Below are 55,525 nucleotides of genomic sequence, written 5' to 3'. Positions count from 1 at the left end.
GGAGTGGTTATTGTCGCTGGACTGGCGCCGGATCGAACCAGCCGCCTTTGCCGCCGCGCACATCGCGCGGCTCACCGGCGACCGCAGTCGTGATCTGCCCGATGACCTGCGAGAGAAGGTCGCTGCCAAACTTGCTGCCATCGGCGCGGCGCCGAACTGGACAGCGATGCTGCGCGAAGTGATCGAACTCGATGAAGCGGATCAGCAGCGCGCACTCGGCGACTCGCTGCCGCCGGGATTGCGGCTGTTGCGCTGAAGTCGCGAGACGCGCCGCGATGAGCGCAATGAACGCGCGGGCGCGCTCACTGACTGCGCGGCGTCACCCGGGCGCGCTTCACACCATGTCGTCCGGCAGCTTCACCGGTCGCGACGGCACGATGGTGGAAATCGCATGCTTGTACACCGCTTGCACGCCGTTGGCCCGCAGCATGACCACGTAGGGATCGAACGCTTCAACCTGTCCCTGCAGCTTGATGCCGTTGACCAGGTACATGGCGACCGGAATGGATTCCTTGCGCAAGATTTCGAGAAACGGGTCCTGCAATTGCCTGGGCTTGTTTGCCATGATGCGTGCTGCCTATTTTTGAAAAGGGTGGATTGTAGCCGCTGCGTCCCTGCATAGCCAAGGCACGCGGCTTACTGATTCGGGAACCCTTGGCCGCGATCATGAATCGGATTCTTCGACCTTCGTCTCGAACAAGGAGAATCGCATGGACCCGCAGCAACTCCTTTCCTGCATCAGCGCCTGCGACGCCTGCGCCCAGGCTTGCGATGTGTGCGCCGCATCCTGCCTGCGCGAAGCCGATGCCGCTGCGATGGCGCGCTGCATTGCGCTCGACATCGATTGCGCGCAGACCTGCCGGCTGGCATCGGCCGCGATGGCGCGCGACAGCGTCATGGCCGCGCTCATCTGCGAGCTGTGCGCCAGCATCTGCGAAGCCTGCGCCGAGGAATGCGACCGCCACCCGATGGACCATTGCAAGCGCTGCGCGCAAGCCTGTGCCAGCTGCGCGCGGGAATGCCGCGCCATGGTCTCGGCGGGGCATCGCCCGTTCCAGGACAAGCCCACCGGCGGGCCGTACGCAGCGTAAAGCGGCGCGGCGCGGAACAAGCCTGTCCCGTCGTGGTCTTTCCATGGACTGCCATTCCGGAAGGGAGATGCCATGCGCCTCACCGTATCCAACACCCGACGCGACAATCCGATGGTCACCCTGTTCGCGCAACTCGACGACGGTACCTTCGCCGCGAAGCTCATGGCCGAGACCGATGTGCCCTATACCCGGCAATGGCCGAATGCGCTCGACCAGGTCGCGGTCTACATCAATCCCGAAGCCGAGCAATTGCAGGCGCTGCTCGATGCGCTGAAGGACGGCCGTCTCGATTACGCGCGGCTGCAGGACTATGGCGCCGCTGATGGCGGCGTCTCGGTCTTTGACGTCTGAGCGTAGCGCACGCCTGGCTTGCATGCGTTCCAGTCGGGACCTGCACGCCGCGCAACCGTCGCGAGCAAGCCGGCTTCCTGACAAGCGCCTGAGCCAGGATGGGGCCTGGGCTGAGGTAAGGACCGCGGTTCCGCGTCAAGACTGTTGACCGCGACTAACAAGACTTTCTGTGGCGCAGTTCGCTGGCATCATGCGTCGCCGCTTGCATTAGCAGGCGGAATCTCATCAAACGCACATGATGCGCATACCGTCCGCGCCACCAGCACGAGGCGCGTGGGGTGCGCGAACATACCAGTCACGTCGTCTTGCGAAGCCCCATGGCACAACAAACCTCGAACACTTCACCACGCAGCCCTTCTTTCATCCCGCAGACCACCTCAAACACGCCGCTACAGGAAGACCGTCATCAAACGGATGTCCTGGCGCCGTCCTTGTCGTCACACAGCACGGACGATACCGGGCCCGTTCTGATCGAAGCCAGACCCGCCGAGCAGACGCCCGCACAGACTGTCATCAATCCGCCTCAACTACGCTCTCAGTTGCGCGTGCAGCAGCAACAGCCCGATACCGTTGACGCCGCCAAGCTCGCCGAAATCCGCTCCCTGGTGAAGGATGGGATATTTAGGGGCGGGGTTTTGCTCGCCAAGCCCGGATACTGGGCGGCGATGTGTGCGTACCTGGAACAGAGCGACTGCAACATCCACACGCTCTACTCCCTTCCTCTTATGCCAAACGATGCGGACATGATGGCGCTTGCCCAAGCGCTGGCGAACAACCGCAGTGTCAAGAAACTGGAAGTTTGCCCCTACAAGTGCGTCGACAAGGGTATGGTCGCCATCGCCGAGTTATTGAAGAAGAATGAGAATATCGAAAACCTGTACCTGAGCGAATTGAACTGTGCTGCAGAAGGCTGCCTCGGCATTGCGTCGGCCATCAGCGCAAGCCGAACGATCACCACTCTTGCCCTGTCATTCCGAAACGGGGATGGACCGAATCGTCATGCGCTGTATAAGGCATGCGGCCAAAGCCAATCGGTGCGTTCGCTCGACCTGAACGATCGGCAAATGACGACCGAGTCATCCAATGCGCTCGCGACTAGCCTTGAAGAGAATCCGCGCATTCTCGATCTCTGCCTCCGGTTTTCCGCCCTCATGCGCGGCGACCACTCTCGTCTTATGGCGGCAATAGGGAGGCACCAAGGCTTGCAGACGCTGTACTTGTCGGACAGCTTTTTCTACGACGCTGCCGTGACGCTGATGAACCATCTGCAAAGCAATAAGACGCTGAAGTACTTGTACATCAGCGAATCCTGTCCTCAGGATGCGAACCGTCCATTTGCCAATGCTCTCGCCAGGCTGCTACACAGCAATTCGTCCCTGCAGCATATGGGGCTTGAGAGAATCCACTTCACCAATGCGTGCTTCGCGCTGATCGTTGATGCACTGAAATCCAATCGCGGATTGCGCGAAATGGCCATCCGGAATTGGATACATGCTTCAGGCGGCGAGCCATGCTTGCCGTATCGGGTGAACCTCATCAACAACGCACTCGACGTGAACCCCGTACTGGCCTTATTCCCCATCAAGAAAGCTCTCGATATCAGCAATGATGACGAGCTCGGCAATAGCGACGGATCGAACTACGACAGCGCGGATGGAGCGTCCGAGGAACAGATCTCTGACGACATGCAGCAATATTCCGACGAAGCTGCCGCCGACGACATACAGGGAGGTTTCGAAGAAGAAGCCTCTGACGACATACAAAACTATGCCGACGAGCCAGGCTCGGGCGATGCCCAGGACCATGGCCTTGCTTTGCAGGATGCCGTTGCGAAAGCACGTGCCAAGTTGGAGCGCAACAAGAGGATGGAAGAACTCACGAAGGGTGCCGCCGCGTATCTTGATCTGCTGTTCGACGGCAAGTATCCCGGGGAAATTGCCACGCTGATCGCGGAAATGCTGTTGCAGTTGCCTTCAGAGCATGCGGCCGGCGGTATCAACACCACTGTTGCGGCAAGCGCTGCGATGGGATGGCCGACGGTGCAGAACCGACGCCATTGACACGCAGGTTGCGCGTGACCGGGGCGACGCGCAGCCTGCGCCAGTGCTGCATTCACTCACCGACGCGAGGCCCGGAATCGCGCGAAGGCGCTCCCTTCCAGCTTTGCACCAGCGGACCGAGCACATCCATAGGCAGCGGAAAAACGACCGTGGTGTTCTTGTCCGCGCCGATCACGGTCAGCGTTTCCAGATAGCGCAGCAGGATCGCCTGCGGCGCCTCGGCCAGCCTGGCTGCGGCTTCGGCCAGCTGCGCTGATGCCTGCAACTCTCCTTCGGCATGAATGACTTTCGCGCGCCGCTCGCGTTCGGCCTCGGCCTGACGCGCAATTGCGCGCACCATCGATTCGGTCAGGTCCACCTGCTTCAACTCAACGCCGGAGATCTCGATGCCCCATGAACCGGTGCGCGCCGCGATCGCACGCTGAATGTCGGCGTTCATCTGCTCGCGCGCCGACAGCATGTCATCGAGCTGGTGCTTGCCCAGCACCGAGCGCAGCGTGGTCTGCGCCAACTGGCTGGTCGCGTTCAGATAATCCATCACTTCCAGCACCGCGCGCTTCGCATCCAGTACCCGGAAGTACACCACTGCGCTGACCTTCACCGACACGTTGTCACGCGAGATCACATCCTGCGTCGGCACCTCGAGCACGATGGTGCGCAAGTCGACTCGCACCACCTGCTGGATGAACGGAATCAGCAGCACCAGACCGGGACCGGCGACACGGCTGTAGCGCCCCAGCGTGAATACCACGCCGCGCTCGTACTCGCGGAAGATGCGGATGGACAGCACCCCAGCCGCGACAAGGACGATCAGTGCGACAGGCAATCGCGGATCCGGCATCACGGCCAGCCCTCCATCTCGCGCGTTGCCGCATGTTCCGGCATTTCCTCGGGAGTTTCCCAGATATCAACCACGCGCAGCCGCCGCACCACGAGCTCGTCGATTTCCAGGCGGCGTATCCGGGCAAGCCTCAATGTCAGCTGCGCGATGGCCATGCGCCCGACTGCCAGCGCGCCGATCGCAACCGCACCCGCAGACAAAGCGCCAATCGTCAGCGCCGCAGTAGCCTTTGTGCCGGTGACCACGGCGCCTCGGACAGTGATCGATCTGGATTTCAGCGCTGCATCGACACGTGTGGCTTGCGACATCACATTTCTCCCTGTTCAGCCATTTGGCAATGCAGCAGATCATTGCCGAAACGACCACGGGCGCATTGAGCCCTCGCAAGCCGGCCTACCGTTCGACGCTCCGATTCCTGTTAACCGTAAAACAGCGGCATTGGCTCGCCATTAAACAAACATTCCTTTAATGATCATTTGCATGAATCAGTTAAAAAACCATGATGCCCGGTCCCCGAGGAGCCGAGCGAGGCCGTCCGGCCTTGTGCAACAACCATGGAGCGCCCTCGGCGACACGCCATTCCCGAACATTCGCGGCCCATACCAACATATTTTTTAACCTCGCAACAATCAGTCGGAGCCATTCTCATGGATCAAGCCAGCAGCCACGCCCATACGTGGAAATTAGAAAACACATTGGTGAATCCAATCGCATCTTTATCCTTCGTTGCGGTAAAGCCCATGGCAGGCGGACTGCTTCCTGCCGAAACCCAGCGGCAGCCCGAGAAATCATCGCCGCCTATCGTTCAGACTTACACAGGTGGCGGGAAAGATGGCGTAGACATGCGGCAAGCCCAACCGCAGACGGAAGCGCCGCCCAAGGCAACGCCTCCGGTTCTGACCACTCCCGGCGCAAAAGGCGAAGTCGGCGCAAGCGAACCAATAATCTGCGACCAACGCGAAGCGGATACCGGCCAGCTGCAACCGGACAGCAAAATTGTTTGTTATGACAGGAAGTCGGTCAAAGCGCTTCTCGGCTCGCTCGATCACGTGGGCCCCGGAGAAATCGAGCTGATCATAAGCTCGTGCAGCATCAGTACTGGGGAAATGGAACCGCTGGCAAAGGCCCTGAGCGAAGGAAAGATCGAGTTTGCCGAACTGGCGCTTGACATCAGCGCCCTGGATCAACGTGGCGTCGAAGTCCTTGTCGACTTGCTCAAGAAAAGTCCCTGCGTCCGTAGGCTTCACCTCATCAATCACAACAACTGTGGCTGGTCTGACCAGAGCTGGAAGCTTATTGCTGACGCGTTACCGGAAATTCGCAATTTGGAAGCGCTCGATATCCATTTCGGCTCTTCGTACGGAATCAACATAGAAAACCGTCAACCGCTCTATGCTGCAATCGCCAGCTGTAAAAGCCTGCGAACAGTCGAATTCTGGTCAGCGGGCATGAATTCCCCAGCATCGCGAACCTTGGCAGAAAGCCTGCGCGCGCACCCGGGCATCAAGGAGGTGATGCTTCCCGATGACGCATTGATCGCTGGCCATGATCACTCAGCATTGATCCAGGCAATCGCCTCTCATCCCGGCATTGAACAGGCCGAGCTCAGCGGCGCACTCAGGCAAGACGATATGGAAGCATTGATGCAAAAGCTGGAAACCAATACCGTCCTGAAAAGTTTGAGACTGGATCGCATCTCATTGGCCAGCAACGACGACAGGTTTGCGCAGGCCACACAAGCGATGCTGCGACATAACCATACCCTTGTGGAGCTGCATGTATCGAGCCACCAGATGACCGACGCGAGTGTCCAGATACTCGCCAATGCGCTTGCGCAAAACCTGAGCCTGCGCAAATTCGGTCTGACGGCTCCCTTGAGTTACGCCAAGCCTACAGAAAAGAGCGTCTACGCGATGATCCATATGCTGGACAGCAACACTGCGATACGGGAAATCGACATCGACTTCTACAACAAGAACACGAGCGGCAACTGGCATATGGCAGTTGCGTCCCATCCCGCCAAGCGGGAACTGCACGACAAACTCGCCAATAAGCGCATCTAGCAATTGCCGCGTAGATCAGCGCCAGGCTTGCGTAGCTGTGCACCCAACGCATCCACCACTCTGCCCGGTTTCACCTTGACCAACCAATCGTGATGCCCTTCGGGGCACATGCTCGTGTAGCAGTTGCGACAGAGCGCCTCGTGATGCAGCATGCGCGACACCACGCGCCACGGCGTGTGCTGCAGATTGGTGTGCGCATACAAGTCCCCCAGCGGCGTGCCGATCGCAGCAGCCATGTGGACCGGATCGGTGCTGTTGGCCAGCGCGGCGCTTGAAGGGTGGGTCAGCGCCGACTCAGCCCAGCGGGAAAGCGTTAACCGCATCGATATGGTGTTGGCGCGTCTTCAGGCGTCCATGCTTATTTCCCGAATCCATGCGCTTGGACGTAAGCGCATCCGTCGCAAGGCTGTACAGGAGAGTGCATTGAATGCTTGTGCTCCCGCCACCCGCCTGGTCATAAGCATGGCCGCGACCGCTCCTGCTGCGGCATGAACCATTCACAGCTTCGTCATTAAGGCAAAACACTGCGAATTGACGAAGACATGCAAATGCTGGCAGCGGCATTGATCGTCACGGGAGCCAATGTCTCTGAAATGAAGATCAGTGCAAGCGAGCTTGGCAAGGCCGGGTTCGACGCGCTTTCCAGGCTGATCGACAGTAACTCAGGACCGCATGCGCTGGATATCCTTGATCTCAGCGATGAAAGCGAAAGGCCATGACAATCTCTGGCGAATGCTTTGGCACGGAACACGACCCTCGCGAGCTTGACCATTTATTTCAGCCCTGTATGTCGTGACTTGAATGCGCGCACGTCCATCTACCAGGCTCTGGCATCCAACGAAGGACTGCGGAAGGTCACATTCGCTTCAACCCATATGGACGCAGAAGCATCGGGCATCCTGGCCAAAAGCCTGCGAGCGAATCCACGTATCGAGAGCCTCAATCTACGCGGGACGGCCTTTCAAAAGAAAGAGGGGCACGCTTCGCTGATGAATGAAATCGCATCGCATGCCGGGCTTGCAGAAGTATGTGTGGAGTCGGGGCTGTCGCAGGGCGATTTGTCCTTGCTGATGAGGGGTCTGGAGAACAACAAAGTATTGAAAATGCTGACCGTGTATTTCAGCGATCTCAGTGGACGAAAGCATGACGCAGAATTTGTGAAGGCGACCCACGAAATGCTTTTGAATAACGATACGCTGCAGGAACTGTCTCTCCCCAAGCCCATGTTGTCCGCCGCTGGTGGCTATTCGCTTTCGAAAGGACTAGAGAAAAACCGGGGCCTGCTAAAGCTGCATATCGGTGCAAGCTTGCGTGATCCGAGCGAACTTGCCAACCAAAACGCCTTCAATTACATGCTGGACATGCTGGACAGTAATACGACGATCCAGGACATCGACATCGACCTCTCAGCTGAGAACAAAGCCGGCTGCTGGGAACTCGACGAGGATGAAGCAACTTTAAGGCAGCAGATGCGCGAGAAGCTGGAAAGAAACCGTTCCCATCAATAGGCCCGGGATCCGCGCGGTGGTGAAGGCGTCACTTCCTGCAGCTCAGGCAACGCAATCAGTTCGCGTACCGCATCCACCACTCTGCCCGGCGACACTTTTGCCAGGCAATTGTGATGCCCTTCGGGGCACACGCTCTTATAGCAGTTGCGACACGGCACTTCGTGATACAGCACGCGCGACTCCACTCGCCACGGCGTGTGCTGCAGATTGGTCTGCGCATACAGGTCTACCAGCGGCGTGCCGATTGCGGCAGCCATGTGCGCCGGCCCAGTGTTATTGGCGACCATGACATTAGCCAAGCGGATCAAGCCGCCGAGCTGGCCTAGCGTTGCCTGGCCAGCGAGGCTTTGCGTAGGCACGCCGCATTCTGCGCGGATGCCATCGATCAGCTCTGCTTCGCCAGCACCGCCGCTGAATACGACCGGCAAGCCCAACTCGCCAACGATGCGCCTTGCCGCCGTAGCCCAGTGCGCTGGCGGATAGCGGCGCGAGGCCGCGCTTGCGCCCGGATGCATCAGCACCCAGGCTTGACCATCCTCGATACCCAGCAGCGCCAATTGACGCCGCGCCCATTCGGACTCTTCCGGGCGCACCGTGAAGGACATGCGCTCGTCGGCGGCTGTGCAGCCTATCGCGGCGACCAGGTCGAGCTGCCTGCGCACCTCGTGCCGCACTGTCTGCTGCGGTTCGGTCTCGGGTATCCAGTCCGACAGCAGCCGATACGGGTTCTCGCGGCAATGCGCAATACGCAGCGGTATGCCCGCCAGATAACACAGCATCGCCGCCGGCAGCGCGCTCTGGCTGTAGGTAGTAAAGATCACCGCGCCGTCAAAGGCGCGTTCCTGCAACCGCTCGACCATCGCGATATCGATGCCGATGTCATGTGGCCCGCCATGCTTCATCCAGGGCGCGGCATACGGGATCACCTCATCGATTTCCGGCACATGCGGCGCCACCGCCGCGCCGCCGCCAGAACCGAGCAGCGTAATCCGCCTCCCCGGCACGCTTTGCTTCAGCGCGCGCAGCGCCGGCGTGCACATCAGCACGTCGCCGAGATAATCGAGCCGCACGCACAACAGATTGCGCGCCTCGTTCCACGCGCTCATGCGCACCTCCGGCCCTGCGTGCAAATCGCCTGCGCAGCGACCAGCAGATTCGGCGCAATCACATCCGCACGGCGCAACGGCGACATCAGCCATTCGGTTTCATTGCCATTGTCGATCAGCGCCGCGGCGCAGCCGGCACGGTGGCCGGCTTCCACGTCATTCAGAATGTCGCCAATCATCCATGAGCGCGACAGAGCGATGCCATGCTCGCTTGCCGCGCGCAGGAGCATACCCGGCTGCGGCTTGCGGCAATCGCAGTCATGCGCGTAAGACGGCACGACTCCTTCCGGATGATGCGGGCACCAGTACACGCCATCGATGACAACCCGCCAAGGCGCAAGCAGCGTCTCGATGCGGCGCCATACGCCTTCCAGCGCCGCCTCGTCGAACAGGCCGCGCGCCACGCCCGACTGATTGCTGACGATGAACAGGCGATAGCCCGCATCGCGCAGCAGAGACAGCGCTTCGCCGGCATGCGCGGCAAGCGTGATGCGGTCCGGATCGACGTTGTAAGGCACATCGTCGATCAGGGTGCCATCCTTATCCAGAAACACCGCTGCCGTCATGCCCTGACCCCGATTACGGCCATGAAGTCTCCCGCATCGGCAGCACCATGATCTCGGACACGACGGTTTCCTTCGGCAGCAGCAGCACCGACTTGATCGCCTGCGCGACGTTGGTCGGCTCCTGCAGCGTGGCCACATCGATGTCGGGGAAGCGGTCGAGCAGGAAGGGCGTGCGCATGCCGCCGGCAATCACCGCGGTCACGCGTATGCCCATGGGGCGCAGCTCGGCATGCATCGCATGAGACAGGCCAAGCAGGCCCCATTTGCTGGCATGGTAGGCCGAGGCGTTCGGCCAGGCGCGCTTGGCCGCGGTCGACGCGATATTGATGATGTGGCCGTTGCCGTTCTTCTTCATTTCCTCGGATGCGTATTTCGCCAGCAGGAACGGACCGTTGAGATTGGTGTTGATCACGCGCAGCCAGTCCTCGGGCTTCAGTTCCGCCATCGGCAGCGTGATGTCGGTGCCGGCATTGTTGATCAGCACATCGATCCTGCCAAAGCGGCGCACTATGTCGCCGATCGCGTTTTCCGCTGCCTGCGCATCGCCGACATCCAGGGCGATCGCATGCGCGGCGCCGCCCTCCTCCTTCAATGCCGCCACCGTGGTCTCGGCGCGGTCCTGGTGCAGGTCCGCCACGACGACTTGCGCGCCCGATGCGCACAGCACGCGGCTCAAGGCGGCGCCCAGGCCGCTGGCGCCGCCGGTGACAAGAATCACTTGCCCCGAAAGGCTCGCATCGCGCGTGATTTCCGGGCTTGATTTCAATTGGTCCATTGGATTTCCCTTGGTTGCAAAATCGTTGCGGCAGTCGGCCGTTGCTGTCTCGTTCGTTTCTGCGCGCCGACCTGGTCGAGCGCGTTTTCATACACCGCCGCAATACGCGTGGCCACGCCTTGCCAGGTGTAATTGCGGTTCGCGCGCAGCATGCCCTGCCGCCCCATGCGCCGCGCATGCTCGGGCGCGTTGCGCAATAGCGCCAGGCGCTGCGCCACCGCGTCCGGATCATTCGGCGGCACCAGGTAGCCGGTGACGCCATCGACCACGGTGTCCTTGATGCCGCCGACCTCCGCGCCGATGACCGGGGTGCCGCAAGCCATGGCTTCCACCGGCGTGATGCCGAAGGGCTCATACCAGGGCGTAGTGACGAAGGCATCGGCTGCGCTGTAGTAATAGCGCAGCTGTTCGCGCGGCTGGCGACCGGCGAATACCACCTGCTGCGCGATATCAAGCTCATTGCACAAGGCCGTGAGGCGACGCAGTTCCGGCGAGGCCGACACGGTATTGCCGGCCGCATCGCTGCCGACGATCAACAGCCGCGCGCGGATGCCGAAGTGCGAGCGCAAGCGCGCCACGCTGGCAATAACGTTATCCACGCCTTTTCGCGCCACCATGCGGCCAAGCTGCAGCACCACGAATTCATCGCGCTCGATGCCCAGGCGCGCCCGCGCGCTGCTGCGCACCGGCCACAGCTCGGCCGGGTCGTAACCGCAGGGCACGATGTCGATGTGGCGCGGCGGCGCGCCGTACAGGCGTTCCATGTCCTGGCGGTCCTGCGGACATTCGGCGATGATGCGCGCCGCCTCCTTCATCAGGACGGCTTCGATATTCATGCGTTCGGCCGGGAAGCCGTCGGCGCTGCCCTGGTGCATGCGCCGCACCAGGCCTAGCGCATGGAAGGTAATCACGTACGGCGTGCCCAGCGCGGACTTCATGCGACGCGCCGCCATGCCGGACATGAAGAAGTTCGCATGCGCAAGGTCATAGGGCTGCATCTGCGCGCGCGCGAAATCAACCATGTAGTCGCCGAACTCGTCCATGCAGTCGAGCATCGCTTCCTTGGGCAGGTATTGCGCCGGTCCGGCCGGCACATGCACCACCCTCACGCCGGGACGCCAATGCACTACCTCCTCCTGCGCGGCATCGTCGCGCCGCGTGAACACGTCCACATGCAGGCCGAGCCGCGCCAGACCGCAGGCAAGCTGCGCGACATAGACATTCTGTCCGCCGCTATCGATGCTGCCCGGCTCGGCCAGGGGCGAGGCATGCTCGCTGATCAGGGCTATTCTGCGCATCTTCACTTCCTCCACGACCGATTCATTGAAGGCGGCGCATCAGCGCGCATCCAGAAACAATCCCTGTTCACGAGCACGGGCCGCGCCGCGCTTGGCCAGCGCCTTCAGGCACATCGCCACCGCGCCGGCGAAGGCTTCGTCGAACCAGGGGTGCGCGCCGCTGGCGGCCACCGTAATGCCGTCCACCACCACCGAGCCCCACAGCACGGTGTCGCCCTGCTCGAGCAGCCAGGGCTTCAACTCCTGCACCTGGTGCGCATCCATGCCGTACTTCCATGCGACCTTGGCTTTGGCCACGGCAAAGGCGCGATAGTCCGCATCCCATTTGCTGCGATCGCCAACCGAGTATTCATGGAGGATCGCTTCATCGAAGCTTGAATCGGCGGGCGTCTTGCGCGGGTCCATCACCACCAGGTACAGAAAGCCGCTTTCGCCGACGCGGCCGCTGTCCATGGCGTTGGTAATCATCGGCAGGCACATCTGCACCGCTTCCGCGGCGGCTGCCTCATCGAGGAAAAAGCTCTTGTTTGCTGCTGCCAATTGCATCTCCTTCTTTCTCGTATAACGAATGCGTTGTCAGGCCTATGCGACTGCGGCTGATCTGGTCGCGGTGACTTCGGCAAAGACGCGCTGCCAGTCACGCACGAAGCGCTCGATGCCGAAGCGCTCGCGCGCGTACGCGCGGGCATGCTGTCCCATGCGCCGCGCCAGTTCCGGTTCGCGCAGCAGTTCTTGCATATGCGCGATCAGTGCGTCGACATCGGTGCCGGCATAGCCGGTGCGGCCGTTCTCGATCACGGTGGCCATCTCGGTGGTGGCCACCGCCACGACCGGCATGCCGATCAGCATGGCCTCGATCACCGCCAGCCCCAGGCTGGTGTAGCGGATCGGGTTGAACAGAAAGCGGTAGCGCGCCGAAAACGCCGACAGTTCGCCATGCAGCACTTCGCCCAGGCCGCCCATTTCCTCGGCGCCCATGCCGACCAGGTCGATGGGCAGGCGTTCGCGCGCGCGCAGGAAGACATCGCCGCCGAGCCTGCGCCCGCGCCGCGCCAGGTGATTCACCACCGTGAGACCGCGCTCGAGGCTGCCGTCGTACTGCACGCTTTCCGGCACCCGCACGCCATGCTCGACCACGCGTACCGGCGTTCTGCCGTTGTTCCACATCAGCGCGTTGAAATGGGTGCAGTGCACCAGCAGCATGTCGGGGTCGTCGACCGGATGCGGCATGTCGGTCGGATGCTCGCGCGGCGTGTCGTGCTCGAGATAGATGCGCGGCAAGCGGCGTTGCGCTTCGGTCAGAAATTCAAACTGGTCCTTCAGGTACTGGTCGTCGTCCTGGAACAGGATGCAATCGAACTCGGTCTTGGCCGCGTCTTCGACCGGCAGATCGATCACGTTGTCGCCCCATGGCATATGGCCGCAGCGGCCGCCGTAGCCGGCCGGGCGGCCGGGCTTGGACAGCACGTAAAAGCGATGCGGCACCTGCGTCAGGTAATACAGATAGCTGCCGTGGGTATGCCAGGTAAGAATATTCAGTGGTCGCATGCGGTCCCTTGTCGGCGGGTCAGAAGAAGCGGACCTTGAAGCGCAGCGCGCCGACCATGCGCCAGTACACTGCAATCGGCGGTATCACCGCTGAGGTCAGCGCCATCTCGGCCACATGCGAGGGCGACATCGTCGTGCCGCGGATGCGCTGCAGAAAAAAGCGCGCCGTCATGCCCAGCCATACCAGGCCGGCCGTCGTGGCCACGTTGCGGTGCCCGGTGGCCGCGCCCGCCGCGCCCGTAGCCAGCGAGGCGGCGATCAGGTAATAGTCCCAGCGCGGCGTAGCGCGTATGCGCTGGCGGTACAGCTTCGGATGCTTCTTGTAGAGCAAGGCATCGAACAGGATTTTCTTTTGCTGAAAGACGGAAACGCCCCAGCGCGCCGGCCGCACCGGATGCTCGACAACGGCGCCGGGCGCGCTGCGTATCGTCGCGCCGGCGTTGAGCAGGCGGAAATGCACATCACTGTCCTCGCGCCACGCATAGCGGAAGCGCTCATCGAAACCATCCAGCGCCTGCAGCACTGCCTTGCGGCAGAAGCAGTTTGCAGTGACGAACTCGGCCGTCTCGAGGTGACTCGCGTCGCGCTCGTAATCGGTGGGCACATCGGGCAGCGGCATCACCACGCGCCCGCGCAGCACATCGACATCCGGCTCGAAAGCAGCCAGGCCGCCGGCAAGCCAGTCCGGCGCCGGCACGGTGTCGTCATCGGTGAAGGCGATGATGGATGCGCGCGCCGCCTGCCAGCCGCGATTGCGCGCGGCGGCGGGCCCATGCGGCCCGTGGTTGGCGATATAGACGATGCGTTGCGGCTGGCTTGTCATCCATCCTTCAACGATTTCCCGCGTGGCATCGCTGGGACCGTCATCGACAATCAGGATTTCGTAGTCCGCGGTATCGAGGCTTTGCGCGACCAGTGCGCCGAGGCAGCGGTTCAACAGGTCGGCGCGGCCAACGGTCGGCACGACAACCGATACGCTGGGCGTCCCTGCAGCTTCGTACGCAGAGAGGGGGATCAGATCCGGATCATTGATGCTTGCGGTCAAGGTATCCATGGCACTCGGTTTCGCATAGGTCGGAATCCTTCAGCAAAACCTGTTCCAAGGGGTGACGTTCCAACGAGCGCGCACGGCAACACTTGTCCAGACAAGAGTAGAAGCGCCGCAAGGCACTTGATCCGATGCGGCATGTCAACTTTCTTAAAAATCAATTGCAACAATTACCCTTACATTCTTTACATTCACCTGTAGTTCTTACCGGCCGCGACCCTGCGGGTATCAACCCGACGGTACCGATGCAATACAGTCGCGGCGCGCCTTTGCATGCTCGGCTTCCTTCACAGGAAGCGCTGGTATGTCGCTTGCTAATTCCCTTGTTCAACCGGCGCGTCCGGTTAACTCGTGAAGGAGGCAGGTGTGTATACCTTGGGAATCAATGCTGCATTTCATGACTGTTCCGCGAGCCTGGTAAAAGACGGCGTTGTCATCGCCGCTGCGGAAGAAGAACGTTTCACCCGGGTCAAGCATGGCAAGCGACCGGTGCCGTTCACGGTCTGGCAGCTGCCCTTCAATGCAATCGACTATTGTCTGAAGGAGGCCGGCATCACGCTGGCCGATGTGCAGCATGTGGCATATTCCTATGACCCGCGCATACAGCTTGGCGAGCACGCCAAGAACGCGACCATCACGCTGCCTCTCGAGCCAAGCCTTAACCCGAGCGATGAATGGCTATCGCCTTGGGATCCGCTGTCGCTGTCCTATATCGTCAATGCGCCGCGCCAGCTGGCTTCGGGCGCGCCGCATCATCTGCAGAAGCGCTTTGCCGGCGTGCGCTTCGACGGTCCCTTCCAATGGCATTTCGTCGAACATCATCTCGCGCATGAGGCAAGCACTTTCCTGGCCGCGCCCTTCGAGACCTGCGCGGTATTGGCCATGGATGGCCGCGGCGAGCGCGCCACCACCAGCTATGGCGTATGGCGCGACGGCGCCTATGAGCGCATCAAACAGGTCAACCTGCCGCATTCGCTTGGTCTCTTGTATGAAGCCGTGACCGATCATCTCGGCTTCCTGCGCTCTTCGGACGAATACAAGGTGATGGCGCTGGCCTCCTTCGGCCAGCCGCGCTTTGCCGATGCGCTGCGCGCCATCGTGCGCTATCGCGGCGATGGCGATTACACCGTCGAGAACGCGCGCTGGGAAGATGTGTTCGGCCCGCGGCGCGAGCGCGGATCGGCCTTTGAAGAAGTGCACATGGACATCGCGCGTTCATTGCAACTGGTGCTCGAGGAAACCGTGATGCAGATGGCGCAATGGCTGCATGAGAAAACCGGCGCCGAGAACCTGGCGCTGGCCGGCGGCGTGGCGCTGAACTGCGTGATGAATGCCATCCTGCGCGACAAGGGACCCTTCAAGCGCGTGTGGGTGCAGCCGGCTTCGGGGGATTCGGGCACGTCGCTGGGCGCGGCGCTGTGGATCGATCTGCAGCAGCGCGGCGGCAAGCGGGCCTGGCAGATGGAACATGTCTTTCTTGGTCCTTCGTACTCCGATGACGAGATAGAGGAATTCCTCAAGATGGCGAAGCTGCCGTATCGCCGCATGAGCAACGTGGCTGAAGAGACCGCGGCGATCCTCGCGCAGAACAAGGTGATCGGCTGGTTTCAGGGCCGCATGGAATTCGGTCCGCGCTCGCTCGGCGCGCGCTCGATCCTGGCCTCGCCGGTGGATCCCGGCATGCAGGCCAAGCTCAATGGCATCAAGGACCGCGAAGACTTCCGCCCGGTCGCGCCCGTGGTGCTGGAGCAGGAAGTCGGCAACTGGTTCGTCAATGGCGACGTATCGCCTTTTATGGTGTTCGTGTATGACGTGATTCCCGAGAAGGCCGCGCAGATACCGGCGGTGCGCCATGTCGATGGCACGGCGCGTGTGCAGACGATACGGCGCGACCAGAACGCGCCCTATCACGATCTGCTGCAAGCTTTCCAGCGCCTGACCGGCGTGCCGGTGCTGGTCAACACCTCGTTCAATACCCGCGGCGAGCCCATCGTCTGCACGCCGCGCGATGCGGTCGAATCTTTCCTCACCACCCCGCTGGATGCGCTGGCGATCGGCTCCTTCCTGCTGGAAAAGCCATCGATCACCGTCGGCGGGAAGACGGCATGAGCGAGGCCGCGCGGCTGGACTTCGGCAGGCTTGAACGCATCGCGGTCTTTCGCGCGCTCCAGCTAGGCGATCTGCTGGTCACGGTGCCGGCATTGCGCGCGCTGCGCATGGCCGCGCCGCGAGCCGAGATCACGCTGGTCGGCCTGCCCTGGGCGCGCGGCTTTGCACAGCGCTACGCGCATCTCATCGACGGCTTCCTCGAATTCCCCGGCTTTCCGGGACTACCCGAGACCGAGCCGCGGCTCGATGCGCTGCCCGACTTCTATCGCGCCGCGCAAGGCAAACGCTTCGACCTCGCGCTGCAGATGCATGGCAGCGGCGCGCTCACCAATCCGCTGATGGTGGCCATGGGCGCGCGGCGCAATGCCGGCTATATGCCATCCGGCGGCTGGCAGCCGGACGCTGGCTCCTTTCTCGATTGGCGCAGCGACGAGCATGAAGTCTTGCGCTATCTGCGCCTGCTGGAAGCGCTGGGCGCGCCGCCGCAAGGGCAGCATCTTGAGTTTCCGATTACCGCTGAAGACCGCGCGCACCTGTCGCGCGACGTGCCCGAATTGCCAGCGCCGCTTGGCTACGTCTGCGTGCATCCCGGTGCGCGGCTGCCGTCGCGGCGCTGGCCGGTGCAGCGCTTTGCCGAGGTGGCGGATGCGCTCGCCGCCGATGGCTGGCGCATCGTGCTCACCGGGTCCGGTGATGAGAAGCCGCTGGTGGCCGAGGTCGCGGCGGCGATGCACGCGCCAGCAATCGATACCTCCGGCCGCACCAGTCTTGGCGGACTGGCCGCGATGATCGCCGGCGCGCGCCTCCTGGTGTCGAACGACACCGGCGTGTCGCATGTGGCAGCGGCGGTGGGCACGCAGAGCGTGGTGGTTTCCAGCGGTGCTGACGCCAGGCGCTGGGCGCCGCTCGATGCCGCCAAGCACCGGATGCTATGGGCCGATGTGCCCTGTCGCCCGTGCGCTCATGTGGTTTGCCCGATCGGGCATCCGTGCGCCCTTGGCGTCACGGTCAACGCGGTGCTGGAACAGGTCAATTCGCTGTGCCAGCTTCAAGGGGCGACAGCCGCCTGACGAGAAGGAGGAGAAACACATGAAGGAACTGCATTGCAAGCGCATCCTGATCACCGGCGGCGCCGGCTTCCTCGGCTCGCACCTGTGCGAGACCCTGCTCGATGCCGGACACGATGTGCTGTGCGTCGACAATTTCTATACCGGCTCCAAGCTCAACATTGCGCACCTGCTGTCGCATCCGCATTTCGAGCTGCTGCGGCATGACGTGACCTTTCCGCTGTATGTGGAAGTCGATCAGATCTACAACTTCGCCTGCCCCGCGTCGCCGGTGCATTACCAGCACGACCCGGTGCAGACCACCAAGACCAGCGTGCATGGCGCGATCAACATGCTGGGCCTGGCCAAGCGGGTCAAGGCGCGCATCCTGCAGGCTTCCACCAGCGAAGTCTATGGCGATCCGGAGATCCATCCGCAGACCGAGGATTACTGGGGCCATGTGAACCCGATCGGCCCGCGCTCCTGCTATGACGAAGGCAAGCGCTGCGCGGAAACGCTGTTCATGGATTACCGGCGTCAGCACGGCATGCCGGTGAAGATCGCGCGGATCTTCAACACGTATGGTCCGCGCATGCATCCGAACGATGGACGGGTGGTGTCGAACTTCATCATGCAGGCGCTGGCCAATGAGCCGATCACGATCTACGGCGATGGCCGGCAGACGCGCTCGTTCTGCTATGTCGACGACCTGGTGGAGGGCATCGTGCGTCTGATGGCAACGCCTGATGACTTCACCGGCCCGGTCAACCTCGGCAACCCGGTCGAATGCACGATGCTCGAGCTGGCCGAACTCGTGACCGAGCTTACCGGATCGACCGCGGGCCTGCGCTTCATGCCTATCCCGGCGGACGACCCGGTGCGGCGCCGGCCGGACATCTCGCCAGCGCGGCAGTACCTGGGCTGGGAACCGAAGGTGGCCCTGGCCGATGGCCTGCAGAGAACGATACGGTACTTCCGCGATCTGATGGCCATGATGGGCCGCGATGGCCAGTTCCCTGCCGCAAGTCCGCTGGAGGCGACGCAATCGGATGCGCTCGCGCCGGCCACACCGACGCAGGCGGCGCAAACCCTTTGAGGAGGAAAGGCGGATGCAGCAAGAGCGCGACGATGCACGCGGTGAGGCACGCAATGAAGGACGCGAAGCCTGGTTCACCCTGTCCGGCGATGTCAACGATTCGATGGTGCGGCGGGTATTCGATGCCACTGCGCAGATGATGTCCGAAGGCATCACCACCGCGCACCTGCTGCTGCATTCGCATGGCGGCTACATCAGCGACGGCATCTGCCTGTACAACTTCCTGTCGGCTTCGCCGGTACGCTTCGTGATGTACAACGCCGGCGTGGTGGCATCGATCGCGGTCACGGTGTTTCTTGCGGGACGCGAACGCTATGCGTCCGAGACCGCGCGCTTCATGTTGCACCGCTCGCATGCGTCGCCACCGTCGGGCATCGGCGCGGAGGAATTGCAGATCGTCGTCGAAGGCCTGCGCGCCGACGACGCGCGCACCGAGTCCATCATGCGCCGCTTCCTGCGGCTGTCGCCCGAACAGCTCGCGGTGCACAGGCATGACGATCTGCACCTGACCGCGCGCGATGCGGTTGGGGTCGGGTTGATACAGGAAGTGCGCGATTTCTCGCCGGCGGCGGGGGCGCGGTTGGTCAATATCTGAAGCTTTCCTTGCGCGCCGGCCGCGGCCACTCCCATGGGCCGCACGCGCGCATTTCCTCTGGTTGATCCCCTCGCATGCACGGCATCGCGCCGAGTCGGCACACGTTCGGACATGCGGTTTCCGTAAAGAATGTTCGTATATCGCCATAAATACCGTTTGTAGAACGTCGAAAGCAACCTATAGTAAATGCGGTGTGCGCTTGATACGGGGGTTTGCCGCGCGGCCGTTGCTTTGGGGCGCGGCATGACGTGGCTTCGCGCTCTCGTGTTGTCCTGACCCGATCAGTCAGCATGGAGAACGACGGCAAGGCACACACGAGCCAGCCACTTCGTTTCGCACTGCCTGCATGCGCGTGGGGCGCTGCAAGGCGAACTGCGCTGCTAAACCACGCAAGCGGCTAACAAGGGAGAACCGGTGATGCGAACGACTACAAACAGATTCCAGGGCCTACAGCGTTGGGCGGCGATGATCGCTGCTGTCATCTTGTCTGCGGCTTGCGGCGGTGAAGGCGGCACGCCAACAAGCAGCGGCACGCCGGCAACCAAGCAGTTGGCGGCAGCCACCGTGGCCTCCACTGTAGCTTCGTCCTATTCCGTGAGGAATCTGCCGACAGGATTCAACATGGATCGCCCAGAACGGTCACTGAATGACAACGGGCAGGTTTGTGGTTACCTGCTTAACCCGGTGACGGGAATCCTGCGCGCAATCATTTATGAGGACGGCAACATCCGTAACCTAAGCAAGCCGGATGATCAGAGCAGCTGGATTCCGCAGGCCATCAATGCCAATGGATGGGTAACCGGACTGGTCCGGTCTCCAACAGCGGGGACGAGCTTCTTTATCTACGATCGAGTTGGGACATACGATTTAGGAAAAACTGGCGAACGTAGCGCTCAATCAATTGCAATCAATGACGAAGGCCTCATTGCAGGCACTCGAAATCTTCTCAATGGTGATACCGACTCATTCGTGTACGACTTCAACAATGACATCTTCGCCAACTTTGGCATGCCTCCGGGTGCAAAAAGTATGTTCGCCAAAAGCATGAACAACCTTGGTCAAGTCACTGGCTACTATGTGGACCAGAACTCCTCAGTTTTTGGATTCGTGTACACAGAAGATAAAACCGTCCGGATTACTGAAACTGCACCGCAGCAGAGAGTATCTCCCATTGCCATCAATGACCGGGCACAGGTCGCCGGCCAATTTTTCAACGGCACTGCGGATCATGCATTCCGATATGAGAACGAGCAGATGGTAGATCTTGGCGCATTGGAAGACGCAACTAACAGTTCAACTGCTATCGATATCAACATCAAGGGGGAAGTAATAGGTTCCTCAGAAAATCGCAGTCATCAGACACTTGCGTTCATGCATGATGGCATAACAATGCGAGCTATCGGGACCCTGGGCGGCGACGCTACCGTTCCCAGATCGATCAATGCAGGCAGTCTGGTAGTCGGACAGTCACTTATTTCGAAGGACACGACACATGCTTTCGTCTGGTCGCCCATCGACGGCAAGAGCATCGACCTGAATAGACTGATCCCCACTAACCTGGGCATCGAACTTTCTTCCGCAGCCGCTATTTCAAATAGCGGCACCATACTCGCTAACAGCAATATTGGCTGGGTACTGCTGTATCCGAATGCAGCGTCCAACAGCCCATCAACGCTCGGCCCCATCCTCGCCAACGATCCGGCGCCCATCGGCTCGCAAATTAACGCCAGCATGAAATTTAGTGACACGGATAGTGCCGACACCCACACCGCCTCCTGGTCCTGGGGCGATGGCAGTACCAGCGTAGGCAATGTGACCGAGCCCAGCGCAAGCGTGGCGGGCAGTATCGCCGCCAGCCACGTCTACACCACCCCCGGCGTCTACAACATCACTGTCACCGTCACCGACAGCGGTGGCAAGAGCAGCAGCGTCGGCGGCCAGGTCGTGGTCTATGACCCCAACGGTGGCTTCGTCGCCGGCGGCGGATGGATCAATTCGCCCGTCGGCGCCTACCAGGCCGATCCGACCATGGGTGGCCGCGCCACCTTCGGCTTCACCTCCAAGTACCTTAAGGGCGCCACCAAGCCCAGCGGTCAGACCGAGTTCCAGTTCCAGAGCGCGAACCTGAACTTTCATAGCACCGACTACGACTGGCTGGTGGTTGGCGGCGCGCGCGCCCAGTACAAGGGCACCGGCACCATCAATGGCAGCGGCAGTTACAAGTTCCTGCTCACCGCCGTCGATGGCGACCTGATCGGTAAAGGCACGCCGGACCGCCTGCGCATGCGCATCTGGCATTACAACGAAGAGACCAAGACCGAGATGCTCGATTACGACAACCAGCTCGATAGCGGCACTGAGGGTGGCAATCTCGAAGGCACCGCCATTGGCGGCGGCAGCATCAGTATCAAGACGAAGTGATGCAGCACCGAGCCGGCATGGTTTTCCCAAAGTAAGGCCGGTCAGGCTTGACATGTCCATCCCTGCCCAATGCGGGGATGGAATTCCACATAGTTGAGCCTCAAGGAGAGTGAATGGGACATGTCGACAAGCGCGCTGTGCCCATCCTCAAACTTGAACGACGCCATCCCACCCCTTCCCCGGCATGCTCCTTGCTGAAGCACCCATGCTGTCTGCAAAGCTAATGGCTGCGCTGTCTGCTTCGACAATCGTCGATGGCGAGACGGACAGTGAAGCAAAATCCCTCTTCTCCCAACCGGATCATTTGGAGCACCCTACATGCATCGATACCGAGTACCCGTCCTGCTCATCGCAACGGCACTGTGCGCACCCGCCTTTGCACACCCCGGCCATGGCGATTCTCTCGCCCTCGGCCTGCTGCACCCGCTGAGCGGCATTGATCATTTACTTGCAATGCTTGGCGTCGGCATCTGGGCCTCGATGCAGGCGGGGCGTACGCGCTGGCTGATTCCCGCGAGCTTCCTTGCCCTGATGATCGTCGGCGCATGGATAGGCGTTGCGGGGTATGCGCCATTGGTGACCGAGCTCGGTGTCGCCGCTTCGGTCGCCGCGATCGGCATGCTGAACTTCCGCTCGGTGCGCGTGGCGCCGGTCGTGGCAATGCTGCTGGCCGGTGGCTTTGCGGTTTTCCATGGTTTTGCGCATGGGAGCGAGATGTCAGTGACGGGGGCGTTGCCGTTTGGCGCCGGCTTCCTGCTCAGCAGCGCGGCACTGCAGCTCACAGGCTTTTGGGCCGGCATGCTGACGCGACGCAATGGCCGCATCGCAGCCATGGGTGGAGCGGCTATCGCGGCATGCGGCGCGCTGTTGATGATGCAGACTCTCTGATACGGCTTCCGGACGTGCTCGCCTTTCGCGGAGCGAGCGCGTGGATATGGCCTACTGGCAGCGCATGCTGCGCCCACGCGGGATCCACATACGGAGCGCGCACACTTCACGTTTCATTCACACGAGTGTGCATTCGATGTGCCGCGTGGGCTGTGCCCACCCTACATTTCACGGCATAGGGTAGGAACATGGATTGCGCGCGAGCGCCCCCATCACCTCCCATCTCCCGCCACCCATCTCTCATTTCTACCTCTGCGCCCGCTTTCGTTTCTCGGCCCGAGCGCTGCGCGAAGGCGGTGCAAACATTCCCGACCGAGGTGCATGGTCGAAATGATCATGCCAAATCCGCACCAAATTCACACACCCACTCTCCATTTCGGCTCACGCGAGCGTGGCACGCATCCTGCTCAAGCATGAGCGCGATCAAACGCACAACCCCATTCCACTACAAGGAGCCAACGATGTTGCGCAGAACACTGATAAAAGCGTCCATAGCAAGCGCATTCGCGCTGACCGCGGGAGGCTTGTCCATGCAGGTCATGGCGGCGGACACCATCAAGGTCGGCATCCTGCACTCGCTGTCGGGCACCATGGCCATCTCGGAGACTTCGCTCAAGGACGTCGCGCTGATGACCATCGAAGAGATCAACGCCAAGGGCGGCGTGATGGGCAAGAAGCTCGAGCCTGTCGTCGTCGATCCGGCGTCGAACTGGCCGCTGTTCGCGGAGAAGGCGCGCCAGCTGGTGTCGCAGGACAAGGTGGCCGTGGTCTTCGGCTGCTGGACCTCGGTGTCGCGCAAGTCGGTGCTTCCGGTCTTCAAGGAAACCAACAGCCTGCTGTTCTACCCGGTGCAGTATGAAGGCGAAGAGCTGGAGAAGAACGTGTTCTACACCGGCGCCGCGCCGAACCAGCAGGCCATCCCGGCCGTGGAATACCTGATGTCCAAGGACGGCGGCGGCGCCAAGCGCTTCGTGCTGCTCGGCACCGACTACGTCTATCCGCGCACCACCAACAAGATCCTGCGCGCCTTCCTGCATTCCAAGGGCGTGAAGGACAGCGACATCGACGAGGTCTATACGCCCTTCGGCCATTCGGATTACCAGACCATCGTCGCCAACATCAAGAAGTTCGCCGCCGGCGGCAAGACCGCCGTCATCTCCACCATCAACGGCGACTCCAACGTGCCGTTCTACAAGGAGCTGGGCAACGCCGGCCTGAAGGCGACCGACGTGCCCGTGGTGGCGTTCTCGGTCGGTGAAGAGGAACTGCGCGGCGTCGACACCAAGCCGCTGGTGGGCCACCTCGCCGCATGGAACTACTTCGAGTCGGTGAAGAACCCGGTCAACACCTCCTTCATCAAGGCCTACAAGGACTACGCGAAGGCCAAGAACCTGCCCAACGCCGACACCGTGGTCACCAACGACCCGATGGAAGCCACCTACGTCGGCATCCACATGTGGGCGCAGGCGGTGGAGAAGGCCAAGTCCACCGATACCGACAAGGTCATCGCGGCCATGGGCGGCCAGACCTTCAAGGCGCCGTCCGGCTTCACGCTGACCATGGACAAGACCAACCACCACCTGCACAAGCCGGTGATGATTGGCGAGATCCGCCCGGACGGTCAGTTCAACGTGGTGTGGAAGACCAAGGGCCCGATCCGCGCGCAACCGTGGAGCCCATACATCCCGGGCAATGAAAGCAAGCAAAGCATGTAAAGCCTTGCATGGCCGCCGGCGCCTGCTGGCGGCCTCTTCGGGATGCCTGTGCCTATACGCATCCCGAACCGAATTCCTGAAGTAATACCTGGAGACACTGCATGAAACGCATGATGCGCATGCTGCTAGCGCTGCTGCTCGCAAGCATGGCCTACGCCAGCCATGCCGCGATCGATGGCGCGCTGATCAAGCCGCTGGCCGGCGACGACCCGGATGCGCGCATCGCCGCGGTCAATGCGATCGCCGCCAGCGCTGATGAAGAGGCACTGAAGCTGCTCAAGGCCCTGGCCGAAGGCAATCTGCTTGCCACGCCCGATGGCGATGTGCTGCTAATGGATGGCGACAAGACCATCGATGCGGCCAGCGGCAAAACGGTGGAAGCCCCCGAAGGCAGCGATGCCATCGTCGTCAACAACCGGCTGCGCGCCGCGATCGATGCCGCCCTGTCGGGCCTCGATCTGCTTTCCTCCTCTCGCGACAAGCGCCTGGCCGCCGCGCGCGCATTGCAGCGCGATGTGCAGCCCGAATCGGGCCCGCTGATCGACAAGGCGCTGGCGCGTGAAACCGATGCCGAGATCAAGGCCGTGCTGAAGGGCGCGCAGGCGCGCGCGCATCTGGTCTCGAGCGATGCACGCGAACGTGAAGCCGCGGTCATTGCGCTGGCCGACAGCGCCGATGCCTCCCTGAAGCCGGCGCTTGCCCATCTGCTGGACAAGACCGCCGATGGCGCCTATGTCGAGCCCGATGAGAAAGTGCGCATCGCCGCTGCGCGCACCCTGGCGTCCATCGAGTCGCAGCAGTCGCGCACCGAATTCGTCGGCAACCTGTTCTATGGCATTTCGCTGGGCAGCGTGCTGCTGCTTGCCGCGCTCGGCCTGGCCATCACCTTCGGCCTGATGGGCGTGATCAACATGGCGCATGGCGAACTGCTGATGCTCGGCGCCTACGCCACCTACAGTTGCCAGCTGCTGTTCCGCAAGTTCCTGCCTGCGCATGCCGACTGGTACCTGGTCGCCGCGGTGCCGGCTGGATTCATCGTGGCCGCCGTGATCGGCATGCTGCTCGAGCGCACCGTGATCCGCTGGTTGTATGGCCGGCCGCTCGAAACCCTGCTGGCTACCTGGGGCATCAGCCTGGTACTGATGCAGGCGGTGCGCTCGCTCTTTGGCGCGCAGAACGTCGAGGTTGCCAATCCGTCATGGATGTCCGGCGGTGTCACGGTGTTGGGCTCGCTGGTGCTGTCATATAACCGGCTCGTCATCATCGCCTTCGCCATCTTCGTCGTCGTGGCGGTGTGGATGATCCTGAATAAAACACGGCTGGGCCTGTTCCTGCGCGCCGTGACGCAGAACCGCCGCATGGCCGATTGCGTCGGCGTGGCCACCGGCCGCATCGACATGCTGACCTTCGGCCTGGGCTCGGGCATCGCCGGCCTGGGCGGCGTCGCGCTATCGCAGCTCGGCAATGTCGGCCCGGACCTGGGCCAAGGCTACATCGTCGATTCCTTCATGGTGGTGGTGCTGGGTGGCGTGGGCCAGCTCGCCGGCACCATCATCGCCGCGCTGGGTCTGGGCGAAGCCAACAAGTTCCTCGAACCCTTCGCCGGCGCGGTGCTGGCCAAGATCGCGATCCTGGTCTTCATCATCATGTTCATCCAGAAGCGGCCGCAGGGTCTGTTCGCATTGAAAGGCAGGAGCGTGGAATGAATGCATCACTGTTTTCCCGGCCGGCCTGGGCCGGCATCCTGGTCTGCGCGGCGGTGCTGGCATGCCTGCCGGTGCTGTATCTGGCCACACCGGAGACGAGCGCGCTGCACGTATCTGCCTACACCGTGACGCTGCTCGGCAAATTCATGTGCTATGCGCTGGCCGCGCTCGCGCTCGACCTGGTCTGGGGTTATACCGGCATCCTGTCGCTCGGCCACGGCGTGTTCTTCGCGCTCGGCGGCTATGCGCACGGCATGTACCTGATGCGCGCCATCGGCCGCGACGGCGTGTATGGCAGCACCCTTCCCGACTTCATGGTCTTCCTCGACTGGAAACACTACCCGTGGTACTGGAGCTTCACCGACCATTTCTGGTATGCGATGGCATTGGTGGTGCTGGTGCCCGGCGCGCTTGCCTTCGCCTTCGGCTTCTTCGCGTTCCGCTCGCGCATCAAGGGCGTGTACTTCTCCATCATCACGCAGGCAATGACCTTCGCCTGCATGCTGCTGTTCTTCCGCAATGACACCGGCTTTGGCGGCAACAATGGCTTTACCGACTTCAAGCGGGTGCTCGGCTACAGCATTACCGCACCGTCGACCAAGGCCGTGCTCTACCTGCTTACGCTGGCCAGTCTTCTCGGCGCGCTGCTGCTGTGCCGCTGGATCACGCAATCCAAGCTCGGCCGCGTGCTGCAGGCGGTGCGTGACTCGGAAGCGCGGCTGATGTTCATCGGCTACGACCCGCTCTGGTTCAAGCTCTTCGTCTGGACGCTGTCGGCGGTGCTGTGCGCCATCGCCGGAGCGCTGTATGTGCCGCAGGTCGGCATCATCAATCCTTCCGAGATGAGTCCGGCCAACTCGATCGAGATGGTGGTCTGGGCCGCGGTCGGCGGGCGCGGCACGCTGCTCGGCCCCATCCTTGGCGCATTCTCGGTCAACGGGCTGAAGAGCTGGTTCACCGCTGCGTTTCCGGACCTGTGGCTGTATGCGCTGGGCGCGATTTTCATCATCGTCACGCTGTTCCTGCCGCGCGGCCTGCTCGGCCTGGCGGCGCGTCTGCGCGCCACGGAGGAAAAGGCATGAACGACATGGCAAAGACCGCGCTGCATGATCTCGGCGCTGACAGCGGCGAAGCGCGCCAGCCATATGGCCGCATCAAGCCCGAGGGCGTGGACACGAGCCACGGCGCAATTCTTTATCTCGAGGACATCACGGTCAGCTTCGATGGCTTTCGCGCATTGAACAAGCTGTCGCTGGATATTTCCGATGGCGAGCTGCGCTGCATCATCGGCCCCAACGGCGCCGGCAAGACCACGATGATGGATGTCATCACCGGCAAGACGCGGCCCGATTCCGGCACTGCCTATTTCGGACAGACGCTGGATCTGACGCGCATGTCGGAGGTGCAGATCGCCCATGCCGGCATCGGCCGCAAGTTCCAGCGCCCGACAGTGTTCGAGCAACACACGGTTTTCGAGAACCTCGAGATGGCGATGAAGATGGACAAGCGCGTGCGACCCACGCTGTTCTTCCGCATCAGCGGCGAGCAGCGCGACCGCATCCGCGAAGTCCTGGCGCTGATCCGGCTCGAAGGTCATGAGCGCCGGCTGGCCGGGCTGCTGTCGCACGGACAGAAGCAGTGGCTGGAGATCGGCATGCTGCTGATGCAGGAGCCGCGGCTGTTGCTGCTCGATGAGCCCGTGGCCGGCATGTCGGACGCGGAGACCGAGCGCACCGCGGAATTGCTCGACGATTTGCGCGGCAAGCATTCGATCGTCGTCGTCGAACACGACATGGCCTTCGTCAACCATATCGCGCGCGGCGGCAAGGTCACCGTGCTGCATGAAGGCTCGGTCCTGGCCCAGGGCAGCATGCGCGAGGTGCAGGCGGATGAACGGGTGATCGAAGTGTATCTCGGCAGGTAAAGCAAAACGACTCGTAGGTTGGGCTGCCAAGCCCAACATGACGGACCGCGGATGACCGACGGCCGTGTTGGGCTTGGCAGCCCAACCTACGCAGGACCTGTCGCAATGAACGGAACGAAAAACCATGCTCGAAGCGAAAAACCTCAACCAATATTACGGCTCGTCCCACACCTTGCGCGGCGTGTCCCTGCGCCTGGAAAAAGGCCGCTGCCTTGCGCTGCTCGGCCGTAACGGCGTGGGCAAGACCACGCTGCTCAAGTGCCTGATGGGCGTGCTGCCGGTCGCTTCGGGCACGGTTGCGCTGGATGGCCGCGAAGTCACCACGATGAAGCCGCATCAGCGCGCCGCGCTCGGCATGGCTTATGTGCCGCAGGGCCGTGAAATCTTTCCGCGCCTCAGCGTCGATGAAAATCTGATGATGGGCCTGGCCGCGAAATCCCCTGGTGCCGGACGCGCGGCGCGCGAGCGCATGCTCGAGACCTTTCCGGTGCTCAAGACCATGCTGCACCGGCGCGGCGGCGATCTGTCCGGCGGCCAGCAGCAGCAACTGGCGATCGCGCGGGCGCTGGTGTCCGAGCCGAAGCTGATCATTCTCGACGAGCCGACCGAAGGCATACAGCCGTCCATCATCAAGGACATCGCCGGCGTCATCAAATCGCTGCGCGAGCGCGGCGATATCGCGATCCTGCTGTGCGAGCAGTACTTCGACTTCGCGCATGAACTTGCCGACGACTTCATGGTGCTCTCACGCGGCGAGACCGTGGCCGCCGGCACGCGCGAGGACATGGATTCCGAGCACGTGAGGCGACACCTCGCGGTATAGTGCCGGCATGAAGCATCCATCCGCACTGCACACAGCCTCTGCCCCGGCAAACGCTCCAGTTTCAATAGCCATTCCCGATGCCGCATCCAGCGCATGGCAGGCGTCGCTGCGCCTGGGCTTCGCGCGCAGCCATGGCGCGAGCCGTCTCGTCGAACGCAGTCATGTCGGCCCGCTGCGCTTCCAGAAGCCGCTGTATCCGGAAGGCCCCGAGGTATGCCATGGCATCGTGGTGCATCCGCCAGGAGGCGTAGTCGGCGGCGACCAACTGAGCATCACCGCCTCGGTCGCGCAGGATGCGGCCGCGCTGCTGACCACGCCCGGCGCGGCGAAGTGGTATCGCGCCAATGGCCGCACCTCGCGCCAGCGCGTCGACCTCGAAGTCGCTGCCGGCGCCTCGCTGGAATGGCTGCCGCAGGAAACCATCTTCTTCGACGATGCCTGCGTCGATCTCGATTGCTCGGTGGATCTGGCGAGCGACGCCAATTACATCGGCCTGGAGATCCTGTGCTTCGGCCGCACCGCGTCAGGCGAGCGCTACACGCGCGGCCGCGTGCGCCAGGAAACCCGCATCCGGCGCGGCGGCAAGCTGCTCTGGCATGAGCGCGGCGTGCTCGAAGGCGGATCGGCAGCGATGACCAGTCCGCTCGGCATGGCCGGCAAGACCGTGTGTGCCACGCTCGTTGCCTGCGGACGCGTGTTGCCCGCATCGCTACTGGCCGAGCTGCGTGAAGACATGGCTGCACATGCCGGCGAGAACGCCTGGTTCGGCGCCACGCAAATGAAATCGGTGCTGGTGGCGCGCTATCTGGGCGATGCCAGCGAAACCGCGCGCATGCTGATGACGCGCTGCTGGATGCGCATTCGTCCCGCGCTGATCCAGCGCGAAGCCTGCGTGCCGCGCATCTGGAACACCTGAATACCTGAACACCCGAATACTCAACACCCGGAGAACCGATGGAACTCACCCCGAGGGAAAAGGACAAGCTGCTGATCTTCACCGCGGCATTGCTGGCCGAACGTCGCCGCGCGCGCGGCCTGAAGCTGAATTATCCGGAAGCGGTGGCACTGATCACCGCCGCGGTGATGGAAGGCGCGCGCGACGGCCGTACCGTGGCCGAGCTGATGAGCGAAGGCGCGCGCATCCTCACGCGCGACGATGTGATGGAAGGCGTGGCCGAGATGATTCCCGAAATCCAGGTCGAAGCCACCTTCCCCGACGGCACCAAGCTCGTCACCGTTCACCACCCGATCCCCTGAAAGGAAAGTTCATGATCCCAGGAGAAATGCTGATCGAGCCCGGCGAGATCGAACTCAATGCCGGCCGCGCGACCGTCACGGTCACCGTAGCCAACAGCGGCGACAGGCCGATACAGGTCGGCTCGCACTTTCACTTCTTCGAAGCCAATCCGGCGCTGCAATTCGAGCGTGACGCGGCTTACGGCATGCGACTGAACATCGCCGCCGGCACCGCGGTGCGCTTCGAGCCGGGGCAGTCGCGCACCGTGGAACTGGTGGCGCTGGCGGGCGGCCGCGCCGTCTATGGTTTCAATGCGAAGGTGATGGGCCCACTGAAGACCGGAGCCGAGCAATGAGCCGCATCAGCCGGCAGGCCTATGCGGAAATGTTCGGCCCGACCACGGGCGACCGGGTGCGCCTGGCCGACACCGATCTCTTCATCGAAGTCGAGCGCGACTACACCATCTACGGCGAGGAAGTGAAGTTCGGCGGCGGCAAGGTGATCCGCGACGGCATGGGCCAGTCGCAGTTGCCGCATGCGGGCGTGATGGATACCGTGATCACGAACGCGCTGATCCTCGATCACTGGGGCATCGTCAAGGCCGATATCGGCATCAAGGGCGGGCACATCGCCGCCATCGGCAAGGCCGGCAATCCGGATATCCAGCCGGGCGTAACGATTGCCATCGGCGCAGCCACCGAGATCATCGCCGGCGAAGGCATGATCGTCACCGCCGGCGGCATCGACAGCCACATCCATTTCATCTGCCCGCAGCAGATCGAGGAAGCGCTGATGTCGGGCGTGACCACGATGCTCGGCGGCGGCACCGGACCCGCCGTGGGCACCGCGGCCACCACCTGCACGCCGGGTCCGTGGCACATCCACGCGATGCTGGCCGCGGCCGATGCCTTCCCGATGAACCTCGGCTTTCTCGGCAAGGGCAATGTCAGCCTGCCGCTGCCGATCGAAGAGCAGATCCGCGCCGGCGCCATCGGCCTGAAGCTGCACGAGGACTGGGGCTCGACGCCGGCGGCGATCGACAATTGCCTGTCGGTGGCCGAGCGCTTCGATGTGCAGGTCGCCATCCATACCGACACCTTGAACGAGGCCGGCTTCCTTGAACACACACTGGCCGCCTTCCGTGACCGCTCCATTCATACCTTCCACACCGAAGGCGCCGGCGGCGGCCATGCGCCGGACATCATCGCGGCGGTGGGCGAAGCCAATGTGCTGCCGTCATCGACCAATCCAACCCGCCCGTACACCATCAACACGCTGGACGAGCATCTGGACATGCTGATGGTCTGCCACCATCTCGATCCTGCCATCGCCGAAGACGTGGCCTTCGCCGAGTCGCGCATCCGCCGCGAGACCATTGCCGCCGAGGACATCCTCCATGACATCGGCGCCATCAGCATGATGTCGTCGGACTCGCAGGCCATGGGCCGCGTCGGCGAGGTGATCATGCGCACCTGGCAGACCGCGCACAAGATGAAGGTGCAGCGCGGATCCTTGCCCGAGGACAGCGCGCGCAACGACAACTTCCGCGCCAAGCGCTACATCGCCAAGTACACGATCAATCCGGCCCTCACCCATGGCATCGCCCATGCCGTCGGCTCGATCGAGACCGGCAAACTCGCCGACCTGGTGCTGTGGAAGCCGGCCTTCTTCGGCGTGAAGCCATCGATGATCCTCAAGGGAGGCATGATCGCGGCGGCTACCATGGGCGATCCGAATGCATCGATACCGACGCCGCAGCCGGTGCATTACCGCAAGATGTTCGGCGCCTATGGCGGCGGCCTGAAGACTTCGGTGACCTTCGTGTCGAAGGCGGCCATGGAAGCCGGCATCGGCGACATGTTGAAGCTTGCCAAGCCGCTGATGGCGGTGCGCGACATCCGCCGCATCCGCAAGGCCGACATGATTCATAACCATGCGCTGCCGAAGATGGAAGTCGATCCGGAGACGTACGAGGTGCGCGCCGATGGTGAGCTGCTGGTATGCGAGCCGATGGCGCAGCTGCCGATGGCGCAGCGGTATTTCCTGTTCTGATTCGTAGGGTGGGTGCAACCCACGCGTTTGGTTGGTCAACCGTCATCGACCATGCCGCGTGGGCTGCGCCCACCCTACGGGATGCGAGCGATTGCTCTTTTTCGATGTGGATGAATTCATGCTGACCCTGACCACCAAACTCTCTTCCGCCGACCGCATCGACGGCACCTTGCGCCTTCCCTTCGAGCTGCGCGAAAAGAGCCGCCTGCGCGCAAGGCTCGAATCCGGCGAAGAAGTCGCGCTTTTCACTCAGCGCGGCACCGTGCTGCGCGACGGCGATCTGCTCGCCGGCGACGATAACCGCGTGATTCGCGTCATCGCCGCCGAGGAAGCGACGTATCGCGTCTCGGCCTCCAGCAGCCGCGAGCTGCTGCGCTGTGCCTTCCACCTCGGCAACCGCCATACGCAGGCGCAGGTCGGCAGCGATACCGATGGCGACTTTCTGCGCATACGCAAGGACCCGGTGCTCAAGGAAATGCTCGAAGGCCTGGGCGCTGTCGTGGCCGAGCAGGATGCGCCGTTCGAGCCCGAAGCGGGCGCCTATGGCGGCGGCCATCATCACCATGGCGACTCGCTGCTGGCGCCGGTGCCGCTGCGGCAAAAGATCCACCGGCCGCTGGAACGCGAATGAAGCTCGCGGCCGCACCGCTGCTGCATTTGCTGCAGCTGGCCAGCCCGTCGCTGCCCATCGGCGCCTACAGTTATTCGCAGGGCCTGGAAGCAGCGCTGGAAGCCGGCATCGTCAGCGACGAAGCTTCCGCGCGCGCATGGATCGCCGATCAGCTCGCGCACATCGTCGCCCGCTTTGAAGCGCCGGTGTTTCACCGTCTGCTGCAAGCCTTTGCCGCGCGCGACGCCGCGTCGATTGCGCACTGGAACGAGCGCTTTCTCGCCGCGCGCGATACCGCCGAGCTGCGCGCCGAGACCCTGCAGATGGGGTATTCGCTGTCGCGTCTGGTGCTGGATCTCAAGCTCGGCGACGATGCGCTCGCCGCGCTGCTGCCGCCGGTCACCGAGACACCGTTGCCGACCGCTCTGGCCTTCGCCGCGGTGGCGCTTGAAGTGCCGCATGAGGCCGCACTGCTCGGCATGCTGTTTTCCTGGACCGAGAATGCGGCGCTGGTCTGTGTAAAGTCAGTACCGCTCGGCCAGGTCGCTGGACAGCGGCTGCTGTTGTCGCTGCGTGCCGAGATCGAAGCCGCGGCGGCGCTGGCGCTGTCACTGGAAGACGATGCGCTGTGCAACTGGGCGCCGGGACTGTCGCTGCTGTCGATGCGCCATGAGACCCAGTACAGCCGCTTGTACCGATCCTGAATTCCCTATTGCCTTCTGAAGAGACCATCATGACCCATCCCTCCTCTCCTTCCTCCCCGCTGCGCGTCGGCATCGGCGGTCCGGTCGGCTCCGGCAAGACCGCGCTGTGCGAAATGCTGTGCAAGGCCATGCGCGACCATTACGACATGGCCGTCATCACCAATGACATCTATACCAAGGAAGACATGGAGATCCTGCTGCGCGCCGACGCGCTGCCGGCCGAGCGCCTGATGGGCGTGGAGACCGGCGGCTGTCCGCATACGGCGATCCGCGAAGATGCGTCGATCAACCTGGAGGCGATCGCGCGCATGTCGGCCGACTTCCCGGACCTGGACCTGATCCTGGTCGAGTCCGGCGGCGACAACCTGGCGGCAACCTTCAGCCCGGAACTGTCTGATTTGACGATCTACGTGATCGATGTCGCTGGCGGCGAAAAGATACCGCGCAAGGGCGGCCCCGGCATTACCCGCTCGGATCTGCTGATCATCAACAAGACCGACCTCGCGCCGCATGTCGGCGCCGACCTGGAGGTGATGGCGCGCGATGCCAGGCGCATGCGTGGTGAGCGCCCCTTCTTCTTCACCAACCTGAGGAAAGGTGACGGCGTGGACAAGGTGGTCGACTTCATCCGCAGCGAAGGCCTGCTTGAGCAGGCCCGCAGCCACAGGACGTAAAAAGACGCCGGGCGCATGACCCGGCGTCGTCTGTCGTGTTTGCCGCTTACTTGTTGCCTTCGTGACTGTGGCGGCCGGCGGCGGCATGCTGCTCGCTGGAGCCGCCCTGCATGCCCGATCCGCTTTCGCTGCCGCGATTTCCGGACGAGGAGCTGGAACGGTTGGCGCTGTTCTTATGGCTCAGGCGGCCGGCTGCGCGTGCTTCTTCCGATGTGAACTCGTGGGCATTGCCGCTGCGGTGGGCGGCGCGGCCGCCCTGGCTGGCGATTTCGCGCTGCATGTTCTTGTCCATCGATGCAAAGCCGCGCAGGCTGGTCTGTTTGCCGCCCTGGGACTTGTTAGCCATGATTTGCTCCTAGAAAAGTGAGTCGGACTGTCATCTCGCTGCCCGGGCCGGCACCGCTCCATGGTGGTGCGCGATCTGGACTGCGGACCATCCTAGACAAGCGAATGGCCGGGTTGTATCGGACGAGCACTGAAGCCCCTGTAGGAGAAGATGAGCCATTCGTTTTGCGCTGCCGCATAAATTCGGCCCCGGATGCCGGTTTGCGCAAGTCGTTGGCGCGCGAGAGTTGCCTGAACTCTGACGCTGGCGTGGCTCTAATCGGCCATACGGAATGGCGCAACCGCTGCCCTTCCGCGACCAGACAAGGAGAAATCATGCGGGTTTCACGATATACGCAATGTGCTGCTGCGCTTGCCGCGGCCTTGGCCTTGAGCACGGGCGCCTGGGCGCAGAGTGCAAGCAATCCAGCGAGCTCATCGAACTCGCAAGGCGTCAATGCCGGCGGTTCGGGACGCGGCTCGCATGTCGGCGATGGCAATGCCGCCAGCGCGCCGCGGGTGCCGGACCCGGGGCCGAATGCGCCGCCGGGACGCGCCGGCAGCAAGTCCAACAGCGGTTATGCCGGCGGCTCGGGCGATCCCGGCGCACCGAACCACGGCCGCGCCAGCAGCGTATCCGGCGCATCCGGCAGCTCGGCAGCCGGCGCAGGGGCCTCGAGCACGGATCAGCGCAGCAGCACCGGCACGGACCGCAACGGCTCGGGCATGAATTCGGCGGGCAGCGCCGGTTCAGCCGCGGACGGCGGCGCGTCGAAGGCTGCCGGCACCGGCGGCATGGGCGGCGGGACGACAGGCGGGAGCATGCGGTAAGTTGCGCAACGTGGGTTGGGCTGCCAAGCCAGCCCTTTCGAGGTCGCCGCGCGGTAACTGCTGCATTGGCTGTAATAGCAGAACGCTGCGCGGGCGCAGCGCTACGCAGTTGCCGTTGTCGTTGCCGTTGTCGTTGCCGTTGTCGTTGCCGTTGTCGTTGTCGTTGCCGTTGGTTTTGGCTTTTGTTGTTGCCGTTGTAGCTGCCGTTGGGTTTTGGCTTTTGCCGTTGCCGTTGCTTTTAATCCCGTTGATCGCGCCGTGGCGCCGGGCCTTGAAGCGGATAAGGTGCGGCGTCTGTCTGAGCGAAGCGCAGCGTAGCGAGTTTAGCCGCGCCCCGCTTCAAGGCCCGGCGACACGGGAACCCCGCGTAGCGGGGCGCGATCTCCGGGACGCCTTTTCTTGGTTACTTCTTTTGGCGCCAAAAGAAGTAACCCGGCTGCCGGGCCGGGACCCGGCTTGGTCGCCAAGCAAGATGGCCGTTTCGGGTCATCGGGCTTCAAACCCCGACCGGGCGGGCCTTTCAATTCAAGCCTCGACCAACGCGACGACGACCAAGGCAAGAGCCTGCCCTCTCAAGCACCTCACTCCGGTGATGCGATACGTTCAGCTCCTCCTCGACCTAGCCGGGTCCCGGCCCGGCAGCCGGCCTACTTCTTTTGCGCGCCAAAAGAAGTAGGCAAGAAAAGGCGCCCCGGAGATTGCGCCCCGCTGCGCGGGGTTCCCGTGCCGTCGATGCCCGGAGCGGGGCGCGGCTAAACTCGCTACGCTGCGCTGCGCTCAAACAGACGCCGCACCTTTTCCCGCTCCGGGCATCACCGTCACGGCGCAATCAACGGGGGTCAAAGGCAACAACAACGACAACAGCAACTACAAAGGCAAAGACAACTGCAACTGCAACTGCAACTGCAACTGCAACTGCAACTGCAACTGCAACTGCACCATATCTTCCCGGACTACCGAAGGCCTGAAAGTCAATCTGAATTCACCTTGAAAGGGCTGGCTTGGCAGCCCCACCTGCGCCGCTATCAATACCGCCGCCGTCCCGGCTTCCTGCGCATCGCCGCGTTCTGCGCCTGCAGCATGCGGTCGATGCGTTCCGAAGCTTCGCGTGCCAGGTTTTGCGCCAGTTCGCCGTCGGGGAAATACTGCGGCAGCCGGAACGATAACCAGGCGTAGGCGGCGTACAGCTTGCAGGTGTCTTCCACCTCCTGCAGGCTCTGCCGCGCCCATGACTCTCCTTCGTCTTGCAGGCGCAATGGCCGATCCGAAGCGACCTGCCTCGCCCATTGCTGCCAGACGCCATGCAGCGCCGGCAGCCGCGACGAAATCGGCGTCAGCGACAAGGTGAACTTGTGCTCCAGCGGCAGCTTCAGCGTATCCAGCCACAGCGCGCGGTCGGCTTGTTCCTCGGTAATGCGCGGCGTGAAAAAGCCGTCCGGCACGTCGATGTCATGGATGAAGCGCTGCAGCAGGCGCGCCAGCGCGGACTCACCAGTGACCGCGGCAATGCGGTTCAGATGCGCCAGTGTCGGCGCCACCGAAAAGCCCTGGGCCGGCACCGGCGCCGGCTTTTCCTTCAGCAAGGCGCGCAGCACCACGTGGGTGTCGTCGTCGTAGCCGGCGACAAAGCCTTCCTCGTGCACGCCGAAACGCCCGGCGCGGCCGGCGATCTGGCGCGTCAGGGCGGGCGACAATTCCTCCTCCTCGACGCCGTTGTACTTGGTCACCGTGGTCAGCACCACGCGCTCGATCGGCAGATTCAGGCCCATCGCGATCGCATCGGTGCCGACCACGATCTCGGACGTGCCGTCGCGAAAGCGCGCCGCCTGCGCCTGCCGCACCTCGGGCGAAAGATTGCCGTAGACGGTGGACACCGACATGCCGAGCTCGGTGATCATGTCGCGCCACATCAGCACTTCGCGCCGCGAGAAGGCAATCACCGCGTCGCCGCGACGCAGGTTGCGCAGCTTGCGCACCGGTTGCGCTTCCAGCGACAGCGGCGCCTTGCGCTGCAGGGTGCGGATCTCGATCGGGCAATCGAGCCGCCGCGCCAGCGCTTCGATCGCGCGGCGCGCCTCGGGCGCCCCGACCAGATAGACCACGCCGGCCGGCACGCCGCAGATCGCAGCGGTCCAGGCCGCGCCGCGGTCGCGGTCGGCCAGCATTTGCACCTCGTCGATGACGGCAACATCCACCCTTGTTGCCGGATCGAGCATTTCCACGGTCGAGGCGACATGGGTCGCGCCGGGTTCGATGCGGCGTTCCTCGCCGGTGATGAGATTGACTTTCAGCTTGCGGCCGTCCACTTCGAGCGACTGCAGCCGCTCGTAGTTTTCCAGCGCCAGCAGCCGCAGCGGCGCCAGATAGACACCGCTTTGCGCGCGCGCCAGGTCTTCCATCGCCTGGTGCGTCTTGCCGGAATTGGTCGGGCCCAACAGCGCGATGAAGCGCCGGGGCATGCGCCGCGCCACCTCGAAACTGTCAGGGTATTCAGAAAGATTGATGCTGGCGCGGGTGCGTTCGGCCTGGCGCTCTTCGATACGCCGCTCGACCGCATGCTCGATGCGCTGCCGGATGCGGTCGAACACCTGGTCGGCCGGCGTCGCGGTTTCGGTGCTCGCCAATGCGGCGAGATAGGTCATCGCGTCCAGGCTGTGTTCTTCGGCCAGGGCGGCGATCTGTTCGACAAAGCGGATGACGGCATCGCGCAGTGCCGCGATGGCCTGCGGATGCACCCGCTCGTGCACCAGCGCCAGGCGCTTGTCCTGGCTCGCGTTGCGCCACTTGCCGGCGTTGGCGAGGATGCCGTCGGACGGCACCAGGCGGTAGCGCACCGTGTAACCGGCGCTCTCCACCTGGCCGGCATAGCGCACCAGTACCCGGCCTTCGGCACGCTCCAGCTCCGCACCTTGTGCGCGGACATACGCTTCGACGCTGTCGGTTTCGCTGCTCTGCATGTGCTTCCTGGGTAGTTATCGGTTCTCGGGCGCAGCGACGTCCTGTAGGGTGGGCGCAGCCCACGCGTCTGTGCGATCACCGCGTGGGCTGCGCCCACCCTACGAGAGGCACCAACCGCCCGCCACCGATTCTACGTATGCCGCGTCGCCGCGCCTCCAGTAGATACGGTGCGGCATTGTCACGGATCACGCGTGGTATCCGTAAAACAGAAAACGGATTTCTATGTCAACCATCGCACGGACGCAAAGCTTGCCGCTTGACAGACTGGCACACTGCAAGAGTGATACGCAGAGCGAGGTGATGGTGAAGAGGATGGCGGTGGTGGTGCATGGTGGCGCGGGCGCACCGAGCACCGATGCGGACGGCTGCGTACGCGCGGCCCATGCGGCGATCGCCGCGATGCGCCGCGGCGATGCGCTCGATGGCGCGGTCGCGGCGGTGGTGGCGATGGAGGATGACGGCCGCTTCAATGCCGGCGCTGGCTCGGTGCTCGGGCTGGATGGCGTGACGGTGGAGATGGATGCGGCAATCATGGATACCCGCGGCCGGCTTGGCGCGGTCACCTGTCTGAGAAGGACCCGCAATCCGGTGCTGGTGGCGCGCGCGGTGGCCAATACGCCGCACTGGCTTCTGGCCGGCGAAGGTGCGGAACGGTTTGCCCGCGAAGCCGGCTTTGCCGAGCATGCGGTTGGCAATTCCCGGGCGCAGGCCGCGCACCGGCGCCTGATCGCCAAACTGCGCGCGAAGCTGCCGGCGCTGCCCGGCATCGATACGCAGTTCTTCGAGCGCCAGGTGCGCGACCACCAGGCCAAGCCGGAAGGCGGCGATACCGTGGGCGCGGTCACGCGCGATGCGGAAGGACATTTCGCGGTCGCCGGCTCGACCGGCGGCATCGCGCCGGCGCTCCTGGGGCGGGTCGGCGATACGCCGATCATCGGCAGCGGCTTTTATGCCGGACCGCACGGGGCAGTCGCAGCGACCGGGGTCGGCGAGCAGATCGTGCGCCATCTGCTGGCCCACACGGTCTACGGCTGGATCGCCGAAGGCATGCCGCTGCACCGGGCGCTGACGCGGGCTATCGATTTCTTTCCCGAGGAAGTCGATGTCGGTCTCATCGCCGTCAGCCGCACCGAGGCCGGCAGCAAGAGCAACCGCGACATGCCAACCGACCACCTCGAACACGACTGACCGGCGCAAGCCGCCCTGCCAAGTTCAGGCGATGCGCCGCTGCTGGCTGTACTGGCATTGCATCGCCAGCGCGCCATCCATGGTTTCGATATGGAGTTCGAACCAGCCCGGCATGAGCGCGGTGACTTCCCTGCCGGCCGCGATGTCGCCTTCGCGCATGCGGCTGGCGGTCTGGCGCAGGTAGCCGAGCAGACGCGCATGCTGTTCCCGGTGCGTGGGCAGCGCGGAATACTCGATGCCTTCCATCACCGCTTCTTCCTCATGGAAATCAGCCTCGACCAGCGCGATGAAATGCTCGAAGCCGGCGACGAATTGCGCATCGTCGAGCTCGCTGATCCGTTCCAGTTCTTCCAGCAGGGAACGGTGCGCCGCATCCATGCCCGGCTGGCCGAGCGCCATGCGCGGCGACCAGTAGCCGCGGCGGAAATCGAAGGAGGCCGTCATCGGAACACCATGACCGGCAGATTGGTATGCGCCAGCACCTTCTGCGTCTCGCTGCCGACGAACAGCCGATTGATGCCCTTGCGGCCGTGCGACGCCATGAAGATCGCGTCGCAGCCGAGTTCACCGGCCACGCGGGCGATTTCCTCGGATGGCGAGAACGATTCGGCCACGCGGGTTTCGCAGGACACCTGCGCGGCGCGCGCCACCGTGGCGGCGTCATCGACAGCGCGCTGCGCCACCTGGCGCATCTTCGCTTCATATTCCGTCTGATCCGGCATGAAGGCGCCCTCGGACAGCGCCGAGTACGGATACGGTTCGGCAACGGACAGCACCGTCAGCCGCGCGCCAGTCTTTTTCGCAAGCTCGACGGCGGCAGCAATGGCTTTCGCGGACAGCGGCGAGCCATCCGTGGGCACAAGGAAATGCGTGAACATGGCGGTCTCCTCATCGTATTGAAATGGCAATATCAGGAAACACATGCTAGACGGACGCTAACCGGCGCTTTTGATGCCGATCAAACTCTTCAGTTTCCGTTGCGAAACGATTTGTGGCACCGGAGCGATCAGAGAACGGTAGTCGCCAGCTACAATAATCGCCTTCCATGACCCTGAAATGACCGATGCGCATACTTCTTGTCGAGGATGACCGGATGATCGGCGAAGCCGTGCGCGATTCGCTGCGTGCCGAAGCTTACGTGGTGGACTGGATGCAGAACGGCAGCGGGGTCGACGCGGCTCTGGCCGCCGGCCATGTCGACCTGGTGCTGCTCGACCTCGGCCTGCCCGGCGTCGACGGCCTGCAGATTCTGCGGCGGCTGCGCGCGCGGCCGGCGCCCGAGGGCGCGACGCCGGTAATCGTCATCACCGCGCGCGACGCAATTGAATCGCGCATTGCCGGACTCGACGCCGGCGCCGACGATTACCTGGTCAAGCCTTTCGATGTCGATGAGCTGGCGGCGCGCATCCGTTCGGCGCTGCGACGCAGCAGCGGTCGCGCCGCGCCGGACATCGTGCTCGGTGGCGTGCGCATCCGGCCGGCCACGCGTGAAGTCGAGCGCGATGGCGCGCCGGTGCTGCTGTCGGCACGGGAATACGCGATCGTCGAAGCGCTTGCCGCCCGGCCCGGCGCCATCCTGTCGCGTGCGCAGCTTGAAGAGCGCATGTACGGCTGGGGCGACGAAGTCGAAAGCAATGCGGTCGAGGTGCATATCCATGCGGTGCGCAAGAAACTCGGCACTGACTTCATCCGCAATGTGCGCGGCGTCGGCTACTTCGTGCCGAAACCGGAGGGCGCATGAAGTCGCTGCGCGCCCGGCTGTCGATCTTTCTTCTCGCCGCGGCGCTGGCGGCGGCCGCGGCTACCGGCGCGCTCACCTATCGCAACACCCTGAGCGAAAACGAGCAACTGTTCGACTATCAATTGCGGCAAACCGCGATCACCTTGCGCGACCAGGGCTTTGCGACGGAACTGCATGCGCTGCCCGACAGCGAAGATCCGTCCTCGGTAGTGGTGCAGATCTGGACCGCGAACGGCACCGTGCTCTACCTGTCGCATCCGGACAGCGCCCTGCCCGACCGCGCCACCCTGGGATTTTCCGACGTCGATGCGAATGGCCGGCGCTGGCGCGTCTACAGCATGGCAAGTCGCGGACGCATCATCCAGGTCGCGCAACCGCTGGAATTGCGGCGCGACCTGGCGGCAAATGCAGCATTGCGCAGCCTGCGCCCGCTGTTCGTGCTGGCACCGCTGATGGCGCTCTTGGCCTGGCTGATCGTCGACCGCGCGCTGCGTCCGGTCCGCCGGCTCGCTGGCGAAGTCAAGCGGCGCGATGCGCTGAGCCTGGAATCCTTGCCCGAAGCTGGCCTGCCGAGCGAAATCGAACCGTTGGCGCATGCGCTGAATGCGCTGCTGGCGCGGCTGAAGCTGGCCTTCGACAGCCAGCGCGCCTTTGTGGCCGATGCCGCGCACGAGCTGCGTTCGCCGCTCACTGCGCTGCGCCTGCAATTGCAACTGCTGGAACGCGCAGCCGACGAGGCAGCGCGCCGCGATGCCGCCGCGCGGCTCAAGGAAGGCGTCGAACGCGCAACCCGGCTGATCGAACAATTGCTGCTGGCTGCGCGCACCGCGCCCGGCGAATCGGGCCATGCGCCGCGGCAGATCGATCTGGCCGAGGCAGTGCGCCTGGCCATTGCCGAAGCATGGCCCCTGGCCGAGGCGCGGCGCATCGATATCGCGTTTGAAACCGGCGAGGCTGCCGGAACCGAACCGGGGGACCAGGACGCTGGAGCGCTGCTGATCTCGGCCGACGGCGAAGCCTTGCGCATCCTGCTGCGCAACCTGCTCGACAATGCGATCCGCTACACCCCGGAAGGTGGACACGTGGCGGCCGGCCTGCGACGCGATGGGAATGCCGCGGTGCTTGCCATCGACGATTCCGGACCCGGTATCGCGCCTGCGGAGCGGGAACGGGTGTTCCAGCGCTTCTACCGCGGCGACAATCCGAGCCAGCCCGGCAGCGGCCTTGGTCTGGCAATCGTTGCCAACATTGCGGCGCGGCATGGCGCGACGATCACACTGTCCGATTCGCCATTGGGCGGCCTGCGCGTCGAAGTGCGATTTCCTGCGTGAAACAGGTCCGCTTATGGCATGATGCGGCCGGTAAAGTATCCTGCAACCAAGTTCGTCGCCGCCGGTCTGAGGAACAACCCGTTTCCTCCCCGCTATCACGCCGTCCGTCGGCAGTTCTAGGAATGTGCCCAACCATGCAACAAGCCTTACGCCCGTTCGCGCGCGCCACCCTGCCGCTTGCAACCGCGTTGATCCTGGCGGCCTGCAGTACCGACAAGCCGCCGGTCTATCAGAACGAAGAATTCGACAACACCAATACCTATTCCCACAACTACGACTATTCGCCGGCCGAAACCTGTGAAGCGGCGCGGCGCGCGCTGCTGTCGCAGGGCTATGTGATCACGCAGTCCAAGCCGGAAGCGATCAACGGCCGCAAGAATTTCCAGCCCAAGGGCGACGTGCATGCGGAAATCGAGTTCCATGTGGTCTGCGCCGCCGACGGCCGCGCTGGCACGAGCAGCATCGCCTTTGCCAATGCGCTGCAGGAGCATTACGCGCTGAAGAAGACCAATCAATCCGCCAGCGTCGGCGTCGGCGCATTTGGTTCGCTATCGCTGCCGTTTTCCTCCAGCGAGGATTCCCTGGTCAAGGTCGCCAGCCAGACCATCCTGGAACCGAAATTCTATGACCGCTTTTTCGTGCTGCTGGACCGCTACCTGACCGCGCCCGACATGCCCGAAGTGCCCGAGACCGACAAGAAATAGCGCCAGCGTCCATGACCAACGCCCTGCCGAGCGCGCCATCCTCCACGCACCGTCCCCGCCGTCGCAGGGCGCAGCCGGCCATGGCATTGCTGGCTGCATTGCTGCTGTCCGGCTGCGGCACGCTGTCGCGTGCGCCGGCCGACGCCGCCGCGCCGCTGCCGGTCGCCTGGCAGGCGCCGCTGCCGCGCGCGGATGCCGAGCCGCTGCCGCATGACGGCAGCCCGGCAGGATTGCAGGGATGGTGGCAGGCGCAGGGCGACGCGCTGTTGCCGGAGCTGATCGCCGCGGCGCAACGCGAAAGCCCCGACCTGGCCTCGGCACTGTCACTCATCGGCAATGCGCGCTCGACCCGCGTCGCGGCCGGCGCGGCGCTCGCGCCGACGCTGGATGTGAATGCGCAGGCCGCGCGCAACAGTGCGCAGCCGCCGCTGCCGATCGGCACCACGGTGCAGGGCGCAGCGCAGACTGCCTGGGAAATCGATCTGTTCGGCGCCAACCGCGCCGCGCGCGACGCGGCCCAGGCGCGGCTGGAAGGCGCGCAGGCCGGCTGGCATGACGCGCGCGTAGCGGTCGCGGCCGAAGTCGCCACCCGCTATTACAGCGTGCGCGCCTGCCGCCAGCTGCTTGTCATCGCCAGGGCAGATGCCGCATCGCGCCGCGAAACCGCGCGCCTGACGCGGCTCGCCGGCCAGGCTGGCTTCCAGTCGCCGGCCAATCAGGCGTTAGCCGATGCCAGCGCCGCCGACGGCGAGAATCGCGTGGTGCAGCAGGCGGCGAGCTGCGACGTGGAAATCAAGACCCTGGTGGCGCTGACTGGCATAGCCGAGCCGGAACTGCGGCGCCGCCTCGACGAGAGCGCTTCGGTGCTGCCGCAGTCGTCCGCGGCGGCGGTGCCCGCGGTGCCGGCTGACATGGTGGGCCGCCGCCCGGACCTGGTGCGCGCGGCCCGCGAAGTCGCCGCCGCCAGCGCCGACATCGGCAACGCCGAAGCGCAGCGCTATCCCCGGCTGTCGCTGTCGGGCTCGATCGGCATGGCGTACTTCGCCTATGGCGACAACACCGGCAAGCTCGATACCTGGTCCATCGGTCCGCTGGCGCTGACGCTGCCGATCTACGATGGCGGCCGGCGGTCGGCCAATATCGACGCAGCACGGCTGCGCTATGCATCGGCTGCCGCCGCCTACCGGGCCGCGGTGCGGCGTGCGATCGGCGAAGTCGAACAGGCTCTCGTGCGGCTGGACAGCACCGCGCGTCGCAGCGACGCGGCGCAAATCGCGGTGGCGGGCTATCGCGACTTTTTCCGTGCCGCTGAAGAACGCTACCGCAGCGGCCTGGGCAGCCTGATCGATCTGGAAGAAGCGCGACGCAGCCGGCTGGCGGCCGAAACTGCGCTCATCAGTCTGCGCCAGGAGCGTACGAATGCGTGGATCGGACTGTACCGCGCGGTCGGCGGCGACTGGGACGGCAAGCCGGACATCGCAGCAGTGCCGGACACGGGGCGGAAAACACCATGAAAAAAACCACGAGAAATCTGCTCATCGGCGCCTGCGCGCTGCTCCTCGTTGGCGCTGGCGCGGCCACGCTGCTGGCGCGCCAGGGAGGCAACAAGGCGTCGGCGGCGTCGGCGGCGTCTGCCACCTCTGCCACCGCCACCGGTTCGGGCGCACCGCGCGCGGCGCTGACCGTATCGGTCGACCAGCCGCGCCACCTGGATCTGCCGCAGCGCCTGGAGGCCAACGGCAATATCGCCGCCTGGCAGGAAGCAGTGATCGGCAGCGAAGTCGCGGGGCTGCGCCTGACTTCCGTGCGCGTCAATGTCGGCGACCGGGTGCGCGCCGGTGATCTGCTGGCCAGCTTTGCTGCGGAGACCGCTCAGGCCGAGATGGCGCAGTCGCAGGCGACCCTGGCCGAAGCCGAGGCCGCCGCCGCGGCAGCCCAGGCGGATGCCGCACGCGCGCGCACGCTTTCCAACAGCGGCGCGCTGTCGGCCACGCAGATTGCGCAGTACAACACCGCGGCCATCACCGCCCAGGCACGGGTGGAAGCCGCGCGCGCGGCGGTGGCGACGCAGCGGCTGCGCCTGAAGCACACCCGGGTGGTGGCGCCGGACGACGGCATCATCTCGGCACGCAGCGCCACGGTTGGCGCGGTCACGCCGGCCGGCGCCGAATTGTTCCGCATGATCCGCCAGGGCCGGCTCGAATGGCGCGCCGAAGTCACCGCCGCCGATCTCGCGCGCATGCGTCCCGGATTGCCGGCAACGGTGCATCCGCCGGGCGGCGACGCCGTCAGTGGCCGCGTGCGCGCCATCGGCCCGACGGTCGATGTGCAAAGCCGCACCGCGCTCGTCTATGTCGACCTGCTGCCGCCGGATGGCGGGACGATGGGCGCGCGCGCCGGCATGTATGCCAGCGGCGAATTCCAGCTCGGCAATGCGCCGGCGCTGACCGTGCCGCAATCGGCGATCGTGCTGCGCGATGGCTTTTCCTACGTGTTCCGGGTGAACGCGGACAACCGCGTCAGTCAACTGCAGGTGCGCACCGGCCGACGCGACGGCACGCGCGTCGAAGTGCTCGAAGGCGTGATGCCGGACATGACCCTCGCTGTCGACGGCGCCGGATTCCTCAACGACGGCGACCTGGTGCGGCGCGCCGGCGCGAACGCCCAATGAGCCGGGGACGACGGGAGACGCGATGAACTTTTCCGCACTGTCGATACGAAATCCGGTTCCCGCCATCCTGCTGTTCCTGCTGCTGACACTGGGCGGCCTGCTGGCCTACCGGGCGACCATGGTGCAGGACTTCCCGGATATCGAACTGCCCATCGTCAGCGTCTCGGCCTCGCTGCCCGGCGCCGCCGCCTCGCAGATGGAAACCGAGGTCGCGCGCAAGATCGAGGACAGCGTCGCCACGCTGCAGGGCGTGAAGAATATCTACACCCGGGTGCTGGAAGGGCAAGCCACAGTCACCGTGGAATTCGTGCTCGAGCGGCAATTGTCCGAGGCGCTGAACGATGTGCGCGACGCGGTGGCGCGGGTACGCGCCGACCTGCCCAGCGATCTGCGCGATCCGTCGGTGACCAAGACGATTACCGCCGGCCGCGTCGTGCTCACCTTCGTCGCTGCGCCGAAAACCCGGGCCAACGGCACGCCGACGCTGGACGACCAGCAACTGTCCTGGTTCGTCGATAACGAGGCGAGCAAGCGCCTTCTGGCCGTGCCCGGCGTGGGCGCGGTGCGGCGCGTAGGCGGTGTCTCGCGCGAGGTGCGCGTCACGCTCGATGCCTTGAAGATGGCCGGCCTGGGCGTATCGGCGCTGGATGTGTCGCAGCGACTGCGCCAGGTGCAGCAGGACGTGCCCAGCGGCCGCGGCGATGTCGGCGGCGCCGAGCAATCAGTGCGCACGCTGGCCGCGGTGCGCGACGCGTCGGAGCTGGCCGCGCTGGATATCCCGCTTGCGGGCGGCCGCCGCATCCGGCTCGGCGACGTTGCCACCGTTGAAGACACCGTAGCCGAGCCGCGCGCGCTGGCCACGCAGAACGGCAACCCGGTGGTCGGCTTCGAAATTTACCGCACCCGCGGCGCCAGCGAGATCGATGTCGCGCGCCTGGCCCGCGCCGCGGTGGCCGAGTTGCAGGCGTCGCATCCGGAAATGACGCTGACCAATGTGATCGACAATGCCGAGCCGGTGCAGGAAAACTTCCGCGGCTCGATGGAATTGCTGTACGAGGGCGCCATCCTCGCGGTGCTGGTGGTCTGGTGGTTCCTGCGCGACTGGCGCGCCACCATCGTTGCCGCCGCCGCGCTGCCGCTGTCGGTGATCCCGACCTTCGTCGGCATGTACCTGTTCGGCTACACGCTCAACACGGTGACGCTGCTGGCGCTGGCGCTGGTAGTCGGCGTGCTGGTGGACGATGCGATCGTCGAAATCGAGAACATCGAGCGTCACCTGGACATGGGCAAGTCGCCGATGAAGGCCGCGCTCGAAGCGGCTGATGAAATCGGCATGGCGGTGATTGCCACCACCTTCGCGCTGGTGTCGGTATTCCTGCCCACGGCCTTCATGTCCGGCGTGCCGGGATTGTTCTTCAAGCAGTTCGGCTGGACCGCGGTGCTGGCGATTCTCGCGTCGCTGGTGGTGGCGCGCCTGCTCACGCCGATGATGGCTGCTTACTTCCTGCAGCCGAGCCGGCGTTCCCATAGGCCGGACGGCGCGCTGATGCGGCGCTACCTGGCGCTGGTGGGCTGGTGCATCCGGCACCGGATGGTGACGGCGATTGCGTCGGCGCTGTTCTTCATCGCGTCGCTGGCCCTGGTGCCGCTGCTGCCGACCGGCTTCGTGCCGCCGGGCGATCGCGGCCAGACCCAGATCACGCTCGAGCTCGCGCCCGGATCGACGCTGGCCGAGACGGCCGCCGCCACCGAGGCCGTGCGCCGCCTGGCGATGGGCAATGCCGACATCACCGGCGTGTTCGCCTCCATCGGTGGCGGCACCGTCACCGATCTGTTCAATCCCGGCTCCGCCGGCGAAGCACGCAAGGCGACGCTGACGCTGACCACCACCCATCGCAATGCGCGGCACGCGACGATGGCGCAGATCGAGTCGGACCTGCGACGCCGGCTCGAAGCGGTGCCCGGCATACGCTATACCGTCGGGCCGCCCGATATCGGCGTGAAGATGCAGCTGGTGCTGCGCAGCGACGATCCGGTTGCGCTCGCTTCCGCCGCGCAGCGGGTCGAACGCGAAGTACGCGGCTTGCGCGGCATCGGCACCGTCAGCTCGAGCGCCTCGCTGGTGCGGCCGGAAATCGTGGTGCGGCCCGACACCGCGCGCGCCGCCGAGCTCGGCGTGACGGCCACGGCCATCGGCGAAACCATGCGCGTGGCCACGGCCGGCGATTACGAGATGAACCTGCCCAAGCTGAACCTGGCGCAGCGCCAGGTGCCAATCCGGATCAAGCTGCCGGATGCGGTGCGCGCCGACCTCGATGCGCTGTCGCGCCTGAACGTGCCGGGTCGCGCTGGGCCGGTGATGGTCGGCACGGTGGCTGCGATCGGCATGAGCAGCGGCCCGGCCCAGATCGACCGCTTGAACCGCAGCCGCAACGTCACCTTCAATATCGAACTCGGCAGCCGCTCGCTCGGCGAACTCAATGCCGAGGCGCGCGCCCTGCCCTCGGTGCGCGGCCTGCCGCCGTCGGTTCGCATTGCCGAGCTTGGCGACGCACAGCAGATGCGCGATCTGTTCGCCAGCTTCGGCACGGCCATGGCCATCGGCGTGCTGTGCATCTTCGGGGTGCTGGTGCTGCTGTTCAAGGACTTCCTGCAGCCGACGACGATACTCGCGGCGCTGCCCTTATCCATCGGCGGCGCCTTCGTCGCGCTGCTGCTGACCGGTCGCGCACTTTCCATGCCTTCGCTGATCGGCCTGATCATGCTGATGGGCATCGTCACCAAGAACTCGATCCTGCTGGTCGATTACGCGATCCTGGCGCGCCGCGCGGGCATGGACCGCTTCGATGCGCTGATCGATGCCTGCCACAAGCGCAGCCGGCCCATCATCATGACCACGATTGCGATGGGCGCCGGCATGGCGCCGCTGGCGCTGGGCTGGGGCGCCGATCCGAGCTTCCGCTCGCCGATGGCCATTGCGGTGATTGGCGGCCTGATCACTTCCACGCTGCTGAGCCTCCTGGTGGTGCCGGCGGTATTCACCTATGTCGACGACGCCGGCGGCTGGCTGTCGCGGCAATTCCGGCGCAAGCACGGAAAGCGTGCGCAGGCTCAAGCGTTCGAGGCGCAGAAATAGGAGAAGACGAGGATATATCCGCACCGGGCTTGGTCAAAACTTCACTTGTCACTCCATCAACCGACATCAAGGACCACGCCATGCAATCGATCACCTCGAAAATCGCTCCATCCATCGCCAACCTGATCCGCCTGGATCACACCCACACGCTAGCAACCTGGCATCAATACGACGTCGACACCAGCCCGGGCACCAAGCAGGCGTTGGTGAACACGATCTGTCTGGCGCTGGAAATCCATGCGCAGATGGAAGAGGAAATCTTTTATCCGGCCATGCGCGCGCTCGACGGCACCAACCCGGCGGTGCAGAAGAGCCAGCCCGAGCATGATGAAATGCGCCGTCTGATCACCAAGCTGCGCGGCATGCAGCCCACCGACGCCGGCTATGACGACACCGTCTTCGAACTGATGCGCGACGTGATGCACCACGTGGCCGACGAGGAAACCATCCTGCTGCCCGAAGCCGAGCGCATGATGGGCGAACGCCTGAATGAACTCGGCGCGCAATGGGTGAAGCGCCGCGTCGAACTGGCCGCGCCGCGCACCGGTGAAATCGCCACCAACCTGATCCGCAGCATGCCGGCAAGCTCGCTGATGCTGGCCGCCGGCGCTGTGCTGGCGGGCACTTACCTGATGAAGCGCAATGGCCGCTCGCATCACGCCTGAATAATCCGGAAATGCCTGCATGTCCGGGTGAGTTCCAGACACCTGGGCGCGGCTGCGACCAGGACAACAACGGAGGCTGAGATGGAACCAGGAAAGAATGGCGGTGCGCCGCTGGTCGGCGTCGATGACATCGGGCTGCCGACCGGCTCTGGCGTGGATAGCATGCGTGAAAACGATGCCCAGGGCGAGCCGCGCGAGGATGAGGAACGTCTCGAACGTGCTGCCGGACCGCATGGCGCGCACACCACGGAACTCGTCGGCGTGGATGACATCGGCCTGCCGAGCGGATTGCAGCCCGAAGACGTGGGCGGCGAACCCGCGGCGATGGCAGCGATGGCTTCCAGCGGCGGTGAGGGTGGTGGACAAGGCGGCGCGCCTGCGCCGCAGACGGTGCATGAATCTTCGCCGGAGATGGCGCCCGGCGACGACGCGGCGCCGGGCACCGTAGGCACCGGCGACGACACCTGCCCGGTCTGCCATGGCAGCGGCAAGAATGCCAGCGGCGGTCAGTGCCCGAATTGCCGCGGCACCGGGACGATTACCGAAGGCATAGGGGGCGGTTGAATCCGGCCGGGATCAAAGTCGCCCGGATGAATAGTTTCCTGCTCGCAGCAGCTCTGCCCATCCGCCAACGCATGTGCGGTGGTTGGGCAGGCATCGAATCTTGCCAGTCCTCAAAGATTAGGACAGAATCTGCGGAATCTCCCCTCACTTCTGTCCTGAAATGCAAGTTTCCATGCAAGAGTTCAAGTCTCATCTCGCCCAATACATTCAGCGTGCCCAATCCGGACAAGACATTGAGTTGACTTCGCATCGCAAGGTCGTCGCACGCGTGATCGGCGTGCCGCCGGCCGGCAATGCCGGCTTGAGCCGGCTGCTCGCAGAAGGCAAGGCCACCTGGCAAGGCGGCAAGCCGGAAGGCGCGCGCATTGTGCTCCAGGCGCGCGGCAAACCGGTTTCGGCAATGGTGCTGGAAGACAGGGAATGATCCTGTTTCTCGATACCTCGGCACTGGTCAAACTTTATCTCTTCGAAACCGGCAGTGATCTCGTCCTGGGCCATGCCACGCAAGCCGAAGCGCTTATGGTGAGCCGCATCGCCTGGATTGAAGCCCATGCTGCATTCGCGCGCCGCTCCAGGGAGGAGCCCGGAGATATCGCCGCGATTGAGGACGCGAAAAAAGCCTTGCGCCGGGATTGGGGACGCTATGTCGTTCTCGACGTCGACCAGGAACTGGTGGAACTTGCAGCGGATTACGCCGACACTTTCGCCCTTCGCGCCTACGACAGCATGCAGCTGGCAACGGCCCACCGCGCGGCCGGAATCATTGCCGAAACCATTGAGTTCGGCTGTTTCGACATCCGCTTGAACAAGGCAGCAAAGGTGCTCGGCATGTCGCTTCTCGTCTGAAAAGGCATGCCGGTCGCCTTCCCCTTCCCTTCGGAAGGCGAAGGCGACCGGCGCAGTTCCGTTCCCAGCGATGCGCTCGGATCAATCCTCGTTCGGCCTGATTCGCCCCGGCTCATCCTCGAAACCGCCTAGCACTTCCTCGGCGCGCTTCTTCTCTTCGGGGGTCAGGTCTGCGCGCGGCTGCACCTCGTTGCGGATGCGTGGCGCTTCCTTGTTGTTGTTCATGTCATTGGTGGGATCGTAGTCGGGCACGGTGCGCTGATCCGGCAGTCCCACCTTGTCCTGTTCGCGTTCCGGCATATCGTTCTCCTCAGTGTCTACTTGGCGCTGCCCGGACGCTGACCGCGCTTGCTGGTCTCGTCCTGCGCCATGGCCAGATGCTGCTCGACCGGGCCCAGGGTTTTCTGCGCATAGGCTTTCAGATCCGGGTCCTTGGCCTTGTCGGCCACCTTGTGCAGCAGTTTGGCCGTTTTCTGATGGTCGGTCAGACCAGTCTCCTTCATATAGCGCCGGTCGAAGGCTTCGCCTTTCAGTCCGCTCATCATCTTGGCCAGCGCCCGATGCTTGGCGTCCGGTTCGGTCGGCAGTTGCACGCCCTTGCTCTGGGCCAACGTCTGCAGTTCGTTTTCGGCTTGGGTATGGTCGTCGATCATCTTCTGCGCGAAATCCTTCACCTGCTGCGCCTGGCCGTTCTCCAGTGCGATCTTGCTGGCAGCGATTTCAGCCAGATTCGACTGGGCGATGTCCTTCATGTAGCGCTGATCGGCCGCGCTCATCTTGCTGGCGCCCTTGCTTGCCGCGGATGTGGCCGCGCCGGTTGAGGTGCCGGCGTCGGTAGCGGTGCCGGTTCCGGTTTGCGCCTGTGCCGCTGAAAACAGCATTGCCAGGCTCGCGCAGGCGGCCATGCGCTTCAAAAGTACGGTCTTGTTCATGTTCTTCTCCGGGTTCAGCGGCGGCCGGGCTGGCCGCCAGATCGCTTTCGATTCTGCTTCCGGCACCACGCGCCGCATATAGGACAGCATCTACAAAATGCGTAGGAATGTGCGCCATCCGCACGGGAAAGTACCCAATCCGCATGACGCTTGGCAACCGGCAGTTACCTCACTTCGACGAAATGTCGATAATCGACCATCTCATTCGGTTATCATTGCCGTTTTGCATTTCGCGGTGTCATGGCCCAAACCACGCTGGCGGGCGCTTTCACGTCCCGGCTGGCTTGTGCCATTGGCGCCCAAGGCCACCCATGACTTCAGATCACGCACCACGCGCAGCACAGGCGCCGTTGCCCGATCGGCAGGGGAACCACCCGCCTTCGTCTTCCGACCATGCTTGCACCGGCGCATCCGCGGCGCAGCGGGATTTACGTCCCGTGCTGGACAGCATTGTCGGCTTCGCCGTCATCGTCACCGATGCTACCGGCACGGTTACCGCCTGGAATCGCGGCGCCGAGCTCGCCTTTGGCTGGAGCGAGGAAGAAATGCGCGGACGCGCGCCGCATGCGATCCATACGCCCGAGGATCTTGCCGCCGGCCGGCTCGAAGCGGATGCCGCACTGGCCGGCCGCGATGGCCGAGCCATTGCCGACGGCTGGTATGTGCGCAAGAACGGCGAACGCTTCTGGATGTCCGGCGATGTCACGCCGCTATCCGATGCCTGCGGCCGTGCCGCCGGCCATGTGCGCGCGCTGCGCGACCGCACCGTGCAGAAACAGTCGGAACTGCAGCTGCGCCGCCACAACCGCACGCTCGAGGAGGAAGTCGCGCAACGCACCCGCGAGCGCGACCGCATCTGGCGCCACTCCCCGGATCCGCTTGCCGTGATGCGCACCGATGGACTGCTGCTGGCCGTCAATCCCGCCTGGAACAGCCTGCTTGGCTATCGGAGCGCGGAACTGATCGGCACGCTGTTCTTCGAGCGCGTGCATCCCGAGGACGTGGCTTGCGCGCGCGCCGCGCTGGCGCGTTCGGCGCGCATGCCGGCGCAGCGCTTCGAGATCCGCTGCCGCAGCGCCGCGGGAGCCTGGCGTCACTTTGCCTGGAACATCACCGTCGAGGATGGCCTGGTGTATGCGAGCGGCCGCGATGTGACCGCTGAACGCAAGCTGGCCGAGCAGGAGATGCAGGCCAATGAAATGCGCTTGCGGCTGGCGCTGGACGCCGGCGCGATGGCCGCCTGGCACTGGGATATCCGCGCCGCGCAGGCCGACTGGATCTATGGCATGGATGCGCTGCACGGCCTGACACCGGAACAGGCGCAACGCTCGCGTACGCTGCGCGGCTACCTGGCGCTGGTGCATCCGGAAGATCGCGACGCGCTGCGCTGCGCGATGCGCGACGCGCTGCACAGCGTTTCGGACTTCCAGGCGGAGTACCGCATCGTGCGCGCCGATGGACAAATCCGCTGGGTCGAGGCGCGTGCGCGCATTCTGTTCGACGACACTGGCGAACCGATCCAGTACAGCGGCCTGTGCACCGACATCAGCGAACGCAAGCGCACCGAACGCGATCTGCGTTTTCTGGCGCGCGCCAGCGCCGAGATCGCCAGCGTCGAAGGCGACCAGCACATGCTGCAGCGCGTGGCGCAACTGGCGGTGCCGGACTTTGCCGACTGGTGCTGCGTGGATTTGCTGCATAAAGACAGCGCGCTCGAGCGCATCGCCATTGCGCATGCGGATCCGGACAAGGTGCATGCCGCCTGGGAATTGCACCGCCGCTATCCGCCCGATCCGCAGATGCCGCGCGGCGTCTGGAACGTCGCGCGCAGCGGCAAGCCGGAAATCATCACGAACATGAGCGACAACCTGCTGGAAAACGCGATCAGCGACCCGGAACGGCTGGCCATGCTGCGTCGACTCGGCTTTCGTTCCTACATCGGTGTGCCGATCGCCTCGCAATCGGGCGTGCTTGGCGTGCTGAGCTTTATCAGCGCGGAATCCGGACGGGTGTATTCCGAAGCCGATCTCGAACTGGCGCAGGACCTGGCGCGGCGCGCGGCAACGGCAATGGAAAATGCCCGCCTCTACCGCGAACTGCAGCACTCGGACCGGGCCAAGGATGTGTTTCTCGCGACCCTTGCCCATGAACTGCGCAACCCGCTGGCGCCGATTGCCAATTCGCTGGCGCTGATGCAGCTGCGGCCGGAGGATGCTGCCGTTGCGGCGCACGCCCGCCAGGTGATCGGCCGCCAGGTCGGACAATTCACGCGGCTGGTGGATGATTTGCTCGATATGTCGCGCATCAACACCGGCAAGATCGAGATCAAGACCGAGGACACCGACCTGATTCGGATCCTGGAAGCTGCACTGGAGACCAGCCGGCCGCATATCGAGGCCGCCGGACATGCACTGACGATCGATTTCGGCGCTGCGCCGGCGCCGCTGTGCGCGGATCCGGTGCGCCTGGCGCAAGTGTTTTCGAATCTTCTCAACAACGCGGCGAAATACACCAATCCGGGCGGACGAATCGCCCTGCTGCTGGAGCATGCGGACGGGGAATACCGCGTGCGCGTGCGCGACAACGGCGTGGGCATTTCGCCGCGAATGCTGCAGAACGTTTTCACCATCTTCACCCAGGTCACCCATCCGGTGGAGCGCAGCCAGGGCGGCCTGGGCATCGGCCTGGCGCTGGTGGATGGCCTGGTGAAGATGCATGGCGGCCGTGTCGAAGCCTTCAGCGAAGGTGTGGGGCGCGGCAGCGAATTCATCGTGCATCTGCCGTGCGCTGGCGTAGCAATTCCCCCGGCGCCGCTAGCCGCGCCGGCACCCGGCAATGCGCTGAGCGACACGACGCCAATGCGTCTGCTGGTCGTCGATGACAATACCGACGCGGCCGATACCATCGCCGAATTGCTGCGCCTGCTCGGCAACGAGGTGCGCGTGGCGCACGATGGCAACGATGCGCTGGCCTTGCTGCAGGAATTCACGCCGGATGCTGCGCTGCTCGACATCGGTCTGCCCGACATGGACGGCTATACGCTGGCGCGCTGCGTGCGCGAACGCGAGGATGGGCGCGACATGCGCCTGATTGCGCTCACCGGCTGGGGCCAGCTTGATGACCGCGAGCGCGCGGCAGCGGCCGGGTTTGACGATCATTGGGTCAAGCCGGTGGACCTGGAGCGGCTGCGCGGCTTGTGCAGTGCTGATCGGGGCGGGCTCGGCGCGGACGGAAAGAATCGGCTGGCTCCCTAGTCTTCGTGGACTGGACTGCGAAGCCAGCTTGTTGAGGTGGCGACTCTTGCTCCAGTTGCTCCAGGCGATCAGCCATTGGACATACCTCGCGCGCTAAACCAGCGCCACCCTGATCGCGCAACAGCCCCGTAGGGTGGGCGCAGCCCACGCTTTTGTTAGATCACCGCGTGGGCTGCGCCCACCCTACGGAATATCGGCCTTTCCTGAGCATGCATTCGGCCCATCCCTGCAAGCACCTTGAAATGGACCGGCTGCTGAGTCGAGCCAGCCGAGACGCCGTGATTCAGCGCTTCTCTCCCCGCGCTGGCCGCATGCGCAGGGGCTCTTCGAGCCGCTGGCACACTGCCCTCTTCGACACGAGCCGCTCGGGGCCATTGGATACGTGGCCTCCATAAATCGAGCTAATGTCAATTCTGGTGTATGGCCGGTCTGAAGCATAGGAATATCAGGCGGCGAGTTTCTGTTGTTCCGGCGGATTGTCTTGCACCGGGATGCCATCCCTGAACGGCACGCCATCCAGCAACG

General features: G+C 64.0%; 55 protein-coding genes (1 of these 55 cut by a window edge). 38 read left to right on the top strand and 17 right to left on the bottom strand.

Annotated elements, in window-relative coordinates; genetic code table 11:
* Positions 1 to 256, top strand: partial view of an Hsp70 family protein gene (locus JJB74_RS13395; RefSeq protein WP_200592393.1) — the final stretch only. Its footprint begins 2,504 nt before the window's first position; 256 of the gene's 2,760 nt are visible here — the last part of the coding sequence; the start codon falls outside the window, past its left edge; it ends in the stop codon at positions 254 to 256.
* Between the two features lie 78 nt (positions 257 to 334).
* On the opposite strand, the gene hfq is transcribed toward JJB74_RS13395, so the two are convergent.
* Complete coding sequence (hfq, locus tag JJB74_RS13390) at positions 335 to 565, bottom strand: RNA chaperone Hfq (protein ID WP_200592392.1); 231 nt, start codon at positions 563 to 565, stop codon at positions 335 to 337.
* A gap of 145 nt (positions 566 to 710) precedes the next feature.
* Between hfq and JJB74_RS13385 the strand changes: the two genes are divergently transcribed.
* The 3 genes from JJB74_RS13385 to JJB74_RS13375 all read left to right on the top strand — a co-directional run bounded on the left by JJB74_RS13385 (position 711) and on the right by JJB74_RS13375 (position 3,502).
* Positions 711 to 1,091, top strand: a complete 381-nt coding sequence (locus tag JJB74_RS13385) for a four-helix bundle copper-binding protein (RefSeq protein WP_200592391.1) — start codon at positions 711 to 713, stop codon at positions 1,089 to 1,091.
* A 72-nt stretch (positions 1,092 to 1,163) separates the two neighbouring features.
* Positions 1,164 to 1,442, top strand: coding sequence for a hypothetical protein (locus JJB74_RS13380; RefSeq protein ID WP_200592390.1), 279 nt, complete (start codon positions 1,164 to 1,166; stop codon positions 1,440 to 1,442).
* 317 nt (positions 1,443 to 1,759) lie between these two features.
* Positions 1,760 to 3,502 carry a leucine-rich repeat domain-containing protein gene (locus tag JJB74_RS13375; protein ID WP_200592389.1) on the top strand — a complete coding sequence of 581 codons (1,743 nt, stop codon included), beginning with the start codon at positions 1,760 to 1,762 and terminating at the stop codon, positions 3,500 to 3,502.
* 52 nt (positions 3,503 to 3,554) lie between these two features.
* Here JJB74_RS13375 and JJB74_RS13370 read toward each other — a convergent pair whose 3' ends face one another.
* Entirely contained in the window at positions 3,555 to 4,343 is a 789-nt protein-coding gene (locus JJB74_RS13370) for a slipin family protein (protein WP_200592388.1), read from the bottom strand.
* The gene (locus JJB74_RS13365) at positions 4,343 to 4,651 is read right to left on the bottom strand and encodes a hypothetical protein (protein WP_200592387.1); all 309 of its coding nucleotides are present in this window, start codon (positions 4,649 to 4,651) and stop codon (positions 4,343 to 4,345) included. Before JJB74_RS13365 ends, JJB74_RS13370 begins: the two co-directional genes overlap by 1 nt.
* 339 nt (positions 4,652 to 4,990) lie before the next feature.
* Between JJB74_RS13365 and JJB74_RS13360 the strand changes: the two genes are divergently transcribed.
* Positions 4,991 to 6,406, top strand: a complete 1,416-nt coding sequence (locus JJB74_RS13360; RefSeq protein ID WP_200592386.1) for a leucine-rich repeat domain-containing protein — start codon at positions 4,991 to 4,993, stop codon at positions 6,404 to 6,406.
* On the opposite strand, the gene JJB74_RS13355 is transcribed toward JJB74_RS13360, so the two are convergent.
* The gene (locus tag JJB74_RS13355) at positions 6,403 to 6,729 is read right to left on the bottom strand and encodes a glycosyltransferase family 9 protein (protein WP_200592385.1); all 327 of its coding nucleotides are present in this window, start codon (positions 6,727 to 6,729) and stop codon (positions 6,403 to 6,405) included. The genes JJB74_RS13360 and JJB74_RS13355 overlap by 4 nt on opposite strands.
* A 219-nt stretch (positions 6,730 to 6,948) precedes the next feature.
* Between JJB74_RS13355 and JJB74_RS13350 the strand changes: the two genes are divergently transcribed.
* Positions 6,949 to 7,125 carry a hypothetical protein gene (locus tag JJB74_RS13350; RefSeq protein ID WP_200592384.1) on the top strand — a complete coding sequence of 59 codons (177 nt, stop codon included), beginning with the start codon at positions 6,949 to 6,951 and terminating at the stop codon, positions 7,123 to 7,125.
* Positions 7,126 to 7,170: 45 nt separating this feature from the next.
* Complete coding sequence (locus JJB74_RS13345) at positions 7,171 to 7,914, top strand: leucine-rich repeat domain-containing protein (protein WP_200592383.1); 744 nt, start codon at positions 7,171 to 7,173, stop codon at positions 7,912 to 7,914.
* Here the strand turns inward: JJB74_RS13345 and JJB74_RS13340 are convergent.
* The 7 genes from JJB74_RS13340 to JJB74_RS13310 all read right to left on the bottom strand — a co-directional run bounded on the left by JJB74_RS13340 (position 7,908) and on the right by JJB74_RS13310 (position 14,261).
* The gene (locus tag JJB74_RS13340) at positions 7,908 to 9,020 is read right to left on the bottom strand and encodes a glycosyltransferase family 9 protein (protein WP_200592382.1); all 1,113 of its coding nucleotides are present in this window, start codon (positions 9,018 to 9,020) and stop codon (positions 7,908 to 7,910) included. The genes JJB74_RS13345 and JJB74_RS13340 overlap by 7 nt on opposite strands.
* Positions 9,017 to 9,586: a D-glycero-alpha-D-manno-heptose-1,7-bisphosphate 7-phosphatase gene (locus tag JJB74_RS13335; protein WP_200592381.1), complete on the bottom strand. Its 570-nt coding sequence runs from the start codon at positions 9,584 to 9,586 to the stop codon at positions 9,017 to 9,019. The genes JJB74_RS13340 and JJB74_RS13335 overlap by 4 nt, the downstream gene beginning before the upstream one ends.
* 13 nt (positions 9,587 to 9,599) lie before the next feature.
* Positions 9,600 to 10,361, bottom strand: coding sequence for an SDR family oxidoreductase (locus JJB74_RS13330; protein WP_200592380.1), 762 nt, complete (start codon positions 10,359 to 10,361; stop codon positions 9,600 to 9,602).
* Positions 10,349 to 11,659 (bottom strand): glycosyltransferase, encoded by a 1,311-nt coding sequence (locus tag JJB74_RS13325; protein WP_234484166.1) that lies wholly within the window; start codon positions 11,657 to 11,659, stop codon positions 10,349 to 10,351. Before JJB74_RS13325 ends, JJB74_RS13330 begins: the two co-directional genes overlap by 13 nt.
* 39 nt (positions 11,660 to 11,698) lie before the next feature.
* On the bottom strand, positions 11,699 to 12,139 hold the full coding sequence (locus tag JJB74_RS13320; protein ID WP_234484185.1) for a hypothetical protein: 441 nt from the start codon (positions 12,137 to 12,139) through the stop codon (positions 11,699 to 11,701).
* Positions 12,140 to 12,241: 102 nt separating this feature from the next.
* Positions 12,242 to 13,207: a glycosyltransferase gene (locus tag JJB74_RS13315; RefSeq protein ID WP_200592378.1), complete on the bottom strand. Its 966-nt coding sequence runs from the start codon at positions 13,205 to 13,207 to the stop codon at positions 12,242 to 12,244.
* A 19-nt stretch (positions 13,208 to 13,226) separates the two neighbouring features.
* A complete protein-coding gene (locus JJB74_RS13310; RefSeq protein WP_200592377.1) occupies positions 13,227 to 14,261 on the bottom strand; it encodes a glycosyltransferase family 2 protein in 1,035 nt (344 codons plus the stop codon).
* A gap of 360 nt (positions 14,262 to 14,621) precedes the next feature.
* On the opposite strand from JJB74_RS13310, the gene JJB74_RS13305 reads away from it, so the two are divergent.
* The 18 genes from JJB74_RS13305 (at position 14,622) to ureG (ending at position 33,855) form a co-directional block, all read left to right on the top strand.
* Positions 14,622 to 16,364 (top strand): carbamoyltransferase family protein, encoded by a 1,743-nt coding sequence (locus JJB74_RS13305; protein ID WP_200592376.1) that lies wholly within the window; start codon positions 14,622 to 14,624, stop codon positions 16,362 to 16,364.
* Positions 16,361 to 17,434: a glycosyltransferase family 9 protein gene (locus JJB74_RS13300; RefSeq protein WP_200592375.1), complete on the top strand. Its 1,074-nt coding sequence runs from the start codon at positions 16,361 to 16,363 to the stop codon at positions 17,432 to 17,434. Before JJB74_RS13305 ends, JJB74_RS13300 begins: the two co-directional genes overlap by 4 nt.
* A 19-nt stretch (positions 17,435 to 17,453) precedes the next feature.
* Positions 17,454 to 18,506: a UDP-glucuronic acid decarboxylase family protein gene (locus JJB74_RS13295; protein WP_200592374.1), complete on the top strand. Its 1,053-nt coding sequence runs from the start codon at positions 17,454 to 17,456 to the stop codon at positions 18,504 to 18,506.
* Between the two features lie 13 nt (positions 18,507 to 18,519).
* The gene (locus JJB74_RS13290; protein ID WP_200592373.1) at positions 18,520 to 19,101 is read left to right on the top strand and encodes an ATP-dependent Clp protease proteolytic subunit; all 582 of its coding nucleotides are present in this window, start codon (positions 18,520 to 18,522) and stop codon (positions 19,099 to 19,101) included.
* Positions 19,102 to 19,518: 417 nt separating this feature from the next.
* Positions 19,519 to 21,522: a PKD domain-containing protein gene (locus tag JJB74_RS13285; protein ID WP_200592372.1), complete on the top strand. Its 2,004-nt coding sequence runs from the start codon at positions 19,519 to 19,521 to the stop codon at positions 21,520 to 21,522.
* 318 nt (positions 21,523 to 21,840) lie between these two features.
* Positions 21,841 to 22,410, top strand: coding sequence for a HupE/UreJ family protein (locus tag JJB74_RS13280; protein WP_200592371.1), 570 nt, complete (start codon positions 21,841 to 21,843; stop codon positions 22,408 to 22,410).
* Positions 22,411 to 22,871: 461 nt separating this feature from the next.
* A complete protein-coding gene (gene urtA, locus JJB74_RS13275) occupies positions 22,872 to 24,125 on the top strand; it encodes an urea ABC transporter substrate-binding protein (RefSeq protein WP_200592370.1) in 1,254 nt (417 codons plus the stop codon).
* A 101-nt stretch (positions 24,126 to 24,226) separates the two neighbouring features.
* Positions 24,227 to 25,831: an urea ABC transporter permease subunit UrtB gene (urtB, locus tag JJB74_RS13270; protein WP_200592369.1), complete on the top strand. Its 1,605-nt coding sequence runs from the start codon at positions 24,227 to 24,229 to the stop codon at positions 25,829 to 25,831.
* The gene (urtC, locus tag JJB74_RS13265) at positions 25,828 to 26,913 is read left to right on the top strand and encodes an urea ABC transporter permease subunit UrtC (protein WP_200592368.1); all 1,086 of its coding nucleotides are present in this window, start codon (positions 25,828 to 25,830) and stop codon (positions 26,911 to 26,913) included. Before urtB ends, urtC begins: the two co-directional genes overlap by 4 nt.
* A gap of 5 nt (positions 26,914 to 26,918) precedes the next feature.
* Positions 26,919 to 27,755, top strand: a complete 837-nt coding sequence (gene urtD / locus JJB74_RS13260; protein ID WP_200592676.1) for an urea ABC transporter ATP-binding protein UrtD — start codon at positions 26,919 to 26,921, stop codon at positions 27,753 to 27,755.
* A 124-nt stretch (positions 27,756 to 27,879) separates the two neighbouring features.
* Positions 27,880 to 28,578: an urea ABC transporter ATP-binding subunit UrtE gene (urtE, locus tag JJB74_RS13255; protein WP_200592367.1), complete on the top strand. Its 699-nt coding sequence runs from the start codon at positions 27,880 to 27,882 to the stop codon at positions 28,576 to 28,578.
* Positions 28,579 to 28,585: 7 nt separating this feature from the next.
* Positions 28,586 to 29,494: an urease accessory protein UreD gene (locus JJB74_RS13250; RefSeq protein WP_200592366.1), complete on the top strand. Its 909-nt coding sequence runs from the start codon at positions 28,586 to 28,588 to the stop codon at positions 29,492 to 29,494.
* 38 nt (positions 29,495 to 29,532) lie between these two features.
* Positions 29,533 to 29,835 (top strand): urease subunit gamma, encoded by a 303-nt coding sequence (locus tag JJB74_RS13245; RefSeq protein WP_200592365.1) that lies wholly within the window; start codon positions 29,533 to 29,535, stop codon positions 29,833 to 29,835.
* 11 nt (positions 29,836 to 29,846) lie between these two features.
* The gene (locus tag JJB74_RS13240; protein ID WP_200592364.1) at positions 29,847 to 30,170 is read left to right on the top strand and encodes an urease subunit beta; all 324 of its coding nucleotides are present in this window, start codon (positions 29,847 to 29,849) and stop codon (positions 30,168 to 30,170) included.
* Positions 30,167 to 31,867: an urease subunit alpha gene (ureC, locus tag JJB74_RS13235; protein WP_200592363.1), complete on the top strand. Its 1,701-nt coding sequence runs from the start codon at positions 30,167 to 30,169 to the stop codon at positions 31,865 to 31,867. Before JJB74_RS13240 ends, ureC begins: the two co-directional genes overlap by 4 nt.
* A gap of 118 nt (positions 31,868 to 31,985) precedes the next feature.
* On the top strand, positions 31,986 to 32,498 hold the full coding sequence (ureE, locus tag JJB74_RS13230) for an urease accessory protein UreE (protein WP_200592362.1): 513 nt from the start codon (positions 31,986 to 31,988) through the stop codon (positions 32,496 to 32,498).
* A complete protein-coding gene (locus JJB74_RS13225) occupies positions 32,495 to 33,181 on the top strand; it encodes an urease accessory protein UreF (RefSeq protein ID WP_200592361.1) in 687 nt (228 codons plus the stop codon). The genes ureE and JJB74_RS13225 overlap by 4 nt, the downstream gene beginning before the upstream one ends.
* Before the next feature lie 29 nt (positions 33,182 to 33,210).
* Positions 33,211 to 33,855 (top strand): urease accessory protein UreG, encoded by a 645-nt coding sequence (gene ureG / locus JJB74_RS13220; protein WP_200592360.1) that lies wholly within the window; start codon positions 33,211 to 33,213, stop codon positions 33,853 to 33,855.
* Between the two features lie 46 nt (positions 33,856 to 33,901).
* Here ureG and JJB74_RS13215 read toward each other — a convergent pair whose 3' ends face one another.
* Positions 33,902 to 34,201 (bottom strand): KGG domain-containing protein, encoded by a 300-nt coding sequence (locus tag JJB74_RS13215; protein ID WP_200592359.1) that lies wholly within the window; start codon positions 34,199 to 34,201, stop codon positions 33,902 to 33,904.
* A gap of 314 nt (positions 34,202 to 34,515) precedes the next feature.
* Here JJB74_RS13215 and JJB74_RS13210 point away from each other — a divergent pair, with 314 nt between their 5' ends.
* On the top strand, positions 34,516 to 35,010 hold the full coding sequence (locus JJB74_RS13210) for a hypothetical protein (RefSeq protein WP_200592358.1): 495 nt from the start codon (positions 34,516 to 34,518) through the stop codon (positions 35,008 to 35,010).
* A 1,025-nt stretch (positions 35,011 to 36,035) separates the two neighbouring features.
* Here JJB74_RS13210 and JJB74_RS13205 read toward each other — a convergent pair.
* Positions 36,036 to 37,967, bottom strand: a complete 1,932-nt coding sequence (locus tag JJB74_RS13205) for a helicase-related protein (RefSeq protein ID WP_200592357.1) — start codon at positions 37,965 to 37,967, stop codon at positions 36,036 to 36,038.
* Positions 37,968 to 38,268: 301 nt separating this feature from the next.
* Here JJB74_RS13205 and JJB74_RS13200 point away from each other — a divergent pair, with 301 nt between their 5' ends.
* Positions 38,269 to 39,156 (top strand): isoaspartyl peptidase/L-asparaginase, encoded by an 888-nt coding sequence (locus tag JJB74_RS13200; protein ID WP_200592356.1) that lies wholly within the window; start codon positions 38,269 to 38,271, stop codon positions 39,154 to 39,156.
* Positions 39,157 to 39,180: 24 nt separating this feature from the next.
* On the opposite strand, the gene JJB74_RS13195 is transcribed toward JJB74_RS13200, so the two are convergent.
* Positions 39,181 to 39,600 carry a bacteriohemerythrin gene (locus JJB74_RS13195; protein ID WP_200592355.1) on the bottom strand — a complete coding sequence of 140 codons (420 nt, stop codon included), beginning with the start codon at positions 39,598 to 39,600 and terminating at the stop codon, positions 39,181 to 39,183.
* Positions 39,597 to 40,034, bottom strand: coding sequence for a universal stress protein (locus JJB74_RS13190; RefSeq protein ID WP_200592354.1), 438 nt, complete (start codon positions 40,032 to 40,034; stop codon positions 39,597 to 39,599). Before JJB74_RS13190 ends, JJB74_RS13195 begins: the two co-directional genes overlap by 4 nt.
* Before the next feature lie 185 nt (positions 40,035 to 40,219).
* Here JJB74_RS13190 and JJB74_RS13185 point away from each other — a divergent pair, with 185 nt between their 5' ends.
* The 10 genes from JJB74_RS13185 to JJB74_RS13140 all read left to right on the top strand — a co-directional run bounded on the left by JJB74_RS13185 (position 40,220) and on the right by JJB74_RS13140 (position 50,814).
* Complete coding sequence (locus JJB74_RS13185) at positions 40,220 to 40,897, top strand: response regulator (RefSeq protein ID WP_200592353.1); 678 nt, start codon at positions 40,220 to 40,222, stop codon at positions 40,895 to 40,897.
* Positions 40,894 to 42,228 (top strand): ATP-binding protein, encoded by a 1,335-nt coding sequence (locus tag JJB74_RS13180; protein WP_200592352.1) that lies wholly within the window; start codon positions 40,894 to 40,896, stop codon positions 42,226 to 42,228. The genes JJB74_RS13185 and JJB74_RS13180 overlap by 4 nt, the downstream gene beginning before the upstream one ends.
* A gap of 134 nt (positions 42,229 to 42,362) precedes the next feature.
* Positions 42,363 to 42,932, top strand: coding sequence for a DUF2242 domain-containing protein (locus tag JJB74_RS13175; RefSeq protein WP_200592351.1), 570 nt, complete (start codon positions 42,363 to 42,365; stop codon positions 42,930 to 42,932).
* An 11-nt stretch (positions 42,933 to 42,943) separates the two neighbouring features.
* Positions 42,944 to 44,446 carry an efflux transporter outer membrane subunit gene (locus JJB74_RS13170; protein WP_234484165.1) on the top strand — a complete coding sequence of 501 codons (1,503 nt, stop codon included), beginning with the start codon at positions 42,944 to 42,946 and terminating at the stop codon, positions 44,444 to 44,446.
* Positions 44,443 to 45,603 (top strand): efflux RND transporter periplasmic adaptor subunit, encoded by a 1,161-nt coding sequence (locus JJB74_RS13165; protein ID WP_200592350.1) that lies wholly within the window; start codon positions 44,443 to 44,445, stop codon positions 45,601 to 45,603. Before JJB74_RS13170 ends, JJB74_RS13165 begins: the two co-directional genes overlap by 4 nt.
* Before the next feature lie 22 nt (positions 45,604 to 45,625).
* Positions 45,626 to 48,739: an efflux RND transporter permease subunit gene (locus JJB74_RS13160; RefSeq protein WP_200592349.1), complete on the top strand. Its 3,114-nt coding sequence runs from the start codon at positions 45,626 to 45,628 to the stop codon at positions 48,737 to 48,739.
* A gap of 80 nt (positions 48,740 to 48,819) precedes the next feature.
* Positions 48,820 to 49,404, top strand: a complete 585-nt coding sequence (locus JJB74_RS13155) for a hemerythrin domain-containing protein (protein ID WP_200592348.1) — start codon at positions 48,820 to 48,822, stop codon at positions 49,402 to 49,404.
* An 81-nt stretch (positions 49,405 to 49,485) separates the two neighbouring features.
* Complete coding sequence (locus JJB74_RS13150) at positions 49,486 to 49,968, top strand: hypothetical protein (RefSeq protein ID WP_200592721.1); 483 nt, start codon at positions 49,486 to 49,488, stop codon at positions 49,966 to 49,968.
* Positions 49,969 to 50,140: 172 nt separating this feature from the next.
* The gene (locus JJB74_RS13145) at positions 50,141 to 50,392 is read left to right on the top strand and encodes a type II toxin-antitoxin system Phd/YefM family antitoxin (protein ID WP_200592347.1); all 252 of its coding nucleotides are present in this window, start codon (positions 50,141 to 50,143) and stop codon (positions 50,390 to 50,392) included.
* Entirely contained in the window at positions 50,389 to 50,814 is a 426-nt protein-coding gene (locus tag JJB74_RS13140) for a type II toxin-antitoxin system VapC family toxin (protein WP_200592346.1), read from the top strand. Before JJB74_RS13145 ends, JJB74_RS13140 begins: the two co-directional genes overlap by 4 nt.
* 81 nt (positions 50,815 to 50,895) lie before the next feature.
* Here JJB74_RS13140 and JJB74_RS13135 read toward each other — a convergent pair whose 3' ends face one another.
* Both JJB74_RS13135 and JJB74_RS13130 read right to left on the bottom strand, forming a co-directional pair.
* Positions 50,896 to 51,114: a hypothetical protein gene (locus JJB74_RS13135; protein ID WP_200592345.1), complete on the bottom strand. Its 219-nt coding sequence runs from the start codon at positions 51,112 to 51,114 to the stop codon at positions 50,896 to 50,898.
* Between the two features lie 17 nt (positions 51,115 to 51,131).
* Positions 51,132 to 51,746, bottom strand: coding sequence for a DUF4142 domain-containing protein (locus JJB74_RS13130; protein ID WP_200592344.1), 615 nt, complete (start codon positions 51,744 to 51,746; stop codon positions 51,132 to 51,134).
* Between the two features lie 311 nt (positions 51,747 to 52,057).
* Here JJB74_RS13130 and JJB74_RS13125 point away from each other — a divergent pair, with 311 nt between their 5' ends.
* Positions 52,058 to 55,000 (top strand): hybrid sensor histidine kinase/response regulator, encoded by a 2,943-nt coding sequence (locus tag JJB74_RS13125; protein ID WP_200592343.1) that lies wholly within the window; start codon positions 52,058 to 52,060, stop codon positions 54,998 to 55,000.
* The last annotated feature ends 525 nt before the right edge of the window (positions 55,001 to 55,525 follow it).

The organism is Noviherbaspirillum pedocola, assembly GCF_016632335.1.
GTDB classification, from domain to species: domain Bacteria; phylum Pseudomonadota; class Gammaproteobacteria; order Burkholderiales; family Burkholderiaceae_D; genus Noviherbaspirillum_A; species Noviherbaspirillum_A pedocola.
Note: the sequence above shows the minus strand (reverse complement) of the source record. Positions and strands in the feature narration are given on the sequence as shown.

What these genes read in the sequence shown, in the direction of transcription:
- JJB74_RS13155 (WP_200592348.1), top strand. Translation starts at nt 48,820, where the DNA reads ATGCAATCGATCACCTCGAAAATCGCTCCATCCATCGCCAACCTGATC.
- JJB74_RS13160 (WP_200592349.1), top strand. Translation starts at nt 45,626, where the DNA reads ATGAACTTTTCCGCACTGTCGATACGAAATCCGGTTCCCGCCATCCTG.
- urtC (WP_200592368.1), top strand. Translation starts at nt 25,828, where the DNA reads ATGAATGCATCACTGTTTTCCCGGCCGGCCTGGGCCGGCATCCTGGTC.
- JJB74_RS13210 (WP_200592358.1), top strand. Translation starts at nt 34,516, where the DNA reads ATGCGGGTTTCACGATATACGCAATGTGCTGCTGCGCTTGCCGCGGCC.
- JJB74_RS13215 (WP_200592359.1), bottom strand. Translation starts at nt 34,201, where the DNA reads ATGGCTAACAAGTCCCAGGGCGGCAAACAGACCAGCCTGCGCGGCTTT.
- urtD (WP_200592676.1), top strand. Translation starts at nt 26,919, where the DNA reads ATGGCAAAGACCGCGCTGCATGATCTCGGCGCTGACAGCGGCGAAGCG.
- JJB74_RS13130 (WP_200592344.1), bottom strand. Translation starts at nt 51,746, where the DNA reads ATGAACAAGACCGTACTTTTGAAGCGCATGGCCGCCTGCGCGAGCCTG.
- urtE (WP_200592367.1), top strand. Translation starts at nt 27,880, where the DNA reads ATGCTCGAAGCGAAAAACCTCAACCAATATTACGGCTCGTCCCACACC.
- JJB74_RS13285 (WP_200592372.1), top strand. Translation starts at nt 19,519, where the DNA reads ATGCGAACGACTACAAACAGATTCCAGGGCCTACAGCGTTGGGCGGCG.
- JJB74_RS13180 (WP_200592352.1), top strand. Translation starts at nt 40,894, where the DNA reads ATGAAGTCGCTGCGCGCCCGGCTGTCGATCTTTCTTCTCGCCGCGGCG.
- JJB74_RS13310 (WP_200592377.1), bottom strand. Translation starts at nt 14,261, where the DNA reads ATGGATACCTTGACCGCAAGCATCAATGATCCGGATCTGATCCCCCTC.
- JJB74_RS13245 (WP_200592365.1), top strand. Translation starts at nt 29,533, where the DNA reads ATGGAACTCACCCCGAGGGAAAAGGACAAGCTGCTGATCTTCACCGCG.
- JJB74_RS13385 (WP_200592391.1), top strand. Translation starts at nt 711, where the DNA reads ATGGACCCGCAGCAACTCCTTTCCTGCATCAGCGCCTGCGACGCCTGC.
- JJB74_RS13185 (WP_200592353.1), top strand. Translation starts at nt 40,220, where the DNA reads ATGCGCATACTTCTTGTCGAGGATGACCGGATGATCGGCGAAGCCGTG.
- JJB74_RS13150 (WP_200592721.1), top strand. Translation starts at nt 49,486, where the DNA reads ATGGAACCAGGAAAGAATGGCGGTGCGCCGCTGGTCGGCGTCGATGAC.
- JJB74_RS13170 (WP_234484165.1), top strand. Translation starts at nt 42,944, where the DNA reads ATGACCAACGCCCTGCCGAGCGCGCCATCCTCCACGCACCGTCCCCGC.
- JJB74_RS13335 (WP_200592381.1), bottom strand. Translation starts at nt 9,586, where the DNA reads ATGACGGCAGCGGTGTTTCTGGATAAGGATGGCACCCTGATCGACGAT.
- ureC (WP_200592363.1), top strand. Translation starts at nt 30,167, where the DNA reads ATGAGCCGCATCAGCCGGCAGGCCTATGCGGAAATGTTCGGCCCGACC.
- JJB74_RS13140 (WP_200592346.1), top strand. Translation starts at nt 50,389, where the DNA reads ATGATCCTGTTTCTCGATACCTCGGCACTGGTCAAACTTTATCTCTTC.
- JJB74_RS13190 (WP_200592354.1), bottom strand. Translation starts at nt 40,034, where the DNA reads ATGTTCACGCATTTCCTTGTGCCCACGGATGGCTCGCCGCTGTCCGCG.
- ureE (WP_200592362.1), top strand. Translation starts at nt 31,986, where the DNA reads ATGCTGACCCTGACCACCAAACTCTCTTCCGCCGACCGCATCGACGGC.
- JJB74_RS13365 (WP_200592387.1), bottom strand. Translation starts at nt 4,651, where the DNA reads ATGTCGCAAGCCACACGTGTCGATGCAGCGCTGAAATCCAGATCGATC.
- urtA (WP_200592370.1), top strand. Translation starts at nt 22,872, where the DNA reads ATGTTGCGCAGAACACTGATAAAAGCGTCCATAGCAAGCGCATTCGCG.
- JJB74_RS13340 (WP_200592382.1), bottom strand. Translation starts at nt 9,020, where the DNA reads ATGAGCGCGTGGAACGAGGCGCGCAATCTGTTGTGCGTGCGGCTCGAT.
- JJB74_RS13225 (WP_200592361.1), top strand. Translation starts at nt 32,495, where the DNA reads ATGAAGCTCGCGGCCGCACCGCTGCTGCATTTGCTGCAGCTGGCCAGC.
- JJB74_RS13330 (WP_200592380.1), bottom strand. Translation starts at nt 10,361, where the DNA reads ATGGACCAATTGAAATCAAGCCCGGAAATCACGCGCGATGCGAGCCTT.
- JJB74_RS13370 (WP_200592388.1), bottom strand. Translation starts at nt 4,343, where the DNA reads ATGCCGGATCCGCGATTGCCTGTCGCACTGATCGTCCTTGTCGCGGCT.
- JJB74_RS13295 (WP_200592374.1), top strand. Translation starts at nt 17,454, where the DNA reads ATGAAGGAACTGCATTGCAAGCGCATCCTGATCACCGGCGGCGCCGGC.
- JJB74_RS13325 (WP_234484166.1), bottom strand. Translation starts at nt 11,659, where the DNA reads ATGCGCAGAATAGCCCTGATCAGCGAGCATGCCTCGCCCCTGGCCGAG.
- JJB74_RS13205 (WP_200592357.1), bottom strand. Translation starts at nt 37,967, where the DNA reads ATGCAGAGCAGCGAAACCGACAGCGTCGAAGCGTATGTCCGCGCACAA.
- JJB74_RS13280 (WP_200592371.1), top strand. Translation starts at nt 21,841, where the DNA reads ATGCATCGATACCGAGTACCCGTCCTGCTCATCGCAACGGCACTGTGC.
- JJB74_RS13175 (WP_200592351.1), top strand. Translation starts at nt 42,363, where the DNA reads ATGCAACAAGCCTTACGCCCGTTCGCGCGCGCCACCCTGCCGCTTGCA.
- JJB74_RS13165 (WP_200592350.1), top strand. Translation starts at nt 44,443, where the DNA reads ATGAAAAAAACCACGAGAAATCTGCTCATCGGCGCCTGCGCGCTGCTC.
- JJB74_RS13250 (WP_200592366.1), top strand. Translation starts at nt 28,586, where the DNA reads ATGAAGCATCCATCCGCACTGCACACAGCCTCTGCCCCGGCAAACGCT.
- JJB74_RS13355 (WP_200592385.1), bottom strand. Translation starts at nt 6,729, where the DNA reads ATGCGGTTAACGCTTTCCCGCTGGGCTGAGTCGGCGCTGACCCACCCT.
- JJB74_RS13145 (WP_200592347.1), top strand. Translation starts at nt 50,141, where the DNA reads ATGCAAGAGTTCAAGTCTCATCTCGCCCAATACATTCAGCGTGCCCAA.
- JJB74_RS13350 (WP_200592384.1), top strand. Translation starts at nt 6,949, where the DNA reads ATGCAAATGCTGGCAGCGGCATTGATCGTCACGGGAGCCAATGTCTCT.
- JJB74_RS13290 (WP_200592373.1), top strand. Translation starts at nt 18,520, where the DNA reads ATGCAGCAAGAGCGCGACGATGCACGCGGTGAGGCACGCAATGAAGGA.
- JJB74_RS13200 (WP_200592356.1), top strand. Translation starts at nt 38,269, where the DNA reads ATGGTGAAGAGGATGGCGGTGGTGGTGCATGGTGGCGCGGGCGCACCG.
- JJB74_RS13360 (WP_200592386.1), top strand. Translation starts at nt 4,991, where the DNA reads ATGGATCAAGCCAGCAGCCACGCCCATACGTGGAAATTAGAAAACACA.
- JJB74_RS13135 (WP_200592345.1), bottom strand. Translation starts at nt 51,114, where the DNA reads ATGCCGGAACGCGAACAGGACAAGGTGGGACTGCCGGATCAGCGCACC.
- JJB74_RS13320 (WP_234484185.1), bottom strand. Translation starts at nt 12,139, where the DNA reads ATGTGCCTGCCGATGATTACCAACGCCATGGACAGCGGCCGCGTCGGC.
- JJB74_RS13315 (WP_200592378.1), bottom strand. Translation starts at nt 13,207, where the DNA reads ATGCGACCACTGAATATTCTTACCTGGCATACCCACGGCAGCTATCTG.
- JJB74_RS13125 (WP_200592343.1), top strand. Translation starts at nt 52,058, where the DNA reads ATGACTTCAGATCACGCACCACGCGCAGCACAGGCGCCGTTGCCCGAT.
- JJB74_RS13380 (WP_200592390.1), top strand. Translation starts at nt 1,164, where the DNA reads ATGCGCCTCACCGTATCCAACACCCGACGCGACAATCCGATGGTCACC.
- urtB (WP_200592369.1), top strand. Translation starts at nt 24,227, where the DNA reads ATGAAACGCATGATGCGCATGCTGCTAGCGCTGCTGCTCGCAAGCATG.
- JJB74_RS13300 (WP_200592375.1), top strand. Translation starts at nt 16,361, where the DNA reads ATGAGCGAGGCCGCGCGGCTGGACTTCGGCAGGCTTGAACGCATCGCG.
- ureG (WP_200592360.1), top strand. Translation starts at nt 33,211, where the DNA reads ATGACCCATCCCTCCTCTCCTTCCTCCCCGCTGCGCGTCGGCATCGGC.
- JJB74_RS13375 (WP_200592389.1), top strand. Translation starts at nt 1,760, where the DNA reads ATGGCACAACAAACCTCGAACACTTCACCACGCAGCCCTTCTTTCATC.
- hfq (WP_200592392.1), bottom strand. Translation starts at nt 565, where the DNA reads ATGGCAAACAAGCCCAGGCAATTGCAGGACCCGTTTCTCGAAATCTTG.
- JJB74_RS13240 (WP_200592364.1), top strand. Translation starts at nt 29,847, where the DNA reads ATGATCCCAGGAGAAATGCTGATCGAGCCCGGCGAGATCGAACTCAAT.
- JJB74_RS13195 (WP_200592355.1), bottom strand. Translation starts at nt 39,600, where the DNA reads ATGACGGCCTCCTTCGATTTCCGCCGCGGCTACTGGTCGCCGCGCATG.